The sequence below is a fragment of the Mesorhizobium newzealandense genome (assembly GCF_042682145.1).
Classification (GTDB): domain Bacteria; phylum Pseudomonadota; class Alphaproteobacteria; order Rhizobiales; family Rhizobiaceae; genus Mesorhizobium; species Mesorhizobium newzealandense.
Genome location: NZ_JBHUGZ010000017.1, coordinates 1 through 56,555 on the forward strand (window position 1 = coordinate 1; position 56,555 = coordinate 56,555).

At 63.5% G+C, this 56,555-nt stretch carries 52 protein-coding genes (1 of these 52 running past the window's edge); 30 read left to right on the forward strand and 22 right to left on the reverse strand.

The annotated features are described in order from the left end of the window. The coding region (locus tag ACFSOZ_RS24430) for a winged helix-turn-helix domain-containing protein (protein ID WP_379102045.1) at positions 1-546 on the forward strand (546 nt) is incomplete at its 5' end. After that, positions 543-1,949: an ATP-binding protein gene (locus tag ACFSOZ_RS24435; RefSeq protein WP_379102047.1), complete on the forward strand. Its 1,407-nt coding sequence runs from the start codon at positions 543-545 to the stop codon at positions 1,947-1,949. The genes ACFSOZ_RS24430 and ACFSOZ_RS24435, both read left to right, overlap by 4 nt. 25 nt (positions 1,950-1,974) lie before the next feature. Here ACFSOZ_RS24435 and choV read toward each other — a convergent pair whose 3' ends face one another. From choV to ACFSOZ_RS24450, 3 genes are all read right to left on the reverse strand, one after another. Continuing rightward, positions 1,975-3,156: a choline ABC transporter ATP-binding protein gene (gene choV / locus ACFSOZ_RS24440; RefSeq protein ID WP_379102049.1), complete on the reverse strand. Its 1,182-nt coding sequence runs from the start codon at positions 3,154-3,156 to the stop codon at positions 1,975-1,977. After that, positions 3,153-4,007: a choline ABC transporter permease subunit gene (gene choW / locus ACFSOZ_RS24445; RefSeq protein ID WP_111543714.1), complete on the reverse strand. Its 855-nt coding sequence runs from the start codon at positions 4,005-4,007 to the stop codon at positions 3,153-3,155. Before choW ends, choV begins: the two co-directional genes overlap by 4 nt. 123 nt (positions 4,008-4,130) lie before the next feature. Further along, positions 4,131-5,066 (reverse strand): choline ABC transporter substrate-binding protein, encoded by a 936-nt coding sequence (locus tag ACFSOZ_RS24450; protein WP_379102051.1) that lies wholly within the window; start codon positions 5,064-5,066, stop codon positions 4,131-4,133. A 260-nt stretch (positions 5,067-5,326) separates the two neighbouring features. Between ACFSOZ_RS24450 and ACFSOZ_RS24455 the strand changes: the two genes are divergently transcribed. The 8 genes from ACFSOZ_RS24455 (at position 5,327) to ACFSOZ_RS24490 (ending at position 15,780) form a co-directional block, all read left to right on the forward strand. Continuing rightward, positions 5,327-5,938: a thymidine kinase gene (locus ACFSOZ_RS24455; RefSeq protein WP_379102052.1), complete on the forward strand. Its 612-nt coding sequence runs from the start codon at positions 5,327-5,329 to the stop codon at positions 5,936-5,938. Between the two features lie 184 nt (positions 5,939-6,122). Further along, on the forward strand, positions 6,123-6,512 hold the full coding sequence (locus ACFSOZ_RS24460; RefSeq protein ID WP_379102054.1) for a c-type cytochrome: 390 nt from the start codon (positions 6,123-6,125) through the stop codon (positions 6,510-6,512). A gap of 323 nt (positions 6,513-6,835) precedes the next feature. Next, a complete protein-coding gene (locus ACFSOZ_RS24465) occupies positions 6,836-7,924 on the forward strand; it encodes a hypothetical protein (RefSeq protein ID WP_379102057.1) in 1,089 nt (362 codons plus the stop codon). A 31-nt stretch (positions 7,925-7,955) separates the two neighbouring features. Next, a complete protein-coding gene (locus ACFSOZ_RS24470; protein WP_379102059.1) occupies positions 7,956-9,101 on the forward strand; it encodes a hypothetical protein in 1,146 nt (381 codons plus the stop codon). A 24-nt stretch (positions 9,102-9,125) separates the two neighbouring features. Further along, positions 9,126-11,036: an AAA family ATPase gene (locus ACFSOZ_RS24475; RefSeq protein ID WP_379102061.1), complete on the forward strand. Its 1,911-nt coding sequence runs from the start codon at positions 9,126-9,128 to the stop codon at positions 11,034-11,036. A gap of 219 nt (positions 11,037-11,255) precedes the next feature. Beyond that, complete coding sequence (locus tag ACFSOZ_RS24480) at positions 11,256-12,557, forward strand: DUF6638 family protein (RefSeq protein ID WP_379102063.1); 1,302 nt, start codon at positions 11,256-11,258, stop codon at positions 12,555-12,557. Positions 12,558-12,662: 105 nt separating this feature from the next. After that, positions 12,663-13,787, forward strand: a complete 1,125-nt coding sequence (locus ACFSOZ_RS24485) for a DUF2333 family protein (RefSeq protein WP_379102065.1) — start codon at positions 12,663-12,665, stop codon at positions 13,785-13,787. A gap of 313 nt (positions 13,788-14,100) precedes the next feature. Beyond that, the gene (locus ACFSOZ_RS24490; protein ID WP_379102067.1) at positions 14,101-15,780 is read left to right on the forward strand and encodes a formate--tetrahydrofolate ligase; all 1,680 of its coding nucleotides are present in this window, start codon (positions 14,101-14,103) and stop codon (positions 15,778-15,780) included. 68 nt (positions 15,781-15,848) lie between these two features. Here ACFSOZ_RS24490 and ACFSOZ_RS24495 read toward each other — a convergent pair whose 3' ends face one another. Next, a complete protein-coding gene (locus ACFSOZ_RS24495) occupies positions 15,849-16,493 on the reverse strand; it encodes a cysteine hydrolase family protein (RefSeq protein ID WP_379102070.1) in 645 nt (214 codons plus the stop codon). 127 nt (positions 16,494-16,620) lie between these two features. On the opposite strand from ACFSOZ_RS24495, the gene ACFSOZ_RS24500 reads away from it, so the two are divergent. After that, positions 16,621-17,613: a GlxA family transcriptional regulator gene (locus tag ACFSOZ_RS24500; protein ID WP_379102072.1), complete on the forward strand. Its 993-nt coding sequence runs from the start codon at positions 16,621-16,623 to the stop codon at positions 17,611-17,613. A gap of 5 nt (positions 17,614-17,618) precedes the next feature. Here the strand turns inward: ACFSOZ_RS24500 and ACFSOZ_RS24505 are convergent, their stop codons facing one another. After that, positions 17,619-18,176, reverse strand: a complete 558-nt coding sequence (locus tag ACFSOZ_RS24505) for a sugar O-acetyltransferase (protein ID WP_379102074.1) — start codon at positions 18,174-18,176, stop codon at positions 17,619-17,621. A 183-nt stretch (positions 18,177-18,359) separates the two neighbouring features. Between ACFSOZ_RS24505 and ACFSOZ_RS24510 the strand changes: the two genes are divergently transcribed. The 4 genes from ACFSOZ_RS24510 to ACFSOZ_RS24525 all read left to right on the forward strand — a co-directional run bounded on the left by ACFSOZ_RS24510 (position 18,360) and on the right by ACFSOZ_RS24525 (position 22,630). Beyond that, a complete protein-coding gene (locus tag ACFSOZ_RS24510; protein ID WP_379102076.1) occupies positions 18,360-18,821 on the forward strand; it encodes a DUF4126 domain-containing protein in 462 nt (153 codons plus the stop codon). Beyond that, positions 18,818-20,194, forward strand: a complete 1,377-nt coding sequence (locus ACFSOZ_RS24515; protein ID WP_379102079.1) for an FAD-containing oxidoreductase — start codon at positions 18,818-18,820, stop codon at positions 20,192-20,194. Before ACFSOZ_RS24510 ends, ACFSOZ_RS24515 begins: the two co-directional genes overlap by 4 nt. Positions 20,195-20,309: 115 nt before the next feature. After that, the gene (locus ACFSOZ_RS24520; protein WP_379102082.1) at positions 20,310-21,485 is read left to right on the forward strand and encodes an MFS transporter; all 1,176 of its coding nucleotides are present in this window, start codon (positions 20,310-20,312) and stop codon (positions 21,483-21,485) included. Between the two features lie 89 nt (positions 21,486-21,574). Beyond that, a complete protein-coding gene (locus ACFSOZ_RS24525) occupies positions 21,575-22,630 on the forward strand; it encodes a succinylglutamate desuccinylase/aspartoacylase domain-containing protein (RefSeq protein ID WP_379102084.1) in 1,056 nt (351 codons plus the stop codon). A 71-nt stretch (positions 22,631-22,701) separates the two neighbouring features. On the opposite strand, the gene ACFSOZ_RS24530 is transcribed toward ACFSOZ_RS24525, so the two are convergent. Next, positions 22,702-23,472 (reverse strand): isocitrate lyase/PEP mutase family protein, encoded by a 771-nt coding sequence (locus ACFSOZ_RS24530; RefSeq protein WP_379102086.1) that lies wholly within the window; start codon positions 23,470-23,472, stop codon positions 22,702-22,704. Positions 23,473-23,791: 319 nt separating this feature from the next. On the opposite strand from ACFSOZ_RS24530, the gene ACFSOZ_RS24535 reads away from it, so the two are divergent. Both ACFSOZ_RS24535 and ACFSOZ_RS24540 read left to right on the forward strand, forming a co-directional pair. Then, positions 23,792-25,981, forward strand: a complete 2,190-nt coding sequence (locus ACFSOZ_RS24535; RefSeq protein ID WP_379102089.1) for an anthranilate synthase — start codon at positions 23,792-23,794, stop codon at positions 25,979-25,981. 5 nt (positions 25,982-25,986) lie between these two features. Then, positions 25,987-26,934: a cation diffusion facilitator family transporter gene (locus ACFSOZ_RS24540; RefSeq protein ID WP_379102091.1), complete on the forward strand. Its 948-nt coding sequence runs from the start codon at positions 25,987-25,989 to the stop codon at positions 26,932-26,934. 7 nt (positions 26,935-26,941) lie between these two features. On the opposite strand, the gene ACFSOZ_RS24545 is transcribed toward ACFSOZ_RS24540, so the two are convergent. Further along, a complete protein-coding gene (locus ACFSOZ_RS24545) occupies positions 26,942-28,033 on the reverse strand; it encodes a hypothetical protein (RefSeq protein WP_379102093.1) in 1,092 nt (363 codons plus the stop codon). Positions 28,034-28,134: 101 nt separating this feature from the next. Between ACFSOZ_RS24545 and ACFSOZ_RS24550 the strand changes: the two genes are divergently transcribed. The 5 genes from ACFSOZ_RS24550 (at position 28,135) to ACFSOZ_RS24570 (ending at position 33,259) form a co-directional block, all read left to right on the forward strand. Next, positions 28,135-28,572 carry a DsrE family protein gene (locus ACFSOZ_RS24550; protein WP_379102095.1) on the forward strand — a complete coding sequence of 146 codons (438 nt, stop codon included), beginning with the start codon at positions 28,135-28,137 and terminating at the stop codon, positions 28,570-28,572. Positions 28,573-28,633: 61 nt separating this feature from the next. After that, positions 28,634-29,416: an SDR family NAD(P)-dependent oxidoreductase gene (locus ACFSOZ_RS24555; protein ID WP_379102097.1), complete on the forward strand. Its 783-nt coding sequence runs from the start codon at positions 28,634-28,636 to the stop codon at positions 29,414-29,416. A 63-nt stretch (positions 29,417-29,479) separates the two neighbouring features. Further along, positions 29,480-29,788 (forward strand): putative quinol monooxygenase, encoded by a 309-nt coding sequence (locus tag ACFSOZ_RS24560; RefSeq protein ID WP_183462547.1) that lies wholly within the window; start codon positions 29,480-29,482, stop codon positions 29,786-29,788. A 64-nt stretch (positions 29,789-29,852) separates the two neighbouring features. Continuing rightward, a complete protein-coding gene (locus tag ACFSOZ_RS24565; RefSeq protein ID WP_379102099.1) occupies positions 29,853-30,956 on the forward strand; it encodes an AbrB family transcriptional regulator in 1,104 nt (367 codons plus the stop codon). 191 nt (positions 30,957-31,147) lie between these two features. After that, positions 31,148-33,259 carry a TonB-dependent siderophore receptor gene (locus ACFSOZ_RS24570; RefSeq protein WP_379102101.1) on the forward strand — a complete coding sequence of 704 codons (2,112 nt, stop codon included), beginning with the start codon at positions 31,148-31,150 and terminating at the stop codon, positions 33,257-33,259. A 108-nt stretch (positions 33,260-33,367) separates the two neighbouring features. Here the strand turns inward: ACFSOZ_RS24570 and ACFSOZ_RS24575 are convergent, their stop codons facing one another. From ACFSOZ_RS24575 to ACFSOZ_RS24595, 5 genes are all read right to left on the reverse strand, one after another. Further along, the gene (locus ACFSOZ_RS24575; RefSeq protein ID WP_379102103.1) at positions 33,368-34,351 is read right to left on the reverse strand and encodes an ABC transporter ATP-binding protein; all 984 of its coding nucleotides are present in this window, start codon (positions 34,349-34,351) and stop codon (positions 33,368-33,370) included. Continuing rightward, positions 34,348-35,382, reverse strand: coding sequence for an ABC transporter ATP-binding protein (locus ACFSOZ_RS24580; RefSeq protein ID WP_379102105.1), 1,035 nt, complete (start codon positions 35,380-35,382; stop codon positions 34,348-34,350). The genes ACFSOZ_RS24575 and ACFSOZ_RS24580 overlap by 4 nt, the downstream gene beginning before the upstream one ends. Further along, a complete protein-coding gene (locus ACFSOZ_RS24585; protein ID WP_379102107.1) occupies positions 35,372-36,346 on the reverse strand; it encodes an ABC transporter permease in 975 nt (324 codons plus the stop codon). The genes ACFSOZ_RS24580 and ACFSOZ_RS24585 overlap by 11 nt, the downstream gene beginning before the upstream one ends. After that, entirely contained in the window at positions 36,346-37,374 is a 1,029-nt protein-coding gene (locus ACFSOZ_RS24590) for an ABC transporter permease (protein ID WP_379102109.1), read from the reverse strand. The genes ACFSOZ_RS24585 and ACFSOZ_RS24590 overlap by 1 nt, the downstream gene beginning before the upstream one ends. Positions 37,375-37,474: 100 nt before the next feature. Continuing rightward, positions 37,475-39,148 (reverse strand): ABC transporter substrate-binding protein, encoded by a 1,674-nt coding sequence (locus tag ACFSOZ_RS24595; protein ID WP_379102111.1) that lies wholly within the window; start codon positions 39,146-39,148, stop codon positions 37,475-37,477. Between the two features lie 240 nt (positions 39,149-39,388). Between ACFSOZ_RS24595 and ACFSOZ_RS24600 the strand changes: the two genes are divergently transcribed. Then, positions 39,389-40,195 carry a helix-turn-helix transcriptional regulator gene (locus ACFSOZ_RS24600; protein WP_379102112.1) on the forward strand — a complete coding sequence of 269 codons (807 nt, stop codon included), beginning with the start codon at positions 39,389-39,391 and terminating at the stop codon, positions 40,193-40,195. A 111-nt stretch (positions 40,196-40,306) separates the two neighbouring features. Continuing rightward, positions 40,307-41,206 carry a proline iminopeptidase-family hydrolase gene (locus ACFSOZ_RS24605; RefSeq protein WP_379102114.1) on the forward strand — a complete coding sequence of 300 codons (900 nt, stop codon included), beginning with the start codon at positions 40,307-40,309 and terminating at the stop codon, positions 41,204-41,206. A 29-nt stretch (positions 41,207-41,235) separates the two neighbouring features. On the opposite strand, the gene ACFSOZ_RS24610 is transcribed toward ACFSOZ_RS24605, so the two are convergent. From ACFSOZ_RS24610 to ACFSOZ_RS24645, 8 genes are all read right to left on the reverse strand, one after another. Next, a complete protein-coding gene (locus tag ACFSOZ_RS24610) occupies positions 41,236-42,315 on the reverse strand; it encodes a siderophore-interacting protein (RefSeq protein ID WP_379102116.1) in 1,080 nt (359 codons plus the stop codon). Between the two features lie 165 nt (positions 42,316-42,480). After that, positions 42,481-43,785: an MFS transporter gene (locus ACFSOZ_RS24615; RefSeq protein ID WP_379102118.1), complete on the reverse strand. Its 1,305-nt coding sequence runs from the start codon at positions 43,783-43,785 to the stop codon at positions 42,481-42,483. Then, on the reverse strand, positions 43,757-44,086 hold the full coding sequence (locus tag ACFSOZ_RS24620) for a hypothetical protein (RefSeq protein WP_379102120.1): 330 nt from the start codon (positions 44,084-44,086) through the stop codon (positions 43,757-43,759). Before ACFSOZ_RS24620 ends, ACFSOZ_RS24615 begins: the two co-directional genes overlap by 29 nt. A gap of 2 nt (positions 44,087-44,088) precedes the next feature. Beyond that, positions 44,089-44,652, reverse strand: a complete 564-nt coding sequence (locus ACFSOZ_RS24625) for a cysteine hydrolase family protein (RefSeq protein WP_379102122.1) — start codon at positions 44,650-44,652, stop codon at positions 44,089-44,091. Positions 44,653-44,705: 53 nt separating this feature from the next. After that, on the reverse strand, positions 44,706-45,167 hold the full coding sequence (locus ACFSOZ_RS24630) for a MarR family winged helix-turn-helix transcriptional regulator (protein WP_379102124.1): 462 nt from the start codon (positions 45,165-45,167) through the stop codon (positions 44,706-44,708). A 119-nt stretch (positions 45,168-45,286) separates the two neighbouring features. Next, positions 45,287-45,601: a nuclear transport factor 2 family protein gene (locus ACFSOZ_RS24635; protein ID WP_379102126.1), complete on the reverse strand. Its 315-nt coding sequence runs from the start codon at positions 45,599-45,601 to the stop codon at positions 45,287-45,289. Positions 45,602-45,754: 153 nt separating this feature from the next. After that, entirely contained in the window at positions 45,755-46,531 is a 777-nt protein-coding gene (locus ACFSOZ_RS24640; protein ID WP_379102128.1) for an esterase family protein, read from the reverse strand. Between the two features lie 4 nt (positions 46,532-46,535). Next, a complete protein-coding gene (locus tag ACFSOZ_RS24645) occupies positions 46,536-47,702 on the reverse strand; it encodes an ATP-grasp domain-containing protein (RefSeq protein WP_379102130.1) in 1,167 nt (388 codons plus the stop codon). Positions 47,703-48,145: 443 nt separating this feature from the next. Between ACFSOZ_RS24645 and leuA the strand changes: the two genes are divergently transcribed. The 4 genes from leuA (at position 48,146) to ACFSOZ_RS24665 (ending at position 53,655) form a co-directional block, all read left to right on the forward strand. Further along, positions 48,146-49,870 (forward strand): 2-isopropylmalate synthase, encoded by a 1,725-nt coding sequence (leuA, locus tag ACFSOZ_RS24650; protein WP_379102132.1) that lies wholly within the window; start codon positions 48,146-48,148, stop codon positions 49,868-49,870. Positions 49,871-50,169: 299 nt separating this feature from the next. Next, entirely contained in the window at positions 50,170-51,927 is a 1,758-nt protein-coding gene (locus tag ACFSOZ_RS24655) for a tetratricopeptide repeat protein (protein ID WP_379102133.1), read from the forward strand. Positions 51,928-52,124: 197 nt separating this feature from the next. Continuing rightward, the gene (locus ACFSOZ_RS24660) at positions 52,125-52,928 is read left to right on the forward strand and encodes an alpha/beta fold hydrolase (protein ID WP_379102135.1); all 804 of its coding nucleotides are present in this window, start codon (positions 52,125-52,127) and stop codon (positions 52,926-52,928) included. A 112-nt stretch (positions 52,929-53,040) separates the two neighbouring features. Beyond that, positions 53,041-53,655, forward strand: a complete 615-nt coding sequence (locus ACFSOZ_RS24665; RefSeq protein WP_379102137.1) for a hypothetical protein — start codon at positions 53,041-53,043, stop codon at positions 53,653-53,655. Here ACFSOZ_RS24665 and ACFSOZ_RS24670 read toward each other — a convergent pair. After that, positions 53,639-54,568 carry a metallophosphoesterase family protein gene (locus ACFSOZ_RS24670; RefSeq protein WP_379103239.1) on the reverse strand — a complete coding sequence of 310 codons (930 nt, stop codon included), beginning with the start codon at positions 54,566-54,568 and terminating at the stop codon, positions 53,639-53,641. The genes ACFSOZ_RS24665 and ACFSOZ_RS24670 overlap by 17 nt on opposite strands. 71 nt (positions 54,569-54,639) lie before the next feature. On the opposite strand from ACFSOZ_RS24670, the gene ACFSOZ_RS24675 reads away from it, so the two are divergent. Next, positions 54,640-55,137, forward strand: coding sequence for an NUDIX domain-containing protein (locus ACFSOZ_RS24675; RefSeq protein ID WP_379102138.1), 498 nt, complete (start codon positions 54,640-54,642; stop codon positions 55,135-55,137). Position 55,138: 1 nt separating this feature from the next. Here ACFSOZ_RS24675 and ACFSOZ_RS24680 read toward each other — a convergent pair whose 3' ends face one another. Continuing rightward, entirely contained in the window at positions 55,139-56,128 is a 990-nt protein-coding gene (locus ACFSOZ_RS24680; RefSeq protein ID WP_379102140.1) for a glutathione S-transferase family protein, read from the reverse strand. A 271-nt stretch (positions 56,129-56,399) separates the two neighbouring features. Here ACFSOZ_RS24680 and ACFSOZ_RS24685 point away from each other — a divergent pair, with 271 nt between their 5' ends. Continuing rightward, positions 56,400-56,555, forward strand: the 5' end (the start) of a protein-coding gene (locus ACFSOZ_RS24685) for a GNAT family N-acetyltransferase (RefSeq protein WP_379102142.1). Its footprint extends 381 nt past the window's final position; the window shows 156 of its 537 coding nt (coding positions 1-156); it begins with the start codon at positions 56,400-56,402; the stop codon falls past the right edge of the window.

Sequence of the window (56,555 nt, forward strand, 5' to 3'; positions counted from 1 at the left end):
TTGCCCGGCAAGAGCGGGCTGGAGCTGTGCCGCGACCTTCGCGCCCAGTATTCGACGCCGATCATCATGCTGACCGCAGTCACCGAGACCACCGACCGCGTCGTCGGCCTGGAGATGGGCGCCGACGATTATGTGCCCAAACCGTTCGACCCGCGCGAACTGCTGGCGCGTATCCGCGCCGTGCTGCGGCGCAACGGCGCCGCCGAACCCAAGCGCGCCACCACCAAGCAGATCTACCGTTTCGCCGGCTGGACGATGGACTGTTCGCGGCGCCGGCTGATCGCGCCCGACGATGTCAGGGTCGAGCTGACCATGGCGGAATTCAACCTGCTGCAGACCTTCGTCAAGAGCGCGCAGCGTGTGCTGACCCGCGACCAGCTCATCGAACTATCCGGCGGCGACAGCGACTACTCCTTCGACCGCAGCATCGATATCCTGGTCAGCCGGTTGCGGCGCAAGATGGAAGACGACCCGAAAACGCCCAAGCTGATCCTGACAGTGCGCAGCGGCGGCTACCAGTTCCTGCCCGAGACGACCTCCGAATGAGACGTTTCCTGCCGCAGACCCTGCCTGTCTGGGTGCTGCTGATCGTCATTGCCGGCCTGCTGATCAGCCAGGTCGCGACCCTCTACATCGTGTCGCGCGACCGTGCCGCCGCCAACGACGTCGTCGACCTCTATCGTCTCAACGACCGTGCCTTCTCGCTGGTGCAGCTCATGCATGACGCCAGTCCGGAGCAACGCAAGGCGACGGCGACCGGTCTGTTCAATGCCACCTACGCGCTCACCGTCACGGACACGCCGGCGGTCACCTCGTCGATTGCCGGCGACGACGAACTGGCGGAGCTCGAAGACATCCTCGTCGGCCGGCTGTCGAAATTCGGCATCACCGATGCGCGCGTGCGGCGCGATCCGGCGACGCGCGAGGCCGACGATGCCACCGGCATGGCGCCGGGACCCGATATCGGCCAGGTCGAGCGCGACCTCCTGGTGCTGGCCGCCGACTTCGCCCAGAGCGACAAGCTGACGGCGTCGCTGCGCTTCGCCGACGGCCAGTGGCTGAACTTCACCGAGCCGATCACGCCCGTCGGCCCGATTCTGAGCTTCGACAGCCTGCCGCTCTATTCGCTGATCGCAGCCCTGGTTGTGATCATGTCGATCTGGTCACTGCGCCGGCTGACGGCGCCCTACCGGATGATGGAAACCGCCGTGAACCGGATCGGCAAGGATCTGAAGAGCCCGCCGATCGCCGAGAGCGGTAGCCGCGAAGTGCGTGCCGCCGCCAAGGCGATCAATGCCATGCAGACCAGGTTGCGCGAATATGTCGAGGACCGTGAACATCTTGCGGCAGCGCTGGCGCATGATCTGCGCACGCCGATGACACGGATGCGCCTGCGCCTGGAGCTCTTGCGCAAGTCGGCGGTTCGCGAGGCGCTGGCGCACGATCTCGCCGATGTCGAGAGCATCGCCAGCTCGGTGATCGACTTCGCCACCTTTGAGGTAACCGAGGAAAAGAGCGAACGCATCGACTTCTGGTCGCTCGTGGAGTCAATCGCCGACAGCTATGACGAGGTCTCGTTCGACGACGACACCCGCTCGCGTGGCCTGATCTGCATGGCGCGGCCGGTCGCGCTCAGGCGCTGCGTCACCAATTTGATGCAGAACGCGATCACCTACGGCAAGAAGGCGCATCTCTCCCTGCGCCGGTCGGAAAACATGATCCTGCTCACCATCCGCGACGAGGGGCCAGGCATACCGCAAGCGCAGATCGACGCCGTGTTCGGCTCTTTCGTGCGCCTCGAACAGTCCCGAAACCGCCAGACCGGCGGTCTCGGCCTCGGCCTGACCATCGCCCGCAACATCGCCCGTGCCGCCGGCGGCGAGGTCCGCCTGTCCAACAACCCGGGCGGTGGCCTGCTGACCGAACTGCGCCTGCCGCTGGCGGCCTGACGCCGCTCGCCTCCCAGGCGGAGCTTTATCGCCGCAGCACCGCGCTCAGCACGTCGCGGATGCCGATGGCGCCGACAAAGCGCGACTGATCGTCGAACAGCGCCACCGGTGCGGTCTGCGAACGGTGCATGGCCAGCATCACGGTTTTCAGTGAGGTGCCGGGATTGGCCCAGAACACCTGCGCCACCTCCTCCGGCTGGCCCTCGACATCGGCGCACGACACCCACACCGCCGGTTTGCCGTCGCGTTCGGCTGCCGCCACCAGCCCGTGCTCGTCGATCTTGAAGCGCGTCGTCTTGCGCCGGTCGAGCCATACCCAGCCATTGTCGCCGTGCTCCAGGTCGCGACGGTCGCGCATGACGTTCCAGGCGGTCAGCACCGACAGCGGGTTCACATTGGCGATGAAATCGCGGACATAGTCGTTGGCCGGCCGCAGCACGATGTCCTCCGGCGCGCCGGTCTGCACGATGCGGCCGCCTTCCATGATGGTGATATGGGTGCCGATCTTGAGCGCCTCCTCGAGGTCATGGCTGACGAAGATGATGGTCTTCTTCAATTCGGCCTGCAGCTGTAGCAATTCGTCCTGCAGCTTGGTGCGGATCAGCGGGTCGAGCGCCGAGAACGGCTCGTCCATCAACAGGATCGGCGCCTCGGTGGCAAAGGCGCGGGCTAGGCCGACGCGCTGCTGCATGCCGCCCGAAAGCTCATGCGCGTATTTCTTCGACCACTGGTCGAGATTGACCAGCTTGAGCTGGCGTTGCACGCGCTCCTTGCGCTCGGCGTCCGGCACGCCGGCAAGCTCGAGGCCGAGGCCGACATTCTCCTCCACCGTGCGCCACGGCAGCAGGCCGAATTGCTGAAACACCATGGCGACCTGCTTCTGCCGCAGCCTTCTCAGCGTCGCCTCATCGCAGGTGACGACGTCGACCGTGCCGTCGCCGTCCTTGACCAGTACCTGGCCGCGCGAAACGACGTTCAGCCGGTTGACGGCCCTGAGCAGCGTCGATTTGCCGGAGCCGGACAGGCCCATCAGCACGGAAATCTCGCCCTCATGCACGGTCAGGCTGGCGCCGGCACAGCCCAGCACATTGCCGGTCTTTTCGAGGATCTCGGCGCGGGTGGCGCCGGCGTCGACCATCGCCAGGGCGCCGGCCTGATCCTGACCGAACATGATGTCGACATTCCTGAAGTCAACGGCGACGGTCATTTCTTGCCTCCCACGCCGATGCGCGTCATCCGGTCTAGCACGATGGCGAGCACGACGATGGCGAGGCCAGCTTCGAGCCCGAGGTCGATCTTGCGCGAACCCAGCGCCCGGTTGATTTCGGTGCCGAGGCCGCCGGCGCCGATCAGTGCGGCAAACACCACCATCGACAGCGACAGCATGATCGATTGTGTCAAGCCCGCCATGATGGTCGGTAGTGCCGAGGGCAGCTCCACCTTCCAGAGCAACTGGCTCTTGGTGGCGCCGAACGCCTCGCCTGCCTCGACGATCGACTTCGGCACCGAAACGACGCCGAGATGCGTGAGACGAACCGAGGTCGGGATGACGAAGATGATGGTGACGATGAGGCCGGGCGCATTGCCGAGGCCGAACAGCGTCAGCACCGGGATCAGGTAAACGAAGGTCGGCAGCGTCTGCATCAGGTCGAGCACCGGCAGCATGATGCGGTAGACCTTCGGCTTGTGCGCGGCCCAGATACCGAGTGGCACACCGATGGCCATCGAGGCGGCGGCTGCGGCAACCACCAGCACCAGCGTCTCCACCGTCTGCTTCCAGAGGTTCTGGTTGAGGATGAACAGCAACCCGAGAAAGACGGCCACCGCCAGGCCTCGCGATCGCTGCAGATAATAGGCAAGCAGCGCAATCAGCGCGATGAGAAGGACGGGCGGTACCAGCAGCAGCGTGTCGACCACTCCGTCGAGCAGGAAATTCAGGCCGCCGGAGAGGCCGCGGAAGAACGTGTTGAAATTGTCGGTGAGGAAGGTGAAGAACGCTTTGCCCCACTCGCCTATGGGGATCTTATAACTGACAAAGAATTTTGAAATCGGATCCATCTTGCCCCTCTTTGGCAGTCGCCGTCCTTGCCGGACGGTCATCTTGTCACAGGATATGAAAAAGGGCAGCCCTTTCTACAGTGACTGCCCTTCTTGATCGGTCACGCCGAACGCAAGGCCGGCTCAGCTTCCGAGCGCAGTCTTCACGGCTGCAGCCGCGTCGCCGCCATCGAAAGTGGTCACGCCGGCAATCCACGGAGCAACCGCGTCCGGATGCTTCTTCAGCCAGTCGGTCGCGGCCGTGTTGGCGTCGGCGCCCTTGAGGATCGCGTCCATCATCTCGCCTTCCATGTCGAGATTGAACTTCAGGTTGGCGATGAACTTGCCGGCATTCGGGCACTCGGTGGTGTAGCCCTTGCGCACATTGGTATGCACGGTGGCGGCGCCAAAGCCGCTGTCGCCCATGCCGTCGAGATAGGTGATCTTCATGGCACCCATCACCGGATGCGGCGTCCAGCCGAGGAAGGCGATCCACTCATTGTTCTTGATCGACTGCTCGGCCTGGGTGAGCATGCCGGCCTCCGAGGATTCGACGAGCTCGAACCCTTCGAGATTGTCCTTCGGATTCTTGATCATGTCGAGGATGATGCGGTTGCCGTCATTGCCGGCCTCGATGCCGTAGATCTTGCCGTCGAACTTGTCCTTGAACTTGCCGAGGTCGGTCAGCGTCTTGACGCCGGCGTCCGCCACATAGGTCGGCACGACGATGCCGTAACCGGCGCCACTGAGGTTTTCGCTGATCGTCTCGACCGAACCGTCGGCAGTGTAGTCCTTGATGTCGTTGGTCATCGACGGCATCCAGTTGCCGAGGAACACGTCGAGATCCTTGTTCTTCAGCGACGCCATGGTCACCGGCACCGACAGCTGGATCGTCTGCGGCTCGTAGCCGAGCGCGGTCAGCAGCACCGAAGCAACGCCGGTCGTCGCCTGGATATCGGTCCAGCCGACATCGGAGAGGCGCACCGCCTTGCAGCTTGCCGGATCACCGGCGAAGGCAGCGCTCGTGGACATGAAAGCCGCCAGGCCGAGGCCGGCGACAAAGGAATTCATACGCGACATAGATATTCTCCCATTGCGATTCTTTGGCGAAGCGAAGTTACGGTTTCTCTGCCCGCCTTGTTTCGTCAACCAAACACCATTCTGGTGTGGTTTCAAGCATCAAGGCAATCACGATCAACGGCGCGGGCTGGCCAATCAGCGACACGCTTCCTGCTTTTGCACTTCGCGGCCGTCGTTTTTTGGGGGCGGGCGTCGTTTCTTGGGGGAATGCGGCCCGCGCCCCCTCCCCGCGCGGCAGCAAGTCGGCTTAAAAGGGCGGCATGGCCAAACTGTATTTCCACTATGCGACGATGAACGCCGGCAAGACGACGATGCTCTTGCAGGCGTCGTACAATTACCACGAGCGCGGCATGCGCACGATGCTGTTCGTTGCCGGCCATTACCGAAAGGGCGACAGCGGCCTGATCTCGTCGCGCATCGGCCTGGAGGCGGAAGCCGAGATGTTCCGCGACGGCGACGATCTGTTCGCCCGCGTCGCCGATCACCATGAGCATACGACCGTGCATTGCGTCTTCGTCGACGAGGCGCAGTTCCTCGAGGAGGAGCAGATCTGGCAACTCGCCCGCATCGCCGACCGACTGAACATCCCGGTCATGTGCTACGGCCTGCGCACCGATTTCCAGGGCAAGCTGTTTTCCGGCTCGCGCGCGCTGCTGGCCATCGCCGACGACCTGCGCGAGGTGCGCACCATCTGCCGTTGCGGCCGCAAGGCGACGATGGTGGTGCGGCTCGGCCCCGACGGCAAGGTGGCACGTCAGGGCGAGCAGGTGGCGATCGGCAAGGATGTCTATGTCTCGCTCTGCCGCCGCCACTGGGAGGAAGAGATGGGCCGGGCGGCGCCCGACGATTTCATCGGCTTCACCCAGGCCTGACGGGCCAGCGGCCCAAAGCATGTCGCCCAAAAATGCGCGCAGCGGTTTTGGGACAATGATAGGCATAAAACAAAGGCCCGGCCCGGTGCGGCCGATCTGGCATCCCTCCCCATCCCGCCGCGATGCAGCGTTTGTTAAGGCCTCGGTCCTATAAGACCGCCAGCCAGAGCTCTCCGGGTCAGCCATGTTTCGAGCCGCTTCGTCCGCCAGCATTCTTCTCCTTGCCACCTCGCTTGCCGCTCATGCCGGCGGTGACCCGGCGCTGGGCAAGCATGTCTTCAACCGGTGCATCGCCTGCCATGAAGCGGCCACCGACCGCGACAAGGTCGGCCCGCATCTGCTGGGCGTCGTCGGCCGCACCGCTGGCAGCGCCGAGAGCTTCCTTGGCCACTATTCGGAAGGCATGAAAAGCGCCGGTGCTGCCGGCCTGGTCTGGGACGAAGCCAACCTCGCCGAATATCTCAAGGCACCCCGCCTCAAGGTGCCCGGCAACAAGATGATGTTCGCCGGCCTGACCAATGACGAGGACATCGCCAATGTCATCGCCTATCTGAAAGCCGATCCCAAGCCGTGAGCAATCGCCGCTGCGTTGCATGACGACGCCGGCTTCGCCGGATATGTTGTGCCGGCAACTGGTTCAGTTCCATGTCGAATTCCAGGCCATCCGCGCCAGCGGAGATTGACTGCTTTGCCGGCACAGAAGTTCAATGACAGTTGAACTACGCTTGACCTGCAAGCTAATCACGCCATGACCCCGCCTTCACTATCTTTCAAGACCATGGCGGATTCTTTTGTTTTCGGGCCGGGTCTTGTCTTGCGTCTTTCAATCCCCGGATGCCCCACATATATTCGCCGCTGTTCGCGACCAGCGACGTGATGCCGAAGCGGGAGGCCCCAATGGCGACATTGCAGAATTTCGATGCCGAAATTGCCAAGACCAAGCAGGTCGTGCAGGACATGCGCACCAAGATCGAGCAGTCCGGCACCGTGCTTGATACGCTCGCCACCGCCGACAAGAAGATCGGCGACGCCAATTTCGACATCGAGAACGCCCGTATCGAGGACGTGCTGAAGCAGCAGAAGGTGATGGAGGGCAACATCGCCGACCTGATCATCGGGCTGGAGGACGCCACCAACGTCTTTGGCGCCGAGTTCGAGAGCATGAAGAACTACACCGGTTGGGAAAATTTCATCGGTGTCTTCTCCAGCCAGAGCAAGCAGCGCATGCGCACCGACCGCGTCCGCAACATGTCGCTGGCTGGCAATCTGCAGGAATTGCTGGCCAAATCCGACACCATTGTCGGCATACTGAAGGCGCAGAAAGAGGTCCTCGACCAGCGCTACAAGACGTCCGAGGCCAGCCTGTCGCAGGTCATCGAGCGCCGCAAGACCACCATGTCCAACCTCGAGGCCGTGCAGAAGCGCATCGAGGAGCTCAACCCGATGCTGCTCGACATCGAAAACAAGATCGCCGCATCCACCAGCCAGAAGGACCGCACGCAGCTCGAAGGTGAGCGCTCCAAGCTGGCCACCGAATACAATGAAAAGCAGGCCAAGGAGCAGGAGCTGCTGGCCGAGAGCCAGACGCTGGAGCGCTACACCTCGATGTTCCAGACCTTCGTCGATTCGCTCAACAACCAGATCGCCGCGCAGTCGACGCTGATCAACAAGCTGACCATCGATACCGAACAGCGCATCGTACTCTACAAGGCGCTGGAAGATTCGCTGAAGACCGCCGCCCAGCAGGACGTCGCTCACAAGATCAACACGCTGGGCAGCCAGGTCGACAACACCGCCGAGGAAACCATGGCCGGCATCGGCGCTGCTTCGCAGAAGCACATCGGCGATCTGCTCGAAATGCACGAGAAGAACATGGTCGCCAGCGCCGACATCCAGCGCCGCAAGAAGCTGGCCGACGATGCCTTTGCCCGCCGCTTCGACGAGGTGCTGAAGAAGCACAACGCGGCAAACTACGTGCAGTCTTAGGGGTGACAGGACTGCCCGCGAGCGCACAGGCATGACCCCCGAAAACGAAGCGGCCGCACGGTATTTCTCCGCCATCACGGCCGCACTCAGCGGCCTTGAAGTGTTCATGCGCGACGATCGCTCGCCGCTCTACCGGCATGGCATCGTCGCCAAGATCGTCGCCGAATACATCGCCCGGCTCGACAAGTCCTTTTCCTGCTGGCGCAACCGGCTGGGCTTCATGGACACGTTCCGCATTTCGCGCGCCGAAAGCGGCTTTCCGGTCTTCCAGAACCTGCTCGAACTGGAAAACGACCGCCGCCAGGCCGACGCGCGGCTTGCCAACATTCCGCTGGCCGGCGAATTGCGCGAGGAAATGGCTGACTTCATCCTGCGCCACAAGGAATTCCCCGAGGCGCTCCAGAAGTCGATGGCCGAGCGGCTCTATCTCGAGGACGTGAAAAGCGAGAACACGTTCGGCCCATTCACGCTGGCGCAGACGGCCAAGGTCTCGGTCAATCCAAAGACGGCGCGACCCTACTACCTCGTCCACTGGGCCAGCTTCGACGGCAGCGCCAACCTGCCGCTGGTCTACATGGTGACGGTGGAGGATTCTTCCGAAGCGATGGTGCGCCAGCTCGTCGACAGCAACGGCAAGCTCAATGACAAGGTCGACATTCCGCTGCCGGTCGATGGCCTACTCAATCCCGAGCTTGCCCACCGTTTCGACGATTTCACCGAGAAGAACTCCGCCTACACGCTGTCGCCGGCGACCATCGCCGTCAACCTCGACAAGGATTTCGAGCCGCTGCATCCCAAGCAGCTGCGCCGTGTCGTGCTCGGCCCCTTCTATTCGGCAGGGATTACCGACAACAATTCGACGGTGACCGAGGTGCTGGCCAAGGTGCGCAAGCCGGAAAATGCCTGGCTGCTGACCTGGACCATCCAGGAGGTCTATTCCAAGGGTGAGAGACCCGGCCGCAAGGGGCTGTTTTCGAGCGAGAAGACGACGCAGGAATTCTTCATCAACACCGACGACCTGGAAGCCGCGCGCCAGGGCGTGTCGAGCTACGAGAACCATGCGCTGATCCCGCACGAGGCCTACCAGGCCCTCTACGCCGCCGGCGAGGCACAGAAGATCTTTGCCGGCTACAAGGTTCACATCCTGTCCAACGGACAGGTCATCTCAGACGTCTGACCGTCACACCACGGAGCACACTTCATGGATACCGGCCTGACCACCATCCCGGAAGCGTCGATCGAGAAGCACCGCGCCACCGCGCAGAGCTTCATCACCCGCATCGTCGTGCTGGAGGATCCGGCGCGCGAATCCGGCACGGCACTGGCCGGCACCAACCGCCGCTTCGTCTCGACCGTTTCAGTCGGCTCGGTGCGGCGCACGCGTGAGGTCGAGCTGTCGAAGACTGTCGGCGCCGTCCATCCCGACGACCAGTTGCTGACCATCCCGCAGCACACGCTGTTGTTCCGCGCCCGGCGCGGCACGGCCATCGCGCTGGCCATATCGGACGTGTTTGCCGAAGGCTCGGACCTCGAAAGCCTGCAGGCCAGGAACACCCGTGCCCCGCTCGAAGGCGACGAGGCGTCCACCTTCAAGAAGCTCTTGTCGGCCTCGGCCTACATCTCGGCCTTCAGCCTCACCTCATACCTGTTCCAGCTGATCGACAGCGACGGCGAGGCGCCCAACGACATCCCCGAGCCGGACTTCCTGTTCGACACGCCGCAGGATGCGGTGAAGTCGATCCTGGCCGGCCTCGACAAGGCGATATCGGGCTCGTCCGACGACACCGACCTGATGACCAGGGCTCGCGCCTTCGCACGCGTTGCCATCGACGGACTTCTGGCGCGCAAGGGCCGCTTCGACGGCATCGGCCCGTTCGAGAACGCCCATATCCGCATCGATGCCGACGATTTCACTCTCGACGGTTTCGACGTCGCGCCCGGCAAGCGGTCGAAACCGCTGGTGATGACCTTCAAGAAACCGGAAGAGGTGGTCGGCAACCACATCGCCAAGTACCAGTCGGTCAAGCTCGCCAGGATGCTGATGGCCTACGACTTCGAGCGTGAGCTGAACCCGTTCGTCGAACTCGGCGGCTTCCTGTTCACCTTCATCGGCGACGGCGCGCCCGGCACCGGCAAGACGACGCTGATCCAGATGATCGCCGGCCTCGTCAACGGCTACTGCCAGGTCGCCGGCTATCCCTTCGCCTATGAGAATTTCGGCGTCGACCAGATCTCCTCCTACCAGGGCAAATCGGGCCAGAACTGCCGCCAGTTCATCAACAATGTGCTGAACCCGCGGATCATCGGCTTCGGCACCATCGACGACATCGACCAGGTGGCGGCGCGCCGCTCCGACGACCGCGCCTCGGCCGGCCAGCAGGAGATCACCGGCGTGTTGATGGATGCCTTCGCCGGTGCCGGCACCGTGGTGCGAGGCAACTGCTCGTTCGGCATGTTTTCCAACTATCCCGAAAATGTCGACGATGCGCTGCGCCAGCGCGCCGGCGCCCGCTGGCTGGTCGACGGGCCGCAGACGCGCGACGACTACATCGACATCTTCGTGCTGCTTGCCGGCAAGAACCACGAGATCCCGCTCGGCGACCACGAACTCTACGCCGCGCAGGAGATCCAGCGCGCCGTGACCGAAGCATATGAGGAGCATGAGAAGCCGCAGGAAGACGGCCTGATGAAGGTCTACGAGCGCTACATGAAGGAGAACGGCGCGCCGAAATCGATGGCCGATATCGGCACCTATCTGCACCTGATCAAGGATGCCGAGCCGCGCTTCACCGGCCGCGCCATCAAGAACGTCACCGACGCCATCAAGATGCGCGCCATGGACATCGAGCTTCCCGACGACTGGTTCGAGAAGCCGGAAGCCTTCATGCACAAGGGCTACGACGAGAAGAAAGCGATGATCGAGGAACTGCGCGGCCCGTTCTCGATGGACATGGTCATGCAGGAGATCAACCGCTACGCCGACAGCGAGTTCCGCTATTCCGACAAGTCCGACGACTCCGCCGTGGAAAAACTGCTGCGCGACGCCCGCCTGCGCGAACGCGCTGCGCGCGAGATGGAGGAACTGAAGAAGAAGGGGCTGTGGAATGCGTGAGCTGCGCCGGCCTTCCCTTCTCCCCTTGTGGGAGAAGGTGTCGCCGAAGGCGACGGATGAGGGGTGTTCCAGCTTGGCGCCAACAGCGCTCCGGCCAGCACCCCTCAACCGTCTCGGCGCTTCGCGCCGATCCACCTTCTCCCACATGGGGAGAAGGGAGGCTCACGCCCCTCATCCGCCCTTCGGGCACCTTCTCCCCGTGAACGGGGAGAAGGAAGGATGACCGCCAAGAAACCCGATCTTCTGCGCGACAATGAGCTGATCTATGGCCGGCTGTTGACGGTCGACGAGCCGCATCTGATCCAGCGTTACAACAAGGCGCTGGCCGCGTTCGGCTTGAAGCCGACGAAACTCAAGAGTTTTCAGATCGACCGCACCGGCTTCTCGCCCGAAGTGGCTGAGGAATGCGGCGACTATGATTATCTCGACCCCAACGAGGTCAACCGCCGCTTCATCATCCTGACGCCGTCGCAGATCGACCTGCCGGTAGTGCACACCGCCTTCTCCAACACTTCGCAGCTGATGTTCGAGTTCATGTCCAAGAACCAGCGCGCCATCGACGCGCTGACCATCAAGGACGTCATCTACGGCGAGATCGAGGATTCCGTTCCCAAGGTCAACGACATCGAGGACCTGCTGTCGATCAGCCAGGTCGAGTTCAAGGTGCTGTCGGCCGAGGACGTGCTGGGCAAGGCCGCCGAACTCGGCAAGCTCGTCGACCGGCTGAAGCAGGAGCCCGACGCCTGGCGCGACAACGCCATGCTGACCCGCATGGTGGAGCTCGCCAAGGTCTGCGGCGACATCCGCGAGAACGCGCTGGTGCCCGACCAGGTGATCTTTCGACACAATGCCTACTGGACCAGCCATTTCGGCGGTCTCTACGTGTTCGTCGATCCGGACATGACGACGGTGATCGGCGATCCGGCCGCACCCGGCTTCCGCCGCTCGCGGCCGTGGCAGGTCAGCTATCTGTCGATCAACGACGCCGACAAGGTGTTCAAGTTCCTCGCCACCACCGGCCGCATCGAGCTGCCGCGCGCCTCCTGGATCGAGGCCTCGGGCTATCTCGAACACCGCGCCGAAATGGTGGTGCGCGCGCTGATCCGCGACGCCGAGCCCGACCGCAACCTGACCGATGTCGACAAGGTCTGGCTGCAGACCTGGATCCAGAGCCATGCCGACCTGATCACCCGGGACGGCAACTTTCCCTTCCTCAACGCCGCCAAGCGCGAGATCGCCCAGCTCGGCCACCTCAAGATCGAGGATGTGTTCCCGCAGCAGCGCTTCCTGGTGATCCGCGCCAAGTCAGACCATCCCGACGCCTGGCTGACCAACCGGCTGATTTCGGATTTCGTCCCGTCGGACTTCGTCTCGCGCTACATCTTCAACAAGCAGGGCTTCTACAAGGACTATGACGGCTTCAGCGACGCCTGGCGATCGCATGTTGTGGACGTTCTCAAAACCACATATTTGAAGGACAAGGTGGCGTTTCGCACACGCCTCTACGGCCTGACTGACTAGAACGAAATGAACCGTCATTTCGTTCTAACTTGTTGTTTTGGCGCATGATGTTATCCAAAAAGTCTGCAACTTTTTGGCATCATGCTTTGAGGGGGTGACATCGCCATGCTCGATCCGATCGTGAACTTCTTCACCCGGATTTTCCAGTGGATCGGCCGTGGCATCGGCCTCTTGATCGGCGTCATCCTGTGGCCGTTCCTATGGGCCGGACGCTGGTACACGCAGCGCGGCTGGATCCTGAAGGCGGTGGTCGGCGTTGCCTTGCTGGTGCTGATCGGCCTCTATGCCAACTTCTTCTACGCCACCCAGTGGTGGAACAATTTCAACCCGAACTATCCCGACACCTACACTTTCGAGAAGCGCAACGTGTCCGCCGGCGAACAGGTTGCCGCCGGCGCCGGCACGGATACGGCCAAGACCTGCGGCAACTCCGGCATTGCCCAGATCGCCGCCGACCTGACCGACTTCAACGTCAACCAGAATGCCTGGATCTCGTCGATGATCCTCTACAAGCTCGGCCTGTTCGGCATCGACTGGGACCACACGCCGTGGATGGACAACAAGGCCTCGTTCCAGCGCGGCATCAACCAGGCGGTGCGGCGCACCGCGACCGAACTCGCCGACAATCTCGGCCGCGTGCGCACCACCTCGCAGATCGACAGCGATCTGCAGAATGCCCGCGGCAATCTGCAGTTCGACGAGGAGACCTGGTATTTCGGCCTGAACCCGTTCGGCCCCAAGACGCCGACGCCAAGCTATTACCGCGACGCCGTGCGCATGCTGCGTTCCTTCAACGCCCGCCTCGCCACCTGTCAGGCGACCTTCGACGCCCGCGCCGACAATCTGAAGCAGTATATCGACCGCATCTCATCCGACATCGGCTCGACCTCGGCGATCCTCAAGGAGCGCGCCGAGAACCACAACAATGGCTGGTTCGACTTCCGCGCCGACGACCGTTTCTGGTTCGCCTATGGCCAGCTCTACGGCTATTACGGCCTGATGAAGGGTGCCCAGGCCGACTTCGAGGACGTCATCAAGGAAAAGCATCTGCAGAACCTGTGGGACACGATGGACTCGCAATTCGTCTCGGCGCTGCGCATCCAGCCCTTCATCATCGCCAATGGCCGCGAGGACGGCTGGATCATGCCGACGCATCTGACGACCATGGGCTTCTATGTGCTCCGGGTGCGCTCCAACATGGTCGAAATCAGCAACGTGCTGACACAGTAACGCTACTCTGCCGCTGTCATTGCGATGGCGAATTTGCGCCGTCGCCTCTGTCGCATTCCGTGCATTGTGCGGCTGTTTTGAGACGGCGGAGCGCCGCATCCTCTGGCTTCTATACGGCGCGGCAACGGAGCCAGGAAGAACCGATGACAGGTCGGCCGATCCGCAGAGGAATTTTCTTCATAGGAAACATAGTTGCATGCAAGTTGACGCCACGGCAGCGACAGGGTTAGAACATGCCCGCGCCCGGTTCCAACCTGTTTGCGAGTGAGATCAAACCCGTCCCCTCCACCGTCCAATCCAGAGGAAAGCCGTCATGGCCGAAGTGAAGTCCGACATCGAGATCGCGCGCGGCGCCAAAAAGAAGCAGATCCAGGAGATCGGCCAGAAGATCGGCATTCCGACTGAACACCTTTTGCCCTACGGCCACGACAAGGCCAAGATTTCCGCCGAGTTCATCAAGTCGGTGAAGGGCAACAAGGACGGCAGGCTGATCCTCGTCACCGCCATCAACCCAACGCCCGCAGGCGAAGGCAAGACGACGACCACGGTCGGCCTCGGCGACGGCCTGAACCGCATCGGCAAGAAGGCGATCGTCTGCATCCGCGAGGCTTCGCTCGGCCCGAATTTCGGCGTCAAGGGCGGTGCCGCCGGCGGCGGCTACGCACAGGTCGTGCCGATGGAGGACATGAACCTCCACTTCACCGGCGACTTCCACGCCATCACCACGGCGCACAACCTTCTGTCGGCACTGATCGACAACCACATCTACTGGGGCAACGAGCTCGGCATCGACACCCGCCGCGTTGTCTGGCGCCGCGTCATGGACATGAACGACCGGGCGCTGCGCGAGATGATCTGTTCGCTCGGCGGCGTCGCCAACGGCTTTCCGCGCGAGGGCGGCTTCGACATCACCGTCGCCTCGGAAGTCATGGCCATCCTGTGCCTGTCCACCGATCTGAAGGACCTTGAAAAGCGCCTCGGCGACATCATTGTCGCCTATCGCCGCGACAAGTCGGCGGTTTACGCCCGCGACCTCAAGGCCGACGGCGCCATGGCCGTGCTGCTCAAGGACGCCATGCAGCCGAACCTGGTGCAGACGCTGGAGAACAACCCGGCCTTCGTGCATGGCGGCCCGTTCGCCAACATCGCGCATGGCTGCAACTCGGTGGTCGCCACCACGACGGCACTGAAACTGGCAGACTATGTCGTCACCGAAGCCGGCTTCGGCGCAGACCTTGGCGCTGAAAAGTTCTTCGACATCAAGTGCCGCAAGGCCGGCCTGAAGCCGGCAGCGGCGGTCATCGTCGCCACCGTGCGCGCAATGAAGATGAATGGCGGCGTCAAGAAGGAAGACCTCGGCAAGGAAAACGTCGAAGCGGTGAAGAAGGGCTGCGCCAATCTTGGCCGCCATATCGAGAACATCAGGCAGTTCGGCGTGCCGGCGGTGGTCGCCATCAACCACTTCTATTCCGACACCGACGCCGAGATCCAAGCGATGAAGGACTATGTCGCCTCGATGGGCGAAGAGGCGATCCTGTGCAAGCACTGGGCCCACGGCTCGGCCGGCATCGAGGAGCTCGCCAACAAGGTGGTGGCCCTGGCCGAATCCGGTGCCTCGCAATTCGCGCCGCTCTATCCCGACGCCATGCCGCTGTTCGAGAAAATCAACACCATCGTCCAGCGCATCTATCGCGGCTCGGAAGCGATCGCCGACAAGTCGGTGCGCGACCAGCTGCACGCGTGGGAGCAAGCCGGCTACGGCCACCTGCCGGTCTGCATGGCCAAGACGCAGTACTCGTTCTCGACCGACCCGAACCTGCGCGGCGCGCCGACCGGCCACACCGTGCCGGTGCGCGAGGTCAGGCTGTCGGCCGGTGCGGGCTTCGTCGTCATCATCTGCGGCGAGGTCATGACCATGCCCGGCCTGCCCAAGGCGCCGTCCTCGGAGAAGATCTTCCTCAACGAGATGGGCCAGATCGAAGGCTTGTTCTGATATCTAACGTCTCGACAACAAGAAGGGCGCCGCAGCGATGCGGCGCCCTTTTTTCTTTCGGATATTTGCTATGCGGCGTTGCGCGACAGCGCCCGCTGGTTGGAGCCGAAGATCGTGTCGCGTTCCGGCAGCGCGCCAGTGTTCAGGCATTCGACCCATTCGGCGGTCTTGAGCACGGCCGCGAAGCGCGACTGCAGGATGATCGTCACCACGCGGTGAATCTCTTCGGCCGAGGCGTAGCCGGCGCTGTTGGCGTAGGGCACCGAGCCGGTCGCGTCGGACAGGAACTCGACGGCAAAGCCCATGTGCACGGCGTGGATGATGGTCGACAGGTCGCAATTGTGCGTCATGTAGCCGACCACCGTGAGCGTATCGATGGCGTTGGCGCGCAGCCAATCCTCCAGATCGGTGCCGGTGAAGGCGGAGGGCAAATTCTTTTCGACATAGTGGTCGCGGCTACGCCTGGCGATCTCGGGGTGCAGTTCGCCGCCATGGCTGCCCTTGGCGAAGATCGGCGATGTCTCCGGCGCCATCTGCTTGACGACCACCACCTTGATGCCGGCCGCCGCCGCCGCATCCATGGCGCGTGCCACATTGACGACGCTGTCGCGGAACGGCGGATGCTGGATGGCGAGATTGCCGCCGTCATAGTCGTTCTGGACGTCGACGACGATCAGCGCGCGGCGCGGCGTGGTGTTGGCTGGGTCAGACATGGTGTTTTCCTTTCCGGCTTGAATGCGATGGGGCCGAAAATACGCAGGTCGCCAAGCAGCCGAAAGTGTCCCGATTGACATCATTCGAAAGAATTGGGACAATCCGATTTCACCCGCTGGAAGCATCATGACCGACCCGATCATTGCCGTCCTTGCCTTCGATGGCATCAGCCCCTTCCATCTCTCCGTGCCATGCCTGGTGTTCGGCGAAGACAGGACGGCGCTTGGGCTGCCGCGCTTCGAGTTCCGCATCTGCGCGGTCAAGGCCGGTCCGATCCACACCGAAGCGGGACTGACCGTTGCCGCACCGCATGGGCTCGAAGGGCTCGACGGCGCCGACATCGTCATCATCCCGAGCTGGCACCATCTCGGCGAGGCACCAGCGCCAGTGTTGATGGAGGCGCTACGCAGAGCGCACGAGAAAGGCGCATTGATTGTCGGCCTGTGTCTGGGGACCTTCGCCATTGCCGCGGCCGGGCTGCTGTCAGGCCGCCGTGCCGCGACGCACTGGGCCTATTCCGAGCGGCTGCAGAAACTCCACCCCGACATCGCGGTCGATGCCTCGGTGCTCTATGTTGACAATGGCGATGTCGTGACATCGGCCGGCGTCGCCGCCGGCCTCGACTGCTGTCTCCACATCGTGCGCGCCCGCTATGGTGCGGAAGCCGCTCTGCGGCTCGCCCGCCAGATCGTCCTTTCGCCGCATCGGCAGGGCGGGCAGGCACAGTTCATCGAGCACCCGGTGGCGAGGGGTGCGAACGCCGACCGGTTCACCCAGGCGCTTGACGCGGTTCGCGCCACACTTGGCGAGACGCACAGCCTGGACCGCGTCGCCGAAGCCGCCGGCCTGACCCGGCGCACCTTCACCCGCCGCTTTCAGAAATCGATCGGCACCAGTTTCGGCGAATGGCTGACCAGCCAGCGGATCGAACTGGCGCAACGGTTGCTGGAGGCAACGGAGAAATCGATGGACATGGTGGCCTTCGAGGCCGGCTTCGGCAGCGCCACCTCACTGCGCCAGCATTTTTCGGCACGGCTCAAGACATCCCCGGCGCAATACCGGCGCGAATTTTCCAGGCGGGCCGATCAGAAGGACGAACGCACAGCGCTTTCGTCCTGATCTGTTCAATCCCGCTTGACCGCCCGCGCCGGATTGCCGACCACGGTGGTGTTCGCAGCCACGTCGCGCGTCACCACGGCGCCCGCACCGACGACGGCGCCATCGCCGATGCTGATGCCGCCAAGGATGATCGCGCTGCCGCCGATCCAGGCATTGCTGCCGATCTCGACCGGCCTGGCGATCTCCAGCCCCGCTTGCCGCCCGGCGGCCTCCTTGTGATGCTCGGCGCAGTAGATCTGCACGTTGGGGCCGAGCAGCGTTCGCTTGCCGATGCGCACGCTTGCCGTGTCGAGGATGGTGCAGCCGGCATTGAGAAATACGCCATCGCCGAGAAAGATGTTGAAACCGTAGGCGCAGTGGAATGGCGCCTCGATGCGGGTACCCTCGCCCGCTTTGCCGAGCAGTGCCTTCAAGCCCGGCCCGAGGTTTCCACGCTGCCGTGGCGGCAGCGAATTGTGCTCGAAAACCGCGTCGCGCGCGCTGACGCGAAGTGCCTCCAGTTCGCCGTCGAGGCACGTATACCATTCGCCGGCCGCCATCTTTGCGCGTTCGCTTCCAGCCATGACGGTGTCTCCCTGTGACGCCCTTGCCAAAGCACACTTGCAATGAACGGGAAAGTGCCAGCGTCCCGCAACACCGGGCGCAACATCCATTCGGATTTTTCGAGGTCATGTGCTGGTCAAATGCCCGGCCTATGCTAGCCTGTTCTTGTAAGGCTGTCCTGGCCGGCGATGAGGGGATCGACCATGTTGTATATTCTTGCACTTCTGATCGGCGTCATTGCCGGCCTTCGTGCCATGACCGCGCCGGCTGCCGTCGCCTGGGGCGCCTATCTCGGCTGGCTGCCGGTCGCCAGCACCTGGGCCAGCTTCATGAGCCACTGGGCCGCTGTCGGCATCTTCACCATCCTTGCCATCGTCGAGCTGGTCACCGATCAGTTGCCGTCGACGCCGAGCCGGAAGGTGCCGCAGCAGTTCGGCGCCCGCATCATCATGGGCGCCTTCACCGGCGCCGTCATCGGCGCCACCGGTGGCGCCACCATCGGCGGCCTGATCGCCGGGGCCATCGGCGCTGTGATCGGCACGCTGGGCGGTGCTGAAGCACGCGGCCGGCTGGCGGCCGCCTTCGGCAAGGATCCGCCCGCCGCCTTCATCGAGGACGCGGTGGCGATCATCGGCGGCCTGCTGATCGTAGCGGCGGTGGCATGACGGCCAAGACTTTCGACGCCATCATCATCGGCGCCGGACAGGCCGGCCCTTCCCTGGCCGGCCGGCTGAACGCTGCCGGCATGAGCGTGGCGCTGATCGAGCGCAAGCTGGTCGGCGGCACCTGCGTCAACACCGGCTGCATGCCGACCAAGACCATGGTCGCCAGCGCCTATGCCGCGCATCTGGCGCGACGCGCCGCCGACTATGGCGTGACGCTCAGCGGCCCCGTTGGCGTCGACTACAAGGCGATCAAGGCGCGCAAGGACAAGGTGTCCAACGACGCCCGAACCGGGCTCGAAACCTGGATCGCCGGCATGGACAAATGCACGCTCTATCGCGGCCATGCCCGGTTCGAATCCGCCAACACGGTGCGCGTCGGCGACGACCTTCTGACCGCCGAAAAAATCTTCCTCAACACCGGCGGCCGCGCCTCGGTGCCGGACCTGCCCGGCATCAACGACATCGACTACCTGACCAACTCCTCGATGATGGATCTCGACGTGCTGCCGCGCCATCTCATCGTCGTCGGCGGCAGCTATATCTCGCTCGAATTCGCGCAGATGTTTCGCCGCTTCGGCGCCGAAGTCACCGTCATCGAAAAGAGCCCGCGCCTGACCGGCCGCGAGGACGAGGACGTCTCGGCCGCCATACTGTCGATCCTCGAAAACGAAGGCATCGCGGTTCATGTCGGTGCCGACGACATCGGCTTTGCCAGACAGGGCAAGGACATTGCGGTGACCTTTGCCGCAGGCAAGCCGCCTGCGGTCGGCTCGCATGTGCTGCTGGCTCTGGGGCGCACACCCAACACCGACGATCTCGGCCTCGACAAGGCCGGCGTCGAGGTCGACAAGCGCGGCTTCGTCACCGTCGACGACCAGCTGCGCACCAGCGTGCCCGGCATCTGGGCGATGGGCGACTGCAACGGCAAGGGCGCCTTCACCCACACCTCCTACAACGACTATGAGATCGTCGCCGCCAACCTGCTCGACAACGATCCGCGCAAGGTCAGCGACCGCATCGAAGCCTATGCGCTCTACATCGACCCGCCGCTCGGCCGCTGCGGCATGACCGAGGCCGCGGTGAAGAAATCCGGCCGCCGGGCGCTGGTCGGCCATCGGCCGATGACCCGCGTCGGCCGTGCCGTCGAAAAGGGCGAGACGCAAGGCTTCATGAAGATCCTGGTCGACGCCGACACCAGGGAAATCCTCGGCTGCTCGGTGCTGGGACCGGGTGGCGACGAGGCGGTGCATTGCGTGCTCGACCTGATGTACGCCAAGGCACCCGTCGACACGCTCGCGCGTGCCGTTCATATCCACCCGAATGTCTCGGAGCTGCTGCCCACCATTGCCCAGGAACTGAAGCCGCTGGCCTGACGTACCGCCCATTAAGCTCTAGACTTTATGCATTGCTGCATTGCAGCAATGCATATTGCGCATGGCAAGAGTCTACGCGCATTCTCGGATTGAACCGATTCAGTCTGGACGCCCCATGCCCCTGCCGATCCTTGCGCTCGCCATTGCGTCCTTCTGCATCGGCACCACCGAATTCGTCATCATGGGCCTGTTGCCGGAGGTCGCCGCCGACCTCGGCGTGTCCATCCCTTCGGCGGGCCTGCTGGTCACCGGCTATGCGCTGGGCGTCGTCTTCGGCGCGCCGATCGTCGCGATGGCGACCGCGCATTTGCCGCGCAAGCCGGTGCTGGTTGGCCTGGCCACGCTGTTCGTCGTCGGCAATCTGTTCTGCGCCATCGCGCCCAACTACTGGATGCTGATGGCCGCGCGCGTCTTCACCGCCTTTGGCCACGGCGCCTTCTTCGGCATCGGCTCGGTCGTCGCCGCCAGCCTGGTGCCGCGCAACAAGCGGGCCAGCGCCATCGCGCTGATGTTCGCCGGGCTGACGCTGGCCAACATCCTTGGCGTGCCCGCCGGCACCGCCCTTGGCGAAGCCTTCGGCTGGCGTGCCACCTTTTTGGCCGTCGTCGGCATCGGCCTGATCTCGGTCGCTTGCATCGCCTGGCTGGTGCCATCCGATGTCGCTGAACCGAGTGGTGGCGGCCTGCGCGGCGAACTGCGCGTGCTGGGCAAGCTGCAGGTCTGGCTGGCGATGCTGATCGCGGCGCTGACCTCCGCCAGCCTGTTCACGGTCTTCACCTACATCAAGCCCTATCTGACCGACGTCTCCGGCTTGTCCACCTCGGCGGTCACCTGGGTGCTGTTGCTGTTCGGTGCCGGCATGACCATCGGCAACATCATCGGTGGCAGGCTCGCCGACTGGAAATTGATGCCGACGGTCATCGGCACACTGCTGCTGATGGCGCTGCTGCTGCTTGGCTTCATGCAGTTCGGCGCCATAGCCAGCGTCGCCATCGGCATCGTCTTCCTGTGGGGCCTGCTCATCTTCGTTGTCGTGCCGCCACTGCAGATCCGCGTCGTCGAGGCAGCTTCCGAAGGACCGAACCTTGCCGCCACGCTGAACCAGGGCGCCTTCAATGTCGGCAATGCCAGCGGCGCCTGGATCGGCGGCGTGGCACTTTCCGCGGGCGTTTCCTATGCCAACCTGCCGCTGGTCGGCGCCGCGCTCGCCCTGCTGGCGGTCACCGTAGCGGTGCTGTCGCAGGCGTTGGATCGGCGCACACCTGTCCCTCTGCAGGCGCCGGCAGAATAACCGCTTGCGCCCATAGCGCGGCAGGCTGGACCAATCGACATCGGCACCTTCAAATGGGCATGTCTTGTCGCTCTTGATGGAGGAAAATCATGCAGAAATCGATCGAGCGCATCGCCGGCGAAAGCGAAGGTGTTTCCTACGAATTTCCGCTGTTCCGATTTGCCGGAACCGACAAGGCCGCTCCGTCGGCCTATCTGCAGGCGGCGCTCCACGCCGGCGAGTTGCCGGGCGTCGTCGCCATCGACGCGCTGATGCCGATGCTGGCCAAGGCCGAGGCCGAAGGCCGCATCAAGGGCGACATCACGATCGTGCCCTGGGCCAACCCGATCGGCCGTGCGCAATATCATTTCGGCGAACATCAGGGCCGCTTCCATCTGGGCACCCGCACCAACTTCAATCGCGGCTTTCCGCTGCTTGCCGCGCCCGACGCAGCACTCTTGTCAGACACCACCCTTGGCTCAGTCGACCAGCGGCTGAAGACCCGGCTGGTGCAGCTGTCGCTCGGCCACGACATCGTGCTCGACCTGCACTGCGACGACGAGGGCCTCGCCTATCTCTATGTCCATGCCAGCCTGTGGCCGGCAATGGCCGATTGCGCCGCCGCCATGGGCGTCGATGCGGTGATGCTGTGGAGCGAAGACACCGACGGCACGTTCGAGGGCGCCTCGATCATGCCCTACCAGAACGTCCCCGATGACGTGGCGAAACTCGACCGCCGCGTCGCCACGACCGTCGAATACCGCGGCATCCTCGATGTCGACAGCGACTTGGCCGCCTCCGATGCCGAAGGCCTCTACCGGCTGCTGGTGGCGCGCGGCGTGATCGCCGATACCGCCCTGCCCGCGCCCGGTCCCTTCACCGGGGTGGTGGCCCCGTTGGAAAACATCGACATGATGCCGGCGCCCCGGGCGGGCGCCGTGCTCTACGACGTGAAGCCTGGCGACCGCGTCGCCAAGGGCGCGCGCCTCGCCACCATTGTCTACGCCCCAGGCGAAGCCGGCGGCCGCACCGAAGTCTTCGCGCCGCAGGACGGCATCATCCTGACCCGCCGCTCGCGCCGCATCATCCGCGCCGGTGAGGACCTCTTGAAGCTGGTCGGCGACAGCAAGAGCGCCGACGCCAGATCAGGCACGCTTGAGGACTGAACTAACCCGAGCACCGGAAGCGCAGGAACCCGCCATTTGCTAGGCCGGCATCACCTGAATATCAGCATGCCCTAGCCTGAAATAGCCAGCCGCGCCTTGGCCTCCAGCCATTCGGCCATCTGCCGGTATGGCACCGGGCCGTGGCTGATGCGGGCAACGCCGAGTTCTGCCAGCCGCTGTCGCGGCGGCACATGCGCCAGCGCAATGATGTTGACCGGCAGCGCAATTGCCTTGCACAGCGCCTCGATCAACCCTTCATCGCCAAGGCCCGGCGCAAAGAAACCGTTCGCCCCGGCCCTTTCGAAGGCATGCGCCCGCTCGATCGCCTGGTCGAGCAGCGCCTTGTCGTGCGTATCCGGCTTTGCCTTGAGGAAGATGTCGGTTCGGGCGTTGAGGAAGGCCGGGATGCCCGAGGCCTTGACCGCCGCCGCCGCCGCTTCGATCCGCTTCACCTGTACGGCGATGTCGTGCAGGCCCGTGCCGCCGACAATCTGATCCTCGAAATTGAAGCCGATGGCGCCGGCCTGTATGGCATGCGTCACGGTGCGGGCGACGGTTTCCGGATCGACGCCATAGCCACCCTCGAGATCCATGGTCACCGGCAGATCGACGGCGGCAACGATGCGCCTGATGTTGTCGAGCGCCAGCTCCAGCGGGATTTTCTCGCCATCGGCGTATCCAAAGGCTGCAGCCACCGGCCAGCTCCCCGTGGCGATCGCCTTGGCCCCTGCTTTCTCGACGATCTTGGCCGAGCCCGGATCCCAGGCATTGTAGAGAACGATCGGATTTCCCTTGACGTGGAGGGAATGGAACGTCCGTGCGCGGTCGATCTGCTCGGTCATTGGTGTTTTTCCCATGTTTCTGCTGTTGGACATCCAGACTAAGCAGGACCGCCGGCTCTGGCGATGTGCCATGAGCCGCAGAAGCGGCGGCCACCGGACAGATTTTCAAACCTGTTGCGCATCCTGTTTTTCGCAGCTATGGATTTCGCCATGAACATGCGTTCGACCAAGACCATTTGGTGGTGGGCCTGCTGACAGCGGCCTGTTCGAACGCGCGCGCGTGAAAATAGAGGGTGGCCGCAGCGGAATGTCCGGGCGGCCATTTGTTTTTTCAAGCCATTCCCGGGTCCGTTGCCCCAAGAAGCTGATGGAGACGGCAATGACGATGAAGGTTCTGGAAAACGGAGCGGAGAGTTTCGTGACGGGGGGTGGTATCACCATCACCCGCGAACGCCACGACCGGCCCTATGCGGGCGCCATCGACGCTTATGTCGACGGGCTGAACGCGCGCCGGGGCGCCGTGTTTTCCTCGAATTACGAATATCCCGGCCGCTACACGCGCTGGGACACCGCCATCATCGATCCGCCGCTGGTGATCTCGGCGCATGGCCGCGCCATGCGCATCGAAGCGCTGAATGGCCGTGGCGAGGCGCTGTTGCCGGTCATCGGCAAAGCGCTCGACAGCCTGGCCGATGTCACCATCGCCGAGAACTCGAAGAAACTGATCCGCCTCGACGTCGCCAAGCCCGGCCGTGTCTTCACCGAGGAGGAGCGCAGCCGCGTCCCCTCTGTCTTCACCGTGCTGCGCGCCATCACCGCTCTGTTCAAGACCGAGGAAGACGCCAATCTCGGCCTCTACGGCGCCTTCGGCTACGACCTCGCCTTTCAGTTCGACCCGGTCGACTACACGCTCGAGCGCAAGCCAAGCCAGCGTGATCTCGTGCTGTTCCTGCCCGACGAGATCCTCGTCGTCGACCACTATTCGGCCAAGGCCTGGACCGACCGCTACGACTATGCCGGCGAGGGTTTCTCGACCGAAGGCCTGCCGCGCGACGAAATCGCCGAGCCGTTCAAGAGCCCCGACCGCATCCCGCCGCGCGGCGACCACGAGCCCGGCGAATACGCCAATCTGGTTCGCAAGGCTATGGATTCGTTCAAGCGTGGCGACCTGTTCGAGGTCGTGCCCGGCCAGATGTTCTATGAGCGCTGCGAAACGCAGCCGTCCGAGATTTCGCGCAAGCTGAAGTCGATCAACCCCTCCCCCTATTCCTTCTTCATCAATCTCGGCGAAGGCGAATATCTGATCGGCGCCTCGCCGGAAATGTTCGTTCGCGTCAACGGCCGCCGCGTCGAGACCTGCCCGATCTCCGGCACCATCAAGCGCGGCGACGATGCCATTTCGGACTCAGAGCAGATCCTGAAGCTGCTCAATTCGAAGAAGGACGAATCCGAGCTCACCATGTGCTCGGACGTCGACCGCAACGACAAGTCGCGGGTCTGCGAGCCGGGCTCGGTGCGCGTCATCGGCCGCCGCCAGATCGAGATGTATTCGCGCCTGATCCACACCGTCGATCACATCGAAGGCCGGCTGCGCGAGGGCATGGATGCCTTCGACGCCTTCCTGTCGCATGCCTGGGCGGTTACCGTCACCGGCGCGCCGAAACTGTGGGCCATGCGCTTCATCGAGCAGAACGAAAAGAGCCCGCGCGCCTGGTATGGCGGCGCGATCGGCATGGTCAATTTCAACGGCGACATGAACACCGGCCTCACCCTGCGCACCATTCGCATCAAGGACGGCATTGCCGAAGTGCGCGCCGGCGCCACATTGCTCTTCGACAGCATTCCCGAGGAAGAAGAAGCCGAAACCGAACTGAAGGCATCCGCCATGCTCTCCGCCATCCGCGACGCCAAGACGGCCAATTCCGCCAGCACAGAGCGCACCACCGCCCGCGTCGGCGACGGCGTCAATATCCTGCTCGTCGACCACGAGGACAGTTTCGTCCACACGCTGGCCAATTATTTCCGCCAGACCGGCGCCAACGTCTCGACCGTGCGCACGCCGGTGCCTGAGGAGGTCTTCGACCGGCTGAAGCCCGACCTTGTCGTGCTGTCGCCCGGCCCCGGCACGCCGAAGGATTTTGATTGCGCCGCCACCATCAAAAAGGCCCGCGCCCGTGACCTGCCGATCTTCGGCGTCTGCCTTGGCCTGCAGGCACTGGCCGAAGCCTATGGCGGCGAACTGCGGCAACTGCATGTGCCGATGCATGGCAAGCCGTCGCGCATCCGCGTCTCGAAGCCGGGCATCATCTTCTCCGGCCTGCCCAAGGAAGTCACTGTCGGCCGCTATCACTCGATCTTTGCCGATCCGGTGCGGCTGCCCGATGATTTCATCGTCACCGCCGAGACCGAGGACGGCGTCATTATGGCCTTCGAGCACCGCAAGGAGCCGATCGCCGCGGTGCAGTTCCACCCGGAATCGATCATGACGCTCGGCCACAATGCCGGCATGCGCATCATCGAGAACATCGTCGCCCACCTGCCGCGCAAGGCCAAGGAAAAGGCCGCCTGACGACCATGGCCGAAACCGGGAACACGATGGCGATCGCGGCCAAGGCCGCGGCGAAGCGCAAGGTCGCCAACCTTGCCTTCTGGTCGATCATCATTGCCGCCATCGTGCTCGGCCTGAAGCTCGTCGCCTGGTACATCACCGGCTCGGTGGCGCTCTATTCGGATGCGCTGGAATCGATCGTCAACGTCATTGCCTCGATCGCCGCCTTCTGGGCGATCCAGGTCAGCTACAAGCCGGCCGACCAGGACCATCCCTTCGGCCACCACAAGGCGGAGTATTTCTCGGCCGTCCTCGAAGGCGTGCTGATCGTGCTCGCGGCGCTGCTGATCCTCAACGAGGTCTGGCGCTCCTGGCAAACGCCGGCGCCGCTTGAACAGCCTTGGGAAGGTCTTGCCGTCAACGGCGTCGCCACGGTCATCAATGCCTTCTGGGCGTGGACGCTGATCCGCGCCGGCAGGGCCGAGAAATCGCCGGCGCTGGTTGCCGACGGCAAACACATCATGACCGACGTGGTGACTTCGATCGGTGTGTTCGGCGGCCTGGTCGGGGCGATCCTGACCGGCTGGCAGATCCTCGACCCGGCGCTTGCCGTCCTCGTGGCGCTCAACATCCTGTGGCAGGGCTGGCATGTCATCGGCTCGTCGATGAACGGCCTGATGGACCGCGCTGTCGACACGGCAGAGCACATGCACATCCGCGACGTCATCTCGGCCAATTGCAAGGGCGCGCTCGAGGTGCATGACCTCAAGACGCGCATCGCCGGCCGCGCCACCTTCATCGAGTTCCATCTGGTCGTCGATGCCGACATGTCGGTCGGCGCCAGCCATGTCATCTGCGACCGCATCGAGGACGCGCTGAAGGCGGAAATCCCCTCGGTGCGCGTCACCATCCATGTCGAGCCCGACGACGAAGCCAAACTGCCGAAAGGCACGACGGCCGTGCCGTTCGCCTGAGGTCAGCTCACGGCGCGCAGGCCGATTGCGGCATCGGTTGCAGCCGGTAGACCTTGTCGTCGGACTTCGTCTTGCCGTCGGCGGCCTTCGAGCACAGATCGACGATCGCGACGCTGCTGTTGGGATTGGCCAGCATCATCGTGCCGTTGGCGCCGCGCTTGAGGAAAATCTCCTTCTGCGCGATGTCACAGGAAAAATCGCTCATCTTCGAGCTCGCCGCGCAACGCCACTGGTCGGCCTCGCCCTGGCAGGAATAGGTCTGCGTGACCTTGGCCGATTTCTGCCGCGTGGTGACGGTGACGGCAATGTCGGCGCCATCCGGCCATTTGGCTGCGTCGCCTCCTGAAGCAAAAGACGCCAGTTCCACCGAGCCGCGGAAAACCCGGATCGACTGCGTCAACTGGTCGGGATGGGAAGCCAGATGCGCTGCATCGTAGTCGCGCCCATAGCAGAAGGCCTGGTCCGGCTTCAGCCGTTCGCGCAGCGGGAGCCCGAGCGCCGGATCGATCGGATCGATGCGCGCGAATTCCGCCTTGCAGGTCGCTGCCGGCATCGGGTCGAGGCGGAAATTGTCATCCTCCTTGCCCAGCGCCTGCCTGTCATATTCCGCCGCGCCGAGTTCCTCTTCCGATCCGGCATCGAGATAGAGATCTGGCTGTACGTCGGTGAGGATCAGGCGTCCTTTGTCATCGACTTTCAGTGACGCCAGGGTGCGGTCGCAGTCCATGCCGCAATGGATCGGGCCTGTCTTGCCGTCCTCCGACTCGTGGTTGCACCACCCGCCGGCCCATTCCGGCGCCTTGACGCCGCGCACGGTGGTGGCGACGAAGGAATTGTAGGATGAGTCGGAGTTCGCGGCCGGCTCCTCATTCGGCCGGCTGACAGGATCATGGCCATAGTAGAAAAAAATCCGCGCCACCTTCTGCTTCGGATGCGCCTTGAGGTGCGCGGCGTCATAGACGCGGCCGAAACAGGCGTCGGCGCCGTTGGGGCTGAGTTCGGTGAGCTTGGGCGCATCGTCGGCGAAGGCCGACCCGGCAAGCAGACCGAGCAACGCAACACCCCAGGCGCCGCGCGCCAATACCTTGCCTAACGCCATGTGACCCTCCTCCGCATCGACAGGACGCAACGTCAATTTATGCTAGTATTGCGGCCGGAGCCACGCATTTTGCCGTGAGCCGCCAAGCGGAGGAGGATGCGATGCGCCGGCGCGATATGTTCCGTGCGGCTCTTGCCGGAACCGGAACGCTTTTTGGCCTGCGGGTGGTGCAGGCAGCGGCGACGGAGCCCGCCAGGCTGAAGGTCGCCTACCATCTCAGCGATCTCGACAAGGTCAATTTCGTCCTCGGCAACATCAAGAACCACTATGACGGCACCGGCGGCAATATCGACATCGTGCTGGTCGTGCATGGTCCAGCCCTTGCCGCCTTCAAGTCGAAAGGCATATCGGCCGCGATTTCCGGCCGCTTCGCCAGCCTCGTGCAGCAGGGGCTCAACCCGCATGCCTGCGCCAACACCATGCAAGGCATGGATATTTCGCTGACCGACCTGCTCGACGGTTTCCATGCCGCCGACAAGGGTGGCGTCGTCAAACTCGCCGAACTGCAAGGCCAGGGCTACGCCTATCTGCGCCCGTAAGGCTTGAACATCCGGGTGGCAACGGCTTACGAAGGACGGGCGGACATCCGGAGGAACAGCAGTGCCAGCCACCACCACACTCAACATTCCCGATCTCGCCGGCAGGGCGGTGCTGGTCACCGGTGCATCGACCGGCATCGGGGCGGCCCTGGCATCGGCCTACGCCGCGCAGAAATGCAAGGTGGCGCTGCACTACAATTCGAGCCGCGACGCCGCCGAGAAGCTGGCCAAGACCATTGCCGACGCAGGTGGCGAGGTGTTCCTCGTCCAGGGCGATTTCTCCGTTCCCGCCGATGTCGAACGCGTCGTCGAGGACAGCGCGCAGCATTTCGGCCGTCTCGATGGGCTGGTCAACAATGCCGGCGGCATGCTTGGCCGCGTGCCCTATGCCGAGCAGACCGAGGCGCATTACGACGCGGTGATGGACCTCAATGCGCGTTCGGTGCTGACCGCCTCGCGCAAGGCGATCCCGTGGCTCAAGAAACAGGGCGGCTTCATCGTCAACACCTCGTCGATCGCCGCGCGCAACGGCGCTGGCGGCGGCGCTGGCCTCTACGGTTCGGCCAAGGCCTTCGTCTCCAACGTGACCCGCGGCATGGCCAAGGAACTGATCGGCTTCGGCATCCGCGTCAACGCGGTGGCGCCGGGCACAATCCTGACGCCGTTCCACGAGCGCTATTCGACCGACGAGCAGATGAAGGGCATGGTCGCCACCATTCCACAAGGACGTGCCGGCACCGCGCAGGATTGCGTCGGCGCCTATCTGTTCCTCTCTTCCGATCTCCTGAGCGGCTACATCACCGGCCAGGTGATCGAGGTGAATGGCGGCCAGTTGATGCCTTGAGCGGCTATCTGCATACTGGCGATCTGCATACTCTTGTCGAAGACTTCAAAGGGAGACAAAGGAATGTACGGACTGATCGGCAAGATGCGGGCGTCGCGCGGCCAGCGCGACGCGGTCATGGACGTCCTGCGCGCCAGCACCGGCGCCCTGCCGGGTTGCCTGAGCTATATCATCGCGCGCGATCCCGCGGATGCCGATGCGATCTGGGTCACCGAAGTGTGGACCGACGCCGAAAGCCACAAGGCCTCGCTGCAGCTTCCCGAAGTCCAGGCGGCGATCGCCAAGGCGCGGCCGTTCATCGCCGGCTTTGAATTCCAGGTCGAGACCCACCCTGTCGGCGGCTTCGGCCTGGCCGATGGCAAGACCGGCTGAGGCAGGCATCCTTTCTCGGCGCAGCGGGGTTCGCATCGCCCCGCTTCGGGTCTAAGAGCGAGCCATGGATTCCTCGGCCGAGCCGCCACCCCCGGATCTGCCCACCATCGAGCGCATGGCGCGGATGCGCCAGCTCTGGCAATGGCTGGCGATCCTTACCGTCTCCGCCCTGTTTGCCGGCGCGCTGGAACTCGCCGCCCTGCCCGCTGCGCTGCTGATCGGCCCGATGCTGGCGGCCATCGTCGCCGGCACCAATGGCGCCACGGTGCGCGTGCCGCGTCTTCTGTTCGGCGCCGCGCAGGCGATTGTCGGCTGCCTCGTCGCCAGTTCGATCTCGGCCGATATCTTTCCGGTCTTCTACCAGGAGTGGCCGCTGTTTCTCGGCGTCGTGGTGGCCACAGTGACGGCCTCCAGCCTGCTCGGCTGGCTGATCAGCCGCTGGCGCATCCTGCCCGGCACCACTGCCGTCTGGGGCTCGTCGCCGGGCGCCGCCACCGCCATGGTGCTGATGGCCGGTGCCTTCGGCGCCGATCAGCGCCTCGTCGCCTTCATGCAATATCTGCGTGTGATCTTCGTTTCGATGACGGCGGCCCTGGTGGCAAAGATGTGGGTCGACACGTCGGGCGTCGAAATCCCGCCCATCATCTGGTTTCCACCGATCGATCCACAAGCCTTCGCCGCCACGATCGGCATCGCGCTTGTCGGCGGCCTGCTGGGAAAGCTGCTCAGACTGCCCTCGCCGTTCTTCCTTGGCACCTTCATCTTCGGCACCGTCATCCATCTCGGCCTAGGCGTGGAGATGCAATTGCCGCAATGGCTGCTGGCGGTGAGCTACGCGATGGTCGGCTGGTCGATCGGCCTGAATTTCACCCGGCCGATCCTGCGCCATGCGACGCGCGCCTTGCCGCAGATCATTGCGTCGATCGTGGCGCTGATCGCTTTTTGCGGCGGCCTTGCCTTCATGATCAGCCATCTGCTCGGCATCGACCCGCTGACCGCCTATCTGGCGACCAGCCCCGGCGGCATGGACAGCATCGCCATCATCGCCGCCGCCGCCCAGAACGTCGACATCTCCTTCGTCATGGCGCTGCAATCGGCGCGCTTCCTGATCGTGCTGCTGATCGGCCCGAGCGTCGCGCGGCTGGTGGCCAGAAGCGTCCGGCAATAGGCAAAGCCGCCTCCCCTGAACCCACAACCCGACTGTCATCCACGACCCGGTTGGTCGAATCCCCGTCAGCGGTGCCGCTGTGCAAGAACCCAGCGACAGCCTGGGTAGCAGCGGCAAAAAATACTTGACTCACACACTCATATTTGAGAGCGCGGGAGCGCAATCCTGCATGAGACAGTGGAGACGAGTTGATGCGAACGCAGCCGACGACATGGCGCCTGGGGATATCATTGCTGGGTGGTGCGGCGATGCTCGCCCAACCTGGCGCAGCACTCGCCCAGGACAGCGAGACCGCCCCTGTCCTCGGCAAGATCGAGGTGACCGCGCAGAGCAACGAGATCCTGGTCCAGGATGGTTACGTCGCCAAGACGGATCGCATCGGCACCAAGACCGATACGCCGATTGCCAGGATTCCGCAGGCCATTTCGGTGGTGACGCAGAAGCAGATCGAGGATCAGAAGCCGCGCACGTTGAACGAAACGCTCGGCTACACGGCCAGCGCCAATCCCAACAGCTTCGGCTTCGACACCCGCTACGACGCGTTCTTCCTGCGCGGCTTTCAGGCCTTCTACAACGGCATGTTCCGCGACGGGCTGCGCCAGTACAACGGCCCCTCGGCCTGGTTCAAGACCGAGCCCTACGGAATCGAGGGGGTCACTATCCTCAAAGGCCCGGCATCGTCGCTATACGGCGTCAGCGGCCCGGGTGGCATCGTCAATGTCGTCACCAAGCGTCCCAAGGATGAGCCGTTCCGCGAAATCGAACTGCTCGCCGGCGAGCACAACCGGTTTCAGGCCGCGCTTGACGCTTCCGGACCGGTGACAGAGGACGGCAGCATTCTCTATCGCTTCACCAGCCTCGGCCGCAAAAGCGAGACCGAATTGCCTGCCTATCCAGACGACAAGATCTATCTGGCGCCGGCTGTCACCTTCAAGCCGGACGAGGATACGAAGCTGACAATCCTCGGCGAATATTCGAAATCGGTCACCGGCGGCACGGCGGCCTTCTACAATTCGAGCTATGGCGTGCTGTCCAATGTCTATGAGGGCGATCCCGCCTGGAACGATTTCACCCAGAGCCAGGGCCGTATCGGCTACGAGTTCGAGCACCGTTTCAACGATCTGCTGACGGTGCGGCAGAACCTGCGCTACAACGCCGTCGACAGCGACATCGAGTACAGCGGCCATTACTCGATCGGCGCCGACCAGCCGCTGCAGCGCTACTGGGGCCACTACACCGAGACGATGAAGAACTTCGTCGTCGACAACATGGCGCAGTTCGAGTTCGACACCGGCCCGGTCAAGCACACCGCTGTCGGCGGCATCGACTATGCCTGGTCGGACTATGATGCCGGCAGCGGTCTGTCCTATGTCTCGGTCGACGACATCAAGGCGGCAGCTGTTCCCCACTCCGGCGGACAGCAGATGAACCAGCTCGGTGTCTACCTGCACGACCAGATGGAGTTGAACGACTTCACCCTGTTCACCAGCGGCCGCTACGACTGGGTCGACACCACCTCCACCGCCGCCGACTTCAGCACATCCAGGCAGAAGGACAGCGCCTTTTCCGGCCGGGTCGGCCTGTCCTATCAGACCGAATGGGGCATCACGCCCTACATCAACTATTCGACCTCGTTCTCGCCGAACATCGGCTTCGTCTATGACGACGTCGCCAGCACCGTCGGCCGCGTCGCCCGACCGACCATCGCCACGCAGAAGGAGATCGGCGTCAAATACGAGATGTCAGACCACAATGCCATCGTCAGCGCTGCGCTGTTCGACATCGACCAGAAGGACGGCGTCGTCTTCGACGCCTCGACCGGCATCAACAAGCAGCGCCAGCTCGACCTGAATTCGCGCGGCGTCGAACTGGAAGCCAATGCCTCGCTCGACAACGGCTTCAGCTTCATCGCCTCCTACACCTATCTGCGCGTCAGGATCGAGCGCGGCGCCGAGGAAACCGCAGGCAAGGAGCTGTCGGCGACCCCAAATCATATCCTGTCGCTGTGGGGCCACTACCAGTTCGAGAACGGCACGCTGGAAGGACTGGGGCTCGGCGCGGGCGTCCGCGTCGCCGGCTCGAGCTATGGCGACGACACCAACACCTTCAAGAACGACGCGCGCGCCTTCGTCGACGCTTCGCTCTCCTACGATTTCGGCACCCGCAACCCGAAGCTCGAAGGCGTCAAGCTGCAGGTCAACGCCAAGAACCTGTTCGATATCAGGCAGACCATCTGCTCTGCCGGCTATTGCTACCGCGACGAGGGCCGCTCGCTGTTCGCCAGCCTGCGCTATCGCTTCTGAAGGAAGGCTGGAGCCGGTTTCCATCCCGATGGACTCGAGATGGGCTCTATCTTTTTGTTTGAGCCTGATTTTTACCGAAAACGGGACTCCCCTTTTCGGGATCGTGCTTTAGCTCGCCCTCGGATGGTGACAGGCGACGAAGTGGTTCTTGTCGACGAGCGAAAGCACGGGGCGTTCGTGGCGGCACACCGAAGTCGCCGCCACGCAGCGCGTATGGAAACGGCAGCCTGACGGCGGATCGAGCGGGCTCGGCAAATCGCCCTTGAGCATGATCCGCTGGGCCGGCCGGTTGTCGACGTCGGGAACCGGCACCGCCGAGCGGAGCGCCATTGTGTAGTGATGTCGCGGCGCCGAGAAGACGGCGTCGACCGGTCCGGTTTCGACGATCGAGCCCATATACATCACCGCCACCCGCGACGAGAACTGCCTGACCACCGAGAGGTCGTGGGCAATCAACACATAGGTCAGGTTGAACTCGTCGCGCAGATCGGAAAGCAGGTTGATGATCTGCGCCTGGATCGACACGTCCAGCGCCGATACCGGTTCGTCGGCAACGATCAACCGCGGCCGCAGCGCCAGGGCGCGCGCGATGCCGATGCGCTGGCGCTGTCCACCCGAGAATTCATGCGGAAAACGCTGGGCATGCTCGGGAAGCAGTTCGACGCGGACCAGCAGATCCTCGACGCGATCCGCCATTTCCGATCGCGACAGCCTTTCGTGCACGCGGAACGGATCCGCCAGGAGATCGCCGACGCGGCGGCGTGGGTTGAGCGAGGCGGCGGGATCCTGGAACACCATCTGCATCTGGCGGCGTATCGGCCGGAGCTGCCGTTGCGAGGCCCTGGTGATGTCCCGGCCCTCGAATTCCAGCGAGCCGGAGGTGATTTCGGTGAGCCGGACCAGGCAGCGTCCCAGCGTCGATTTTCCGCAGCCCGACTCGCCGACGATGCCAAGCGTCTCGCCCGGGAAGATGTCGAGCGAGATCTGCTCCACGGCATGGACGATCCGCCGTTGGAAGGGTGAGCGCCCCACCGGATAGTGTTTCGACAGATCGTTGGTCCGCACCAGCGGTTGGGGCCTGGTCTCGGTCATGCCGGCACGGCCCTGGCGGCAAGCGTCCGGCGCAGATCCTGACGGCTATCCTGCGGAAGAAAACAAGCCGAGCGGTGTCCTGCCACGCCGCCAAGCGAAGGCTGCTCGGCACAGGCCTCGTGCCGGAACGTGCAGCGTGGCCCGAAGGCGCAGCCCTGCGGCATCTGGCTCAGTTTCGGCGGACTGCCGGGGATGGCTGTCAGCCGCGCGGGACGCGGTCCGTGCATCGGCGGAATCGAACCGAACAGGCCCCATGCATAGGGGTGAAGCGGCTCGCGGAAAAGCTGGCCCTTACCGCCCTCCTCGACAACGCGCCCGGCATACATCACCAGCACGCGATCGGCGACTTCGGCGACCACGCCGAGGTCATGGGTGACCAGGATCACGGCGGATCCGAACTCATCGCGCAATCGAGCGATCAGCTCGAGGATCTGCGCCTGCACCGTCACGTCGAGCGCCGTCGTCGGCTCATCGGCGATCAGCAGTGCGGGATTGCACGACAGCGCCATGGCGATCACGGCGCGCTGGCGCATGCCGCCGGACAGCTGGTGCGGGTAGCGGTCGACGGCACTGTCGGGGCTCGGCAAACCAACCGCGTCGAGCAAGTCCACCGCCCGCTTGCGGGCAGCACTGCGCGACACCCTCTCATGCGCGCGGATCTGCTCGATGATCTGGTCGCCGATCGTATGAACCGGTGTCAGAGCCGTCATCGGATCCTGGAAGATCATCGCGATCTGCCGGCCGCGAATGGCGTCGAGCGCACGGCGCTTGAGCCCCAGCAACTCCTGGCCCAGAAAACGCACCGACCCGGTGACGATGGCATTAGGACTGCTGATCAGCCCCAGGATGGCAAGAAGGGTCTGGCTCTTGCCCGAGCCGCTTTCACCGACGACGCCGATGATTTCGCGCGGCGCGAGCGAAAACGAGACGCCGCTGACGGCAGGCACCACGCCACCCTCCGTGCGGAACGAGACGCAAAGGTTCTCGACGACCAGCAGCGGCCTGTCAGCGGGCGTCTTGTCAGTGGGCATCTCTAACCCTCGGATCGATGAAGACAAAGGCGACGTCGACGATGAAATTGGCCATGACCACGAAGAACGAGGCATAGATGACTGTCGCCAGGATCATCGGCAGATCGAGCGTCTGCAAGGCCCCATAGGTGAGCTTGCCGACCCCTTGCAGACCGAACACCACCTCCGTCAGCAAGGCGCCGCCGCCGACCAGGGCGCCGAAATCGAGTCCGAACATGGTGACGAAGGCGACAAGCGAGGTTCTCAGCCCATGATGCAGCAGCACCCGCCGCTCGCCGATGCCCTTGGCACGCGCGGTGCGGATGAAATCCTCCTGCATGGTCTCGATGATCGAGGCCCGCAGCACGCGGCCGTAAAGTCCGATGTAGAGCGTGGCGAGCGTGAACCAGGGAATGACCAGCGCCTTGAACCAGCCCCAGGGATCTTCCGTGAAAGGAATATAGCCGAGTGGCGGCACCCACGAGAACAGCCAGCTGTCATGCCAGCGGCTCTGCGTGACCAGATTGGCGACTTCGCCCAGCCAGAAGACCGGGATCGATACGCCGATCAGGCTGAGGATCATCAGCGTCCGGTCGAGCCACGTGCCGCGCGTCGCCCCGGCGACCACGCCGACGATCAACCCGCCGAGAACCCACAACACAGCAGCGCCGAACACCAGCGACAAGGTGATCGGGATCGCCTCGAGCACCGTGGGAACGACCTTCTGGCCGCGATTGACGAAGGAGGTCAGGTCACGGCTGATGAACAGCCGCTTCATCATCAGCGCGTATTGGACGGGCAGCGGCCGGTCGAGGCCGAAATCGTGCCGCACCTGGGCCAGCGTCTCCTGCGAGGCGTTGCGCCCGGCAATGCGCGCCGACGGGTCGGCGCCAGGGGTGGCGAAAAAGATCAGAAAGGCGACGACGCTGATGCCGAACATCACCAGCGCCATCTGACCGAGCCTGGAAACGAGCGCCGTCAGCATCAGGCGACCCTGATCGAGGATTTCGGGTCGAGTGCGTCGCGCACCCCGTCGCCCAATATGTTCAGCGCCAGTACTGAGATGACGATTGCCAGCCCCGGCGCCAGGGCCACGATCGGGCGCGAATAGAGAAGCCCCTGGCCGTCCTGGATGATGGTGCCCCAGCTGGCGTCGGGCGGCTGTACGCCTATGGACAGGAAGGACAGCGAGGATTCGGTCATCATGTTCAGCGCCAGGATGAGTGGCACGAAGACGATGACCCGGGTGATCACATTGGGCAGGATGTCATACAACAGGATGCGCCAGGGCGACGCGCCGATGCCGATCGCCGCCGTGACGAACTCGGCCTGCATCAGCGACAGGACATGGCCACGGATGGGCCTGGCGACATAGGGGACGTAGACGATGCCGATGATGAAGATCGGCAGCCAGAGACTGCCGGAGCGGATTTCGATCGGCCCGATGGTGATGCTCTGCGTGATCAGCACGATCGATAGCGAAATCGCCAGCAGGAAGATGGGGAACGCCCATAGCACGTCGAGAATGCGCGACAGCAAGGTATCGACCAGCCCGCCGAAGAAGCCGGAGACGACGCCGAGCACTGTCGCCAGGCCAAGGCATATCACCGCCGCGGCGCCGGCGATCAGCAGCGAATTGCGCCCGCCGTAGAGCAGGCGCGCGGCGACGTCGCGGCCCTGATTGTCGGCGCCCAGCATATAGGGCCCGAAATCCCAGGTCGCTCCGAGCGGTGTGAACCCCAGGCCAAGGCCTTCGGTCGAAGGCTCCAGCACCTGCCTGGTCTCGCCGTTTATGACGATCTCGCCATTGAGATTGGTGGCGAAAGGATCGGTCCGCGCCACATGGCGGGCGTAAAGGGGGGCTGCCAGGCAGGCAGCGGTGATCAGCACCAGCACACCGAACGCTATGATGGCGGCGCGATCGGTCTTGAGCTTGCGCCAAGCTGTGCGCCACGGCCCCTCGGCGCCCCGGCGGCTCCGAACCAGCGCTTGCCCGCCACTCGTATTGTCCATGATGGGTATGAATTTCAGATCGGCGGGAAAAGCAACCGCGGCGGAGGATTGCACATCGCTCCGCCGCGGATCGGATTGGGTCTGATCACTCAACCCCCGGTCACTCGACCCAGGACTGGCTCATGATCCAGTAGAATTGCGGGCTGAAGACGAAATTCTTCAGCCGCGGTGAGATCAGGTCGACGCGCTTGGGCGTGAACAGCACGGCCACCGGCGCTGCGTCGGTCACCGCCTTGTCGACGGCGGTCCACAGCTGCGCACCCTTGGCCGGGTCGGCGATCGTGGCGGTCTGCGCCTCGCTCATCTTCTGGTCGATCGACTTGTCGCAGAATCCGGAGATGTTGACCGAGGCGTCCGAGCCGGGCGTGAACGAGGCGCAGCTGAACAGCACCTGCAGGAAATCCGAAGGCGCGGGATAGTCCTGGAACCACTGCGAGATGGAGATCTGCACCTTGTTGTTGGTGTTCTGGATGTACGTGAACTGGATGTTCTGGGAGATCGGCTTGACCGAGGTCTTGTAGCCCAGACCGTTCAGCACATCCTGCAGATACACGCCGATCGATTTCGACACTTCGGTGTCCTCGGTGATGATCGTCACCTCCTGGCCGGCCGTGCCGGAAGCGGCGATCAGCGCCTTGGCCTTCTCGAGGTCAGGTGCGGACCATTTCTCGCCGGGATTGGCCGAGAACGGGCAATAGGGCGCGTAGGACGGGAAATCCGGCGGCAGAATCTGGCAGGACGGCTGCGCCAGATTGCTGCCGCCGAACAGCTTGACGATCGCCGCGCGGTCGATGGCGTAGTTGACGGCCTGCCGCACGCGGATGTCGTTGAATGGCGCCAGATTGGTGTTCATCGGCGCATACCACATCGCCGTCAGCGGATGCACGGACACCTGCTTGGCGTATTTGGTGCCCAGTTCCGCCAACCGGTCCGCCGGTGGCGGATCGAACATCCAGTCGGCCTGGCCGTTCTCCACGGCGGTGACCGCCGCTTCGTCGGTGAGACCGAAACCGTAGTCGATCTCGTCGGGATATCCGGCCGGCTGCGCCTCCTTGCTCCATTCCTTGAAATGCGGATTGCGCACCATCTTGAGCAGGCTGTTGGGGTCGTAGCTGGCGATCATGTAGGGCCCGGTGCCGGGGATGGGCACGGTCCCTGAATCCTTGAGAGGCGCTTCGGCGGGCAGGATCGCCGCATGCGGGATCGAAATCTTCTGGAGGAAGTCGGGATCGGGCGCGACCAGATTGAAGGTCACGGTGCTTGCCGCCTCATCGGCGACGACGCCGCCCTCGAGCGTGCAGGTCGCCGGCGTCTTGAGACAAATATCGGCGCCGACGATGCCGTTGTAGAGCGTGCCCGTAGTCGGGCCGCTGATCTTGAACATGCGCTGGAACGATGCCACCACATCGGCCGTCGTCAGGTCCGATCCGTCGGCGAATTTGATGCCCTTGCGCAGCTTGAAGACGTATTTCTTGCCGCCGTCTTCAGGCTTGGGCAAGCTCTCGGCCAGGTCTGCCACCACCTCGAAACCGGTCTTGTCGCCGGTCTTGCGGAAGGTCACCAGCCCGTCATAGAGGATGTAGTTGATCTGGAAATATTGCAGCGTGTAGTTGATGTGCGGATCGATCGTGCCGGCAGCGGCATTGGCGAGAAGCTTGAGCGTTCCGCCGACCTTGCCTTCCTGTGCTACGGCACCGGTGATGGGCGCCATCAGCATGAGGCCAGCCAGGCCGACACCGGCCATCATTGCGCTAAAAACCTTCCGGGATCGCATCGTCTTGCTCCTCTAGGGAAAGTGGGTGATCCGCAGCGTGCGCCAGGCACACGCCGGACCGTGATCCATCGCACACAGCCTATGGCGCGCGAAACCCGCCGGGATAGCTGTGAATTAAGATAGTTTTAGCCCTTCGGACGCGTCGCGGACGACAAGCCGTGATCGCATATTGCTCATTTGTTGGGCATTTGGCGAACTTGCCCGTTTGACAAACATTGGCCGGCGAGTAAGCTTTTGCTCATGCAGGGTCTGTCCGGCGATTTCGAAAGTGAATTTCACATAGGAATGGGTGTCGACGCCGCGATGGCGGCAGCGATGCGCGTGCTTGCGCCCGCCGGCTTCACCTCGCTGATCTACGACTATACGCCGGTCCCGGTAAGCCATGACGGCGAATTGATCACGCCCTCGCTGATGGCGCTCGCCAACGTGCCGACCGGCATGCAGGATCTCTGGTGCAAGGGTGGCTACTATCAGATCGATCCGGTGCAGGAGGCGGCACTCGCGGTGTCACGGCCGTTCCTGTGGTCGCACAAGGGGTCGCAGAGCCCGGTCATGCGGCGCATCCTCCAGCGCAAGCATGATCCGGTGGTAGGCTACCTCCTGGACACCAAGATGACATGCGGCGTGACGGTGCCGATCCGCTTCGACGGCGGCGATCTCGCTACCTTCACCGCGATCCGCCTCGATCCGGAACCGAATTTCGAAGCCGAGGCACAGATGATGTTGCCCGGCATTGGCGACCTTGGCCACCTGTTCCATGATTGCGTCTATGCCGGATTCGATCAGCGCACCAAGACAAGCCAGTATTTCCACCTGACATCGCGGGAACGCCAGTGCCTGGGCCTGGCGGCTTGCGGGTTGACGGCGAAGCAGATCGCCCATGAGATCTGCCGCAGCGTGCCGACCGCGACGCTGCATCTCAACGCCGCCAGCCGCAAGCTCGGCGCCCGCAACCGCTTCCACGCCATCGCCCTGGCGGCCCATTACCGGTTGCTCGGACCGATCAGCCAGGGCCAGAATCTGTCCCGCCGGATCAGTCAAAACTAACGTTATTGCTAGCTGGTCGGCTGCCGGTCCGCCTCTGTACCCTTTGCCGCGAACAACGTCGGAGACCGCTGATCGGCGGTCGCCGCCGAGCCAACAGGGCGGAGGAACACGATGGACAATCTTGCAGTATCGGAAGGTTTCAGCGTCTACGGACCATACAGCACCTGGTACCGTGTGACGGGCGACCTGGGTTCCGCCGGGCTGCCGCTGGTCGTTGCCCATGGCGGTCCCGGCTGCACCCACGACTATGTCGACAGCTTCAAGGACATTGCCGGTTTCGGCCGTGCCGTGATCCATTACGACCAGATCGGCAACGGCCGATCCACCCATCTGCCGGACAAGGGCGGCGACTTCTGGACGGTCGAATTCTTCCTTGGCGAACTCGATGCGCTGCTCGCCCATCTGGGCATCCAGCAGCGCTATGCCCTGCTTGGCCAATCCTGGGGCGGCATGCTCGCCGCCGAGCATGCGGTGCGCCGGCCATCTGGCCTCAAGGCTATGGTGCTCGCCAACTCGCTTGCCTCGATGAAGCTGTGGGTCGAAGGCGCGGGGCAGTTGCGCGCGGAGCTGCCGGCGGCGGTGCGCCAGGCGCTCGATCGCCACGAAGCGGACGGCACGACGAACCATCCCGATTACCTCGCCGCGACCCGGGCGTTCTACGACCGGCACGTCTGCCGCGTCGTGCCTTGGCCGGCGGAGGTGGCGCGCACCTTTGCCGCCATCGATGCCGATCCCACCGTCTATCACACCATGAACGGCCCCAACGAATTCCACGTCGTCGGCACCATGCGCGACTGGACGATCATCGACCGGCTGCCGCTGATCGAGGCGCCGACACTGGCCTTTCGCGGCTTTTTCGATGAAGCCACGCCGGCCTGCGTCCAGCCCTTCCTCGACCATATTCCGACTGTCGAAGGCCATGTCTTCCCGCTATCGAGCCACATGCCGCATGTCGAGGAAAGGCAGGATTGCATGGCCGTCACCGAGGCCTTCCTGGCCCGCCATGACTGACTGCCGTTCGCGCGGTGACTGGAGATCGATTACTCTTCGCCGCCGTCGCCCTCGCCGTGCGCGTTCCGGCGCCAGTAGGCCGTGACCAGGTGCCGCTCGCGCGGCAAGCCCCACTGCTTGCGCACGATCTTGCGGATCTCGCGGAAATCGCCGAATTCGCAACCGGCCCAGACAAAGAGGCCGTCGGCAAGCGCCATGTGGCTGCGCTCGCGCAAGGCGGCCGGCAACAGGCCGGCGGTGCCGGCCTCGCGACCGTGCCGGTAAAGCCAGGTGACGTCGATGTTGTCTCCTTGCACCAGCGCGATCCGGTCTTCCGGACCGTCGACCTCGATCAGCGCCTCGGCGCGGCTTGACGGCTGCATATGCTCGAGGATCCTGGCAATGGCGGGCAGTGCGGTATCGTCGCCGACCAACAGCAGGGTCCCCGCCACGGGGGCTTCGCCGCCACCGGGTCCGATCATGCCGATGACGTCTCCCGGCTCTGCGTTTTGCGCGAAGGTGGCGGCTGGCGTGTCATGGCCAGGGTGCAGCACGAAATCGACATCGAGCCAGTCGCTTGCCGCATCCACCGCCCGGATCGTGTAGACCCGTACGGTGAGCGCATCGTCGCTCGAGGGCCAGACCAGCAGCCCGTCAACGCCCATTGACGGCCAGACCGGCCGCCGCCCGGGCGGCGGCAGCAGCAGCCGCATATGCATGCCACCATGCGTAAACCGCGCGAGATCCTTGCCGGCGAAGCGCAGGCGCTGCATGTGCGCCGAGATGCGCGTCGACGACACCACCGTGATCTCGCGGAAAAACACCGGCGTGCCAGCATCGCTGCCATCGCCTTGCCACTGGAGTCCCCTGGTCGTGCCGAGATGCTCGGCGACATGGCCGGCGACCGTCATCTTCATGTAGGACAAGCAGGTTTCGTCCTGCGCCGCGACCTGGATCAGCACGCTTTGATCATCGAGCGTGGCGCTCAACGAACCGCAGTAGAGGCGAAGTTCCCATCGGTTGGCGATGCCGGTGTCGATCTCGTACTCGCTGTGCTCGGCGCGCAGCCGGTCCATCACCGACCTGATCGCATCGTCGCTTATACGGGTTTGCGCGCTCAGTTGGTCCATGCTCGAGCCTTTCGATAGCGGTTGAAACGAAGCCGCCAAAAGATCTCAGCATCGTCGCCATCATCGGCATGCCACAGCGTCGCCGGCGTTTCCATAGAAACATGACGAGAGTAATCATATTTTATTGGTTGAGTGAGGCCGCGCCGGCCTTATTTCCTGACGGAGCTATGCCGGTGCCGGCTTGCCGTCATCGAGGTCGAAGCGGAGACGCCCGGAATCGATACGCATGCGCAGGTGGCGATACGTCACGAGGTAGCGAACCCCGACGGCCGCTGCCGCAAATCCTGCAATGGCGCCCGCGCCAAGTGCCCAGCGCGGGCCGAAATCATCGGCCACCCAACCGACCATCGGCGCACCAACCGGAGTGCCACCCAGCGCTATGGCCAGCAGGATCGCCATCACCCGCCCGCGCATGGCGGGCTCGGTCGAGAGCTGCACCAGGCTGATCGTCGAGGTGGTGATCGTCTGCGCTGAGACACCGATGACGATGAGGGCGAGACCAAACAGCCAGTAATTGGGCATGGCCGCGGCCAGGGCGAAGCCAAGACCGAAGATCGTGGCGCCGGCCAGAAGAAACGCCAGGCGGGGTTGCTCGCGCCGGGCAGCCAGCAGTGCGCCGACGACCGATCCGATCGCCATTGTCGACGTCAACAACCCGTATTGGCTGGCTCCGGCGTGAAAGACAGAGACGGACATGGTCGAGATGAAGATCGGAAAGTTGAGCCCGAAGGTGCCGATCAGGAAAAGCATGAGAAGGATGGCTTTGAGATCGGGGCGCTTCCAGACATAGCGGAAGCCTTCGACAAGGCTGCCCCGGCTTCGCTGGGCCTTGTCCTTCAGGCGCAACTCACCGATGCGAAGCAGGCAAAGCGAAGAGAGGACGACAGCAAACGAGGCCGCGTTGATCAGAAAGACCCAGCTGGAGCCACCGGCAGCGATGAGGACGCCGGCGACAGCCGGGCCAATCATCCGCGCCGCGTTGAAGGACGTGGAATTCAGCGCCACTGCATTCGACAAATCGGCCTCGCCGACCAGATCCGAGACGAATGTCTGGCGTGCCGGCGCGTCGAACGCGGTGACGCAGCCAAGCAGGAAAGCAAACGCATAGACGTGCCACAGTTGGACGAGCCCGGCGATGGTGAGCAGACCAAGGCCGAGCGCAAGCAGGCCCATCGCACCTTGTGTGGCCAAGAGCAGCTTACGCCGGTCGAGATGATCGGCCGCAAAACCAGTCCATGGCAGCAAAAGCACCTGCGGCGCGAACTGCAGCGCCATCACCACGCCCATGGCGGTCGCGTTGTTGTGGGTCAGCTGGGTCAGCACCAGCCAGTCCTGGGCGGTGCGCTGCATCCAGGTTCCGACATTGGATACGATCGCCCCGCCAGCCCAGATCCGATAGTTGAAATTGGCCAGCGAACGGAAGTGCCTTTTGCCGGGCCGCTCATCCGTCGACCGGGAAATTGCCGCCATTGAACCGGCCGAACATGCGCGCCGTCACCAATCCGATCAGGAGCGCACCCAGCCCAAGGGCGACGACATCAGCCGTGGAGTGGAGATCGAAGCTTCCGACACGGATCACCAAGAGATACCCGACCACCAGGTTCAGAAATCCCCACAGCACATTCACGGTCGAGGAAGATTGGCCTTGGCCATGCGGCTTGGCGAACGGGCTTTGAAAGGGCTTCCCCATCACGCCACTGACGAAGTGCGGCACGGCATTTGTCAGGAAAGCACCGCCAAGCAGGTAGGACACATGGTCGATCCATTGCATCGTCAGGCACCCCTCTTCGCCAGAAGATCGATGATGTCCAACGTCGTGCCGCTTTCGCCCAGTCTCGGGAAAATATGTGCGATGCTGTTGGTGTGTGCATCGAGGTTCGTGTCGGTCATAGCGTCGAGCGCCAAAGTGACGTTGAACCCGAGATCGCGGGCATGACGTGCTGTCGCTTCGACGCCCATGCTGGTGGCGACGCCGGCGACCACCACCTGGGTGACGCTTTCGCCCTTCAGATAGGCTTCGAGATCGGTGTTCGTGAATGCACCCGCTGTCCGCTTCGTAACTGTATGGTCGCCGGGCTGCTGCCTCAACTCGGGCACAAGATCCGTCCAGCCGTCGGGACGGGCGCCCAGGCGCGGCGCCTGCTCCGTTCGGCCCGGAGGCGCGCCGGCAACGTTGACGAGTACGACCGGCAAGCCGTGACGGCGGAACGCATCGGCGAGTGTACTGGCCTGCTTCACGACCTCGGCCGTCGGATGGACAGTGGGCAAGGAAACCAGACCCTTCTGCAGGTCGATGATGATGAGTGCTATTTTCTGGTCAAGCGTGGTGACTGCCATCCGTGTTTTCCTTCCGATGATTGGAACCGCTGCGTCGGATACCGGACGATTGGTCAGGAGTCGGCGAGGCGCCTGAGCAGTTCGACGGCGCCTGCGAGTTGCTCCTGCTCTTCGCGATCAAGGTTCGTCTGGATGGCGCGGAACAGCCAGTCCTGCCTTGCCGCCCTGCCGGCTGTGATCATTTCCCGGCAAGCGGCCGTGAGCGACAGGATAGTCTGTCGCCCGTCGGCCGGGTCCGGCGCGCCTTCCAACAGCCCGGCCGCCTCCAGCGCCGAGACAATGGCGCCCATGGACTGCGGACGCATGCCTTGTGCACGCGCCAGCATCGTCACGGTCGCCGAACCCTCACGCTCCAGATGCAGCAATACCGACTTCTGCGACGAGGTCAGGTCGCCGGCGCCCGCTTGTTCGCGCAGACGCCGGATGAGCTTGCCAACAACAACCCGAAGCTCAGCCGCCACAGCCAGGGTGTGGGCGGCTTCGGGGTCGTTTTGCGGAGCCAGTTGATCTTTCACAGCCGCTAGGTAGCAGATATGAAGTTAAACTTCAAAGATTGCCTTCATATCTCGAAATCACAAGGCCGTGAGCGACTCGGCCGTCGCAGCGAAAATGCTGTCCGACTGCAAACCGGACGTCAGGCGATGACGAGGCTGGCGATGCGATCGCCGTCCAGCGTGAAGGTCATGTCGCCCTCGCCGTTGAAGCCATTGCCTGTGACGGCGATGCGGACGCGATAGCTGCCTTCCGCCGCCGCGATACGGACCCTGCGGAGACGGGACTGCACGCCGATATTGTCCGACTGGTTCCAGCGCGCGATCTGCTCGCGGCCCTGGAAAGATCGTCCCCAGTCAGTCAACGAGGCATCAGCCTTGAGCGTGTTGAGAAAGGCTTCCGTGTCACCTTCATTGGTGGCTTCGACAAAGTGGCCGATGGGGTCGGGTATGGTCATTCGTCTGTGCCCAAGGTGCGTTGAGATTCAGGTCAGGCTGAGTCGAAAATGGTGGTTTCCGAGAACCGGAGCGGAGCGTACTTAAGTACGTGAGCACCGGAAGCGCAGGAAGCCGCCGTTTGCAGGCCAGCCTCACCTGAATATCAATGCACCTCAGTCCAGCCTGTGCATCAGGTCGTCATCCAGCCAGCGGCCGAAGAAATAGACCAGTTGCTTGTGCCACCATGGCCAGTCATGGCTGACATCGCCGCCCCAATAGTCGACCCAGGCGGGAATGGATTTGTCGCGCAGGATCTGTTCCAGCCGGCGCGTCTCGACCAGCATCCGCTCTTCCCAGGCGCCCTGCCCGCAGCAGAAGATCAGCCTGAGCGCCTTCAGGCGGGCTAGCAGTTTGGGGTCGACGATGCCCGGCAGATAATCGAGCGGCGAGTTGAAGAAGATGTCGCCTTCAAGCGCCTTGCCGAAGAAGTCGCGAGCCGAATAGACGCCCGACAGCGCGATGACGCCGCTGGCGAGTTCGGGAAAGCGGAAGACGAAATTCGACGAGTGGTAGCCGCCCATCGAACAGCCCGAGAACAGCGGCTTAAGCTTGCGCCCGCCATTGGCTGCTGCTGCCGTGGACAGGAATTCCGGCAGCGCCTCTTCGCGCACATAGCGGAAATAGGCCTCGTGGCGAGCGATACGGTGGGCCGCATCGGCATGCTTGTCGAAGAAGGATTCCGAATCGATACCATCGACGGTGAACAGCTGGATACGGCCGGTGTCGATGAACTCGGCCAGTGCTCCCACCCCGCCGGAATCCTCGAACTGGTAGAACCGCCCTTGCGAGGTCGGAAACACCACCACCGGCCGGCCGGCATGGCCGTAGCGCTTGTATTCCATGTCGCGGCCCAGATTGCGGGCGAAAGTCTTGTGATAGGAAATGTCCATCGCCTCACGCCTTTTCCGCGTGGATGTAGGCGACCGCCTCGCGCAGCGCCGCCGCGTCCTTCGAGCGCATCTGATAGGCGTAATTTCCCATGGCGCGGCTGAAAACCTCTTCGATGGCCTGATGGTGGACGATCTTGTCGCGATGGGCGGCTAGCACGTCCTCATGGCTGTGCAAATAGCTGAGCCGCCGCTTGCGGCTGGCATAGGCGGTAAAATACTTGCCCTCATAGGGGCCCCCGGCGGCATCTTTCACCACCATGTCGGCCCATGCCGCGTAGACGTCGATGTCGAACGTGTAGTTGATTGCATCGGTCATCCAGGCGCCGGGCGGACGCATGTTGACTTCCAGCGCGATGACGCGGTCGTCCCTGGTTTCGAACAGCTCGATGTGGAAGAAGCGTTCGCGCACGTCGAACGCCTTCAGGATCTTGCGGCCGGCCTCCTCGACCGCCGGGCTGATCTTGGGAAAGCAGGTGTAGCTCATGTGGCGGTCCTTGTTGACCACCTCCATGACGCTCTGGTCGTAGCGGTGGCTGGCGGCCAGCACCACCTCGCCATCGCGGTTGACCAGCCCGTCGAAAGTCACCACCAGCCCCTCGATGAACTGCTCCATGACGAAGGTCACATCTTCGGGCTTGTCCCTGAAGAACTGGTCGAGCTCCCCAGTGTTGGAGATCTTGAAGGTGTTCGAGGCGCCCGAGCCGCTGTCGGGCTTGACCACCACCGGATAGCCGACGCGGCGGATGAAGGTCATGGCGCCGGCGCGGTCGGAGCATTTGCGCTGCGCGATGGTGTCGACGCCGCTCTTGCGGAAGAAGGCGCGCATGCGGCTCTTGCGCTTCAAATTCTTCACGAAGTCGAGCTTGGTGCCATAGATGTTGAAGTCGGTGCGGATGTTGGCTTCCAGCTCCAGCCAGTGCTCGTTGAGCGATTCAAAGCGATCGATGCGGCCCCATTTGTGGATGAAGTGCCCCATCGCCCGGAACACCGGATCGTAGTCCTCCATGTCGGCGACACGGTAATATTCGCTAAGCGCCGCCTTCAGCTTGCCGTCGAGCACGTCATAGGGTGCGTCGCCGATGCCGAGCACCCTGGCCCCAGCCTTCTTCAAGCGGTCGCAGAAATCCGCGCCATTGGCGGGAAAATGCGGCGAGAAGAACACGAAATTCATGGATGATCCCTCTCCCGGAAACAGGACATCGCCGCCCCGTCGACGCCCAAGTCTGGCGCATTTGCGGCGCGTGGGGAAGAGCACTCCCGTTAGCGATATTATCCAACGGTTTCCGGCCCGCCATGCCGGCCCACTTGCCTCCCACAAGCCGCTCCTGTATGAGAACCGCCATGAACACGCGCGCCACCAACGCTTCCCGTCCGACCGGTTTTTCCGGCGAGACCGTGCGCGCGCTGGCTTCGACCCTGCTTCTTCTCGGCCTTATCGGCGATCGCCGGGTTCGCTGAAGGAGCGCCCGGCGGTCGAACCGCCGCGCAAGCGCATGCTCCTTGGCCAGTCACAAAATTGGCAAGTCACATCAAGCGAACGAAATTCTGGTAAAGGCGCTGCTCGCCATCAATCCACCCCGAGGGTGGACCTGTGAGCCGCCGGGAGAAACGACGATGAACGCACGAGAAGAGATCCGCTCCGATGCCGCGGCAAGCCGGGGCATGCCGGATGCAGCCCGCAAGTACCAACCCTACCCCACAGTAGGCCTCACCGACCGCACCTGGCCCTCGAAGGTCATCGACAAGGCGCCGATCTGGTGCTCGGTCGACCTGCGCGACGGCAACCAGGCGCTGATCGATCCGATGGGCCACGAGCGCAAGGCGCGCATGTTCGCGTTGCTGCTCGACATGGGCTTCAAGGAGATCGAGATCGGCTTCCCGTCGGCCTCGCAGACCGATTTCGACTTCGCCCGCTGGTGCATCGAGGAAGGCAATGTACCCGCAGACGTCTCGCTGCAGGTGCTGGTGCAGTGCCGGCCGGAACTGATCACCCGCACCTTCGAGGCGCTCAAGGGCGCCACCAACCCGATCGTCCATTTCTACAACTCGACCAGTGAGTTGCAGCGCCGCGTCGTCTTCGAGAAGGACGTCGGCGGCATCAAGCGCATCGCCACCGACGCCGCCAAAATGATCACCGACATGGCGGCCAAGGCCGGCGGAGGCTTTCGCTTCGAATATTCGCCGGAGAGCTTTACCGGCACCGAGCTCGAAGTCGCGCTGGAAATCTGCAACGCCGTCACCGAGATCGTCAGGCCGACGCCCGACAACAAGCTGATCATCAACCTGCCGTCGACGGTCGAGATGTCGACGCCCAACATCTATGCCGACCGCATCGAATGGATGTGCCGCAACCTCGACAACCGCGAGAACCTGCTGGTCTCGCTGCATCCGCACAATGATCGTGGCACCGGCATCGCCACCACCGAACTCGGCCTGATGGCAGGCGCCGACCGCGTCGAAGGCACGCTGTTCGGCAATGGCGAGCGCACCGGCAATGTCGACATCGTCACGCTGGCGCTCAACATGTACACGCAAGGTGTCGATCCGGGGATCGACTGCTCCGACATCAACCGGATGAAGGATGTCTACGAATATTCGAACCAGTTGAAGATCCCCGAACGCCACCCCTATGTCGGCGAGCTCGTCTACACCGCCTTTTCCGGCTCGCACCAGGATGCCATCAACAAGGGCATGAAGGCGCTGAAGAAAGCCAACACGAGCCTGTGGGAAGTGCCCTATCTGCCGATCGATCCGGCCGATGTTGGCCGCAGCTACGAAGCGATCATCCGCATCAACTCGCAGTCGGGCAAGGGCGGCATCGCCTATGTGCTGCAGGCCGACTACGGCCTCAACCTGCCGCGCAATTTGCAGATCGAGTTCAGCCAGGAGATCCAGGCGATCACCGACGCCGAGGGCAAGGAAGTGCCGGCTAGGCGCATCTACGAGCGCTTCCTCGAGACCTATGTCGACCAGCCGGGCGCGCGGGTGAAATTCCTCGATCACCACACCTATCCCAGCACCGAGACCAAGGGCCGGCGCGTCGTCGAGGCGGTCATCCTCGACAACGGCAAGGAGGTGACGATATCCGGCACCGGCACCGGCCCGATCGACGGCTTCGTCGATGCGCTGTCGCGCCATCTCGGCGTCGAGATGTCGGTGCTCGACTATTCCGAGCACTCGATGCAGCGCGGCTCGAACGCCTCGGCCATCTCCTATGTCGAGATGGAATATCCCGATGGCAAGCTGTTCGGCGCCGGCATCAACACCAACATCGTCGCCGCCTCGCTGGAAGCGGTGGTGTCCGCCGCCAACCGGATCGTTGGCCGCAAGGCAGGCTGAGTCTGTAAAGCGCGGCGATTGAATCCGTTCAACGCGACGCGCTTTAGGCCCTTCGGCACGAAGACCGGAAACGCGGTTTTCGTGCCGCCATTCTTCGGGTGCCGTTCAAGGCACCGGGCGCGCCGCAGGTCCGGCGTTGCGGACCAGGCCACCGTTTTTGCGGCTGTTCTCAGGACCATTAACCACCGAAGAATAATCCGGTGGGGTACGTGATCGCATAATGGGGTGTATACTTGTGTGGCGGTGCGGGAACTATATGATCGCACCTCAACCTGTGCCGACTTCGAGAGGATCGACACTTGCAGCATGCCACGCCTGCCGCCCCCGCAGTGCGCGAGACACTGGAGCGACTGCTTGCCAGCCAAACGTTCGGACGATCCGAACGCGCGCGCAAGCTATTGCGTTATCTAGTCGAACGCGAACAAGCCGGCGAAGCCGACAGGCTCAAGGGCTTCTCCATCGCCATGGATGTTTTCGGCAAGGACGGCGATTTCGATCCGTCCACCGACGCCGTGGTGCGGGTTCAGGCCGGCAGGCTGCGCGAACTTCTGCAGCATTATTTTGCCAATGAGGGCGTTGCCGAGCCTGTCCGCATCGCTATTCCGCGCGGCGGCTATGTCCCTGCCTACGAATTGAACGCGATCCGGCTGCCGGCTGAGGCTATCCCCGAACTCACGCTGAATGGCGCCGCCACCGATCAGGCCAACGACGCCGGCACGGGCATGCCGGATGTGTCGCCGGCTTTCGCGACGCCTGCCCCCTCGGTGGTGCGCCATCTCCGCTTCTTCTGGATCGCGATCACCCTGGTCATCGCCATGTTGGGTGTGCTGATCCTTCGTCAGGGCAGCAGTGCCTTGCTGGCCGGCGGCGACATGTCGGCGCCGCTCGAGACCGCCGGCGCAACCGGCAGCATCGTGCCATCGGCAACGGCTGACGCCCTGCCGCTGGTCCATATCGACCTCAAGGCCGAAGGCGCCGATGCCGGTCGTGTCGCCGCGTCGCTGCGCGCCGGCCTGAGCGGCTTCGATACGATCGACTTCATCGGCCGCGACACCGTCACCGATCCGGCCGACGATGCCACCAGTTTCATATTCGACATCCTGCCTGGACCGAACGCAGGCGATATCACGATCGAACTGCAAAGCATGGCGTCCGGACGGGTGCTTCTGTCACGCAATCTGACCCCTGCCGACAGCGCACCAGCCGCGGTCGAAGACCGTATCGCCGACATGCTGAGCTCGGCCCTTCCCGCCTCGGGCACGATCTACAACTATATCGAGCAGACCGGCGCGCCAAACGGTCTGACGCAATGCCTGCTGCTCAACGACAAATATTATCTCGACCAGAACGCCAGGACCCATGAGGCTGCCTATCGCTGCCTCGAAACCTTGGTCAATGGCGGGACGAAATCCTCGCTCGTCTATTCGGAGCTTGCCTCCCTGCATCTCGAAGCGGTCTCCGATCATTATGCCTATCCGCCCAATGCGACGATTGAAAAGGCAGTGGAGTTCGCCCATCGCGGCGTGCAGATGGGGCCGACCAGTCCGTATGCGCATCGCTCCTACGGCTACGTCAGTTCGCGCCTTGGCAACACGGACGAAGCGATCCGCTGGATGCGCAAGGCCTACGAACTCAATCCCTACGATCTCGGCATGGCTGCCGCTTACGGCTACGGGCTGATCTTCGCCGGCCGATACGCGGAGGGAACGCCGATCCTTGCCCATGCGGCGGAGACCTTCAGCGGCCACTCGACATGGTGGGACTATGGGCTGTTCGTCGGTGAGTTCATGCTCGGCGACATGAACAAGGCCGTCGCGGCCAGCATGGCACTGAGGACCACGGCAACGAAATCGCACTACCTGGCGGCGCGGCTGATCGGCGCCAAGGCGGCCGGACAGGACCATCTGGTGAGCACGCTGCTGGGCGAACTGAACGCCGAGTTCCCTAAATTTGCCGCCGATCCGCGCGCGACCTTCGTCGAGCGGAAATATCCAGCCGACCTGACCGACCGGCTGGTCCAGGCCCTGCGCGCCGCCGGGCTCGGCAACGCAAGCTGACAGCAATCGACGTTCACGGATCGGGCGCGCCGTGTCTCAATGTATTCCTGCGCTCCGATCGCCGAATGCCGGTTGGTCGCCGAGTTCCGTCCGTAACCGTACAAATCGCGAAGATTTTACTGGTCATCACGCCAGACTAGGAGCAATTCAGCCAAAGTTGGTGTCGCGCATCCCGCAATAACAAAAAATTCAGCTTCATGACCGCATCGCTTTTTGCCGCCGAACAGGGTGTTGGCTCGAAGGTCATCGTCCTGTTGCATGGTTTCGGCGGCTGCCACGATGTCTGGCGCGAGGTCATTTCCTCCCTGGCGCCTTCCACGCGCACGCTGGCCTATGACCTGCCGGGGCATGGGCTGTCGTTCGATTTTCCCGCGGCCGGTCCGGCCAAGGTGGCGGCAAGAGCCGTGCTCGCCGATCTCTCGCAACGTGCGCTGAAGCGCGTTCATCTCGTGGGCCACTCGATGGGCGGTGCGGTGGCGATGCTGATGGCGTTGGCCGAGCCCGGGAAAGTAGCCTCGCTGACGCTTCTGGCGCCGGGCGGCCTTGGCCCCGAGATCAACGGCCCGCTGTTGCGCAGCTATGCCGGAGCCGCAGACCGGTGCGAGATTCGCGCCTGCCTTGCCGCCATGTCCGGCCCCCACAGTCTGCCTTCGGAGCGCATCGTCGACATGCTTTGCGAGATGCGCGGGCGTCCGGGCCAGGTGCCGAAGCTCGTCGAGATCGCGGCAGCCATGACCATGGACGATCGGCAAGGCGTCATCCCGCAGGATCGTCTCGACGCGCTGAACATGCCGGTCATGGTGGCGTGGGGAACCGACGACGCGGTGCTGCCTTTCACCCAGGCGGATGATCTGCCGGCGCATTTTCATGTGCACCATGTACTGGAGGTTGGCCATATGCTGGCCGAGGAAGCCCCCGACCTCGTCGCCGAGATCATTCGCCGCAACACCAACCGGCGCGCCAGGCCGCATCGCCAGAAATTCGCCGCCGCGGCCAGCTGACCTTTTCGCGCACGGCACTTCCCTGAACCGCCTCGATCCCATCGATCTCGCCAGTGCATTTTGCCGGCGGCTGTGTTAACCCCGTGTTAACCAACCCGCGAGGCAAACGCCGATGAAGGAAGCAGGCGAGAAGACCATCGATCAGTCGAACAAACTGTCCGATGCCGTCCGTGACGTGAAGAATGCTTTCGCCGACCGCGACGACGTCGTCGTCGATATGCGCGAGGCCCATCGCATGCGCCTCGATCTGCTTGCCGCCGAACTGGCGCCGGTTTTTGCCGACGTTCCCGCCGACATGGACAATTTCGACTTTGTCGTCTCGTCCGGCTTGCAGCCGCGCCTGTGGATCGACGCCGTCAGCCATGTCGCCATGGGACGCGATCGCCGCACCTATCGCTTCCTCAAGGATACCCGCATCGGCCGGGTGGTGCTTGCCGAATCGACCGAGATGAAGCCCGTTGCCGATCAGGTGACGCGCTATGTCGCCGAGCGGATCGTCGAGCGTCAGAGGATGATGGAAGGCGGGGTCGAGCTGGCTGCCGGCATGAAACGCGCCGATGTGCTGGAAGCCGAACCGCCACTGCTGTCGACGACGCGCAGCAAGCGCTGGTCGGCCTTTCTGTCCGGCCTTGGCGTGATCGCCGCCGGCGCGCTGGTCGGACTGGCGGTGTCGGTCGTCCTGTTCTGGGACCGTATCGTCGCCATGGTTTTCAGCTTGCGGCCATAGCCGCGCCGGCTTCCGCGCCAAGCTCCAGCGTCTGCAGATCGGATGGCGGTATGGCAGGCCCGGTCAGGCCGCGCCGCGTCAGCCGGATCCGCCAATTGCCCTTTTCGCCATCGATGTCGAACAGATTGTACTGCGCCGCCGGGTGCTTGCTGCCTGGCGCCTGGCCGGCGGCAGCGACGCCGACCACCGGAACCCTGGCGCTTCGGGTGCCGATGAAGAACAGCGACGGCAGATGCGAATGGCCGTGCAGGACAAGTTCGGCGCCATGGCCGCGAATGATCTTGTGGAAGCGGGCAATGCCGAACAGCCGCTTGTGCTGCGGTACGGCGCCGCGCACCGGCGGATGATGGATCATGATCGCGCGAAACAGCCCTTGTCTGGCCGTCGCGTCGAGCAGCTTGCCAAGCCGTTTCGCCTGACCCTCCATGAAGAAGCCATTGGCCATGAACGGCGCCGTGGCACGCGCCGTCGAGACCCCGATCAGCGCGACATCGCCGCGGACGCGTAGATAAGGAAAGGCGTTGCGGTCGACCGCCGTGTTGATGCCGTCGCCGCTCATCCACGCCGCCCAGGACCGGCAGACCTTGTCGAAGGCGCCGGGCACATAGGCGTCGTGGTTCCCGGGAACGACCGAAACATCATGCGGCGATCCCAGCGTCTCCAGCCAGTGCCTGGCCATCTCGATCTCGCCGTCGAGTGCCAGGTTGACCAGGTCACCGGTGATGGCGAGGTGGTCAGGCGTGTTCGCCTTGATGTCGGCGACGATCGTGTCGATGACGGCATCATGCATGTGACGGCGGCGGTTGCGCTGCCAGTTGACGTAGCCGAGCACGCGCTTGGAGGCGAGATCGCGATAGGATACATCGGGGAGCGGCCCCAGATGGACATCGGAAATATGCGCGAGCCTGAACATCCATCCTTCATAGGCGACGGGCGCCCCGCTTTCCACTCAAGGTTTCCTTTCCACCCACGGTTTCGCACCTGATGGCGACGAACCCGGAAGATGCCTTCCGCCAGGCCGGTTGGGCGGGCCTCAGGGCCCGGCTGTTCCATCTCTATTTCGTGCTGCGGCGGCCGATGACGCTTGGCGTGCGCGGTCTCGTCCACGACACCGCGTCCAATTCCATCTTCCTCATTCGCCACACTTACGTGCCGGGCTGGCAGCTTCCCGGCGGCGGCGTCGAGGTCGGCGAGACGCTTGACGAGGCGCTGGCGCGCGAACTGGCAGAGGAAGGCAACATCACACTGACGTCACCGCCAGCGCTGAAGTCGATGCATTTCAACCGTCGCGCCAGCCGGCGCGACCATGTCGGTTTCTATCTGATCGAGCATTTCAGCCAGAGCACACCGAAGCTGCCGGACCACGAAATCGCCGAGTCCGGCTTCTTTCCCCTGGATCGTTTGCCAGGCGGCACCACACCGGCAACGCTGCGCCGGATCGCCGAGGTTTTTGGCGGCGCACCATCGTCACCCTACTGGTAGGTCACGCCGCCTTCTTGAACCGCATGCGATCATGCGGCGCGCCATAGTCGAGTTCCGGCCCAACCGGCACGATCCGCGTCGGATTGATGGTCTCGTGGCTGCCGTAATAATGCGCCTTGATGTGGTTGAGGTTCACGGTCCCGGCGACGCCAGGCACCTGGTAGAGGTCGCGCAGATAGTTGGACAGGTTCGGGTAGTCGGCGATGCGACGCAGATTGCACTTGAAATGTCCGACATAGACCGGGTCGAAGCGCACCAGTGTCGTGAACAGCCGCCAGTCGGCCTCGGTGATCCGATCGCCCACCAGATAACGTTGCTTTGAGAGGCGGTCGTCCAAAATGTCGAGTGCCGAGAACAGCTCGCCGAACGCTTCCTCATAGGCGCCTTGCGTGGTGGCGAAGCCGGCGCGGTAGACGCCGTTGTTGACCGCGGGATAAACCAGCGCGTTGATTGCATCGATCTCGCCGCGCAGCGGCCGCGGATAGAAATCGAGGCTGGCATCGCCCCATTCGTCGAAAACCGAATTAAGCATGCGGATAATCTCGGAGGATTCGTTGGAGACGATGGTCTGCTCCTTTTTGTCCCACAGCACCGGTACCGTCACCCGGCCGGAATAGGCGGGGTCGGCCCTGGTGTAGATCTGGTGCAGAAAGTCGAGGCCGTAGAGCGTGTCGCCGGTTGCGCCGTCCTGCGCCACGAACGTCCAGCCATCGGCACCCATGAAATGATGCACCACCGACACCGAAATGATGCCTTCCAGCTTCTTCAGCGCGCGAAAGATCAGCGTCCGGTGCGCCCACGGGCAAGCGAGCGAGACATAGAGGTGATAGCGGCCGGGCTCCGCCTTGAAGCCGCGGCTGCAGCCCTCGGCCGGCGTACCGTCGCGGGTGATCCAGTCGCGCCACCGCGATTGCGTCCGCACGAACTTGCCGCCGCTGTCCTTGGTGTCGTACCAGCGGTCCTGCCATTTGCCGTCGACCAGCAATCCCATCGTATGTCCTTTCCTGCTTGCGCTCCATGTAGGGCGCGAAGCCACGCCGTGGAAATCATCTGGCGATGAACAGACCGTCAAGCGGTCGGGTGGACCATCAAGCCGCCGATTGCAGCGGCAAGAAATTGATGCTAGCGGACAATCCGCATGTTCGACTTTGCTTTGATCCGGTTTGACCGACGACGAAAGGGCGCCCGCGCTTGATGAAGCGCTGACTGGCGAATGCTGCCGTTTGCAGCAAACCTTTCCTCCTTATCGGAACGCAAAGACCATGAGCCTTGCCGACGTGAAATACCTGCCGGAAACCCCGGCGCATGACCTCCAGATCGAAACCATCAACGACGAAGCCTTCGGGCCCGGCCGCTTCGTGCTGGCCGCCTACAAGATCCGCGAGACCGGCGGGCACGAGCGCTCGCTGTCGTTTGTC

Bases quoted from the DNA above. Each gene is read 5' to 3' on its own strand.
- ACFSOZ_RS24530 (WP_379102086.1), bottom strand. From the start codon at position 23,472: ATGACCGAGCAGATCGACCGCGCACGGACGTTCCATTCCCTCCACGTC.
- ACFSOZ_RS24475 (WP_379102061.1), top strand. From the start codon at position 9,126: ATGGATACCGGCCTGACCACCATCCCGGAAGCGTCGATCGAGAAGCAC.
- ACFSOZ_RS24565 (WP_379102099.1), top strand. From the start codon at position 29,853: ATGGATTCCTCGGCCGAGCCGCCACCCCCGGATCTGCCCACCATCGAG.
- ACFSOZ_RS24615 (WP_379102118.1), bottom strand. From the start codon at position 43,785: ATGGCGGCAATTTCCCGGTCGACGGATGAGCGGCCCGGCAAAAGGCAC.
- ACFSOZ_RS24640 (WP_379102128.1), bottom strand. From the start codon at position 46,531: ATGGACATTTCCTATCACAAGACTTTCGCCCGCAATCTGGGCCGCGAC.
- ACFSOZ_RS24635 (WP_379102126.1), bottom strand. From the start codon at position 45,601: ATGACCATACCCGACCCCATCGGCCACTTTGTCGAAGCCACCAATGAA.
- ACFSOZ_RS24560 (WP_183462547.1), top strand. From the start codon at position 29,480: ATGTACGGACTGATCGGCAAGATGCGGGCGTCGCGCGGCCAGCGCGAC.
- ACFSOZ_RS24660 (WP_379102135.1), top strand. From the start codon at position 52,125: ATGACCGCATCGCTTTTTGCCGCCGAACAGGGTGTTGGCTCGAAGGTC.
- ACFSOZ_RS24540 (WP_379102091.1), top strand. From the start codon at position 25,987: ATGGCCGAAACCGGGAACACGATGGCGATCGCGGCCAAGGCCGCGGCG.
- ACFSOZ_RS24500 (WP_379102072.1), top strand. From the start codon at position 16,621: ATGACCGACCCGATCATTGCCGTCCTTGCCTTCGATGGCATCAGCCCC.
- ACFSOZ_RS24470 (WP_379102059.1), top strand. From the start codon at position 7,956: ATGACCCCCGAAAACGAAGCGGCCGCACGGTATTTCTCCGCCATCACG.
- ACFSOZ_RS24525 (WP_379102084.1), top strand. From the start codon at position 21,575: ATGCAGAAATCGATCGAGCGCATCGCCGGCGAAAGCGAAGGTGTTTCC.
- ACFSOZ_RS24625 (WP_379102122.1), bottom strand. From the start codon at position 44,652: ATGGCAGTCACCACGCTTGACCAGAAAATAGCACTCATCATCATCGAC.
- ACFSOZ_RS24480 (WP_379102063.1), top strand. From the start codon at position 11,256: ATGACCGCCAAGAAACCCGATCTTCTGCGCGACAATGAGCTGATCTAT.
- choV (WP_379102049.1), bottom strand. From the start codon at position 3,156: ATGACCGTCGCCGTTGACTTCAGGAATGTCGACATCATGTTCGGTCAG.
- ACFSOZ_RS24610 (WP_379102116.1), bottom strand. From the start codon at position 42,315: ATGGACCAACTGAGCGCGCAAACCCGTATAAGCGACGATGCGATCAGG.
- ACFSOZ_RS24670 (WP_379103239.1), bottom strand. From the start codon at position 54,568: ATGTTCAGGCTCGCGCATATTTCCGATGTCCATCTGGGGCCGCTCCCC.
- ACFSOZ_RS24495 (WP_379102070.1), bottom strand. From the start codon at position 16,493: ATGTCTGACCCAGCCAACACCACGCCGCGCCGCGCGCTGATCGTCGTC.
- ACFSOZ_RS24520 (WP_379102082.1), top strand. From the start codon at position 20,310: ATGCCCCTGCCGATCCTTGCGCTCGCCATTGCGTCCTTCTGCATCGGC.
- ACFSOZ_RS24515 (WP_379102079.1), top strand. From the start codon at position 18,818: ATGACGGCCAAGACTTTCGACGCCATCATCATCGGCGCCGGACAGGCC.
- ACFSOZ_RS24510 (WP_379102076.1), top strand. From the start codon at position 18,360: ATGTTGTATATTCTTGCACTTCTGATCGGCGTCATTGCCGGCCTTCGT.
- leuA (WP_379102132.1), top strand. From the start codon at position 48,146: ATGAACGCACGAGAAGAGATCCGCTCCGATGCCGCGGCAAGCCGGGGC.
- ACFSOZ_RS24450 (WP_379102051.1), bottom strand. From the start codon at position 5,066: ATGTCGCGTATGAATTCCTTTGTCGCCGGCCTCGGCCTGGCGGCTTTC.
- ACFSOZ_RS24455 (WP_379102052.1), top strand. From the start codon at position 5,327: ATGGCCAAACTGTATTTCCACTATGCGACGATGAACGCCGGCAAGACG.
- ACFSOZ_RS24585 (WP_379102107.1), bottom strand. From the start codon at position 36,346: ATGCTGACGGCGCTCGTTTCCAGGCTCGGTCAGATGGCGCTGGTGATG.
- ACFSOZ_RS24550 (WP_379102095.1), top strand. From the start codon at position 28,135: ATGCGCCGGCGCGATATGTTCCGTGCGGCTCTTGCCGGAACCGGAACG.
- ACFSOZ_RS24575 (WP_379102103.1), bottom strand. From the start codon at position 34,351: ATGACCGAGACCAGGCCCCAACCGCTGGTGCGGACCAACGATCTGTCG.
- ACFSOZ_RS24545 (WP_379102093.1), bottom strand. From the start codon at position 28,033: ATGGCGTTAGGCAAGGTATTGGCGCGCGGCGCCTGGGGTGTTGCGTTG.
- ACFSOZ_RS24465 (WP_379102057.1), top strand. From the start codon at position 6,836: ATGGCGACATTGCAGAATTTCGATGCCGAAATTGCCAAGACCAAGCAG.
- choW (WP_111543714.1), bottom strand. From the start codon at position 4,007: ATGGATCCGATTTCAAAATTCTTTGTCAGTTATAAGATCCCCATAGGC.
- ACFSOZ_RS24680 (WP_379102140.1), bottom strand. From the start codon at position 56,128: ATGGGATTGCTGGTCGACGGCAAATGGCAGGACCGCTGGTACGACACC.
- ACFSOZ_RS24580 (WP_379102105.1), bottom strand. From the start codon at position 35,382: ATGCCCACTGACAAGACGCCCGCTGACAGGCCGCTGCTGGTCGTCGAG.
- ACFSOZ_RS24665 (WP_379102137.1), top strand. From the start codon at position 53,041: ATGAAGGAAGCAGGCGAGAAGACCATCGATCAGTCGAACAAACTGTCC.
- ACFSOZ_RS24490 (WP_379102067.1), top strand. From the start codon at position 14,101: ATGGCCGAAGTGAAGTCCGACATCGAGATCGCGCGCGGCGCCAAAAAG.
- ACFSOZ_RS24600 (WP_379102112.1), top strand. From the start codon at position 39,389: ATGCAGGGTCTGTCCGGCGATTTCGAAAGTGAATTTCACATAGGAATG.
- ACFSOZ_RS24535 (WP_379102089.1), top strand. From the start codon at position 23,792: ATGACGATGAAGGTTCTGGAAAACGGAGCGGAGAGTTTCGTGACGGGG.
- ACFSOZ_RS24645 (WP_379102130.1), bottom strand. From the start codon at position 47,702: ATGAATTTCGTGTTCTTCTCGCCGCATTTTCCCGCCAATGGCGCGGAT.
- ACFSOZ_RS24675 (WP_379102138.1), top strand. From the start codon at position 54,640: ATGGCGACGAACCCGGAAGATGCCTTCCGCCAGGCCGGTTGGGCGGGC.
- ACFSOZ_RS24460 (WP_379102054.1), top strand. From the start codon at position 6,123: ATGTTTCGAGCCGCTTCGTCCGCCAGCATTCTTCTCCTTGCCACCTCG.
- ACFSOZ_RS24590 (WP_379102109.1), bottom strand. From the start codon at position 37,374: ATGGACAATACGAGTGGCGGGCAAGCGCTGGTTCGGAGCCGCCGGGGC.
- ACFSOZ_RS24505 (WP_379102074.1), bottom strand. From the start codon at position 18,176: ATGGCTGGAAGCGAACGCGCAAAGATGGCGGCCGGCGAATGGTATACG.
- ACFSOZ_RS24605 (WP_379102114.1), top strand. From the start codon at position 40,307: ATGGACAATCTTGCAGTATCGGAAGGTTTCAGCGTCTACGGACCATAC.
- ACFSOZ_RS24485 (WP_379102065.1), top strand. From the start codon at position 12,663: ATGCTCGATCCGATCGTGAACTTCTTCACCCGGATTTTCCAGTGGATC.
- ACFSOZ_RS24570 (WP_379102101.1), top strand. From the start codon at position 31,148: ATGCGAACGCAGCCGACGACATGGCGCCTGGGGATATCATTGCTGGGT.
- ACFSOZ_RS24595 (WP_379102111.1), bottom strand. From the start codon at position 39,148: ATGCGATCCCGGAAGGTTTTTAGCGCAATGATGGCCGGTGTCGGCCTG.
- ACFSOZ_RS24620 (WP_379102120.1), bottom strand. From the start codon at position 44,086: ATGCAATGGATCGACCATGTGTCCTACCTGCTTGGCGGTGCTTTCCTG.
- ACFSOZ_RS24435 (WP_379102047.1), top strand. From the start codon at position 543: ATGAGACGTTTCCTGCCGCAGACCCTGCCTGTCTGGGTGCTGCTGATC.